The sequence below is a fragment of the uncultured Sphingobacterium sp. genome, assembly GCF_964277905.1.
Taxonomy (GTDB): domain Bacteria; phylum Bacteroidota; class Bacteroidia; order Sphingobacteriales; family Sphingobacteriaceae; genus Sphingobacterium; species Sphingobacterium siyangense.
Genome location: NZ_CAXYKD010000019.1, coordinates 1 through 57,671, shown reverse-complemented (window position 1 = coordinate 57,671; position 57,671 = coordinate 1). Strand labels below are relative to the sequence as shown.

Genomic DNA, 57,671 nt, shown 5'->3' with positions numbered 1-57,671 from the left:
CTTTTTTGGCTTCTATGATTTTGAATTAGACGCTATCGTTTCTGGGGATAATGTAGAGTCAACTTTTATCGATAATGTCGATATGCGGTTGGAATGGTATCCGAGTCCGGGCGAAATTATATCCCTGACAGGATTTTATAAATATTTGGATAAACCAATAGAATTGATCGAAAATGAGGATGTAAGTCCGGGGAGCGCATATGTTTTTAATAATATGGAGTCTGCTAAAAACATGGGGATAGAATTTGAAATCCGTAAAAACCTAGGTTTTCTCGGTGAAGCAGATTGGTTATCTAAAGCTTTTATAAATGCAAACGGGACTTTGTTGAAATCAGAAGTAAATGCATTGAGTCAATGGAGACATAAACTTGTTGATAACGTAACCGTAGCAGAACGACAAAAAAATAGAGCACCAAACCAGGACCGTCCATTAGTGGGACAGTCGCCCTGGTTGTTAAACTTGGGAGTAGGTTATTGGGGGGATGATTTTGGAATAACGACAAGTTACAACCATAGAGGCTACCGTACGAATACAGCATCCGTCAACCCGAATCGAGTAGAGTATGAACTTGCACCAAGGCAGCTTGATCTACAGGTGTATAAGCGTTTTCTGCGACAACAGTTGGAAATTAAATTCAACGCTGCTAATCTTTTAGATGAATGGACGCAGTATTATCAAAATCAGTCGGCTTATAGTGAATCCAAAGGTGAAAATGGAGAAAAGATCTTTGACCTTGTTAAAGGAGATAATAAATATAATAGGGCGGATGATGATATTATAACTTATCGTAAAAAAGACGGACGAAGGTTTAACCTTTCCCTGATCTATAGCTTTTAAATAATAAGGTGAAAATAAGTGTGGAGGGCTATTTGATTGTAATAGGCTTTAAAGATATCGTAGAAATTTAGAAAAAACTACTGCGCGAGGCAGTTTCATATCACTCCTTAATAATGTATATAGTTCCGGGTTTGTCCATATAACGCAACAGGAAGATAAAAATAGAGAAACAAAAAACGGGTGATTGAAAACAACTATGCAGCCTTATGAAATGCTATCCCATAGGGATGCATAGTCTAAAAAATGATCTTGTGATGGCAAAACTAGTAATTATTTAACGCAAAATGAAAAAAATCTTAACAGTAGCAAGCGTATGCGCAATCGCATTAGCTTCTTGTAACAAGGACAATGTGGGACCAAATTCAGATTTGAATGCTGGCTTGCCAAACAAACCTCAGGCAACAATCCCAACAGATGCTGCCGGCATTATTACTAAAACAACTCTTTCAGCTGATACAGTATGGAAAATTGACGGTGTGGCTTTTGTTAGGCCAGGAGCTACCTTAACTATTCAAGCGGGGACATTTATTACTTCTGGAGTAACTAAAGCATACAATGATCAAATTACTGGATTAACACATAATATCAAAGGGGTATTAGTTGTACCTAAAACAGCTAAATTGATTGCTAATGGTACTGCTGCTGCACCTATTGTATTTACTTCTCCTAATGCTGGTGGTTCCCGTAATCCAGGTGATTTTGGAGGAGTTGTATTATTAGGCAATGCAACGACAAATCAAGCTGCGACAAAAAGAATCGAAGGTATTCCGCAACCTGTTGGTGTAGATGTGTCTTATGGAGGAACAAATGCTGCCGATAATTCGGGTTCTTTAAAATATGTACGTATTGAATTCGCTGGTTATAACTTAACGGCTGATAATGAGATTAATGGATTGACTTTAGGTGGCGTTGGTACTGGGACTACATTGGAAAATATTCAGGTATCTTGGGGTAAAGATGATGGATTTGAATTTTTTGGTGGTACTGTAAATGCTAAATATTTAGTAGCGTTGTCAAATGATGATGATGACTTTGATTTCGATCACGGTTACACAGGAACAATTCAATATGCTTTATCATTAAAGGATCCTAATTCTACCAACAGTACTTCTAGTGGTAGTTCTGATTCAAATGGTTTGGAATCGGATAATGAAGGTACAGCTCCATATGCAGCTACACCAAAAACTCGCCCAGTATTGAAAAATTTCACATTCTTGGGTATTAAAGATGCTACTATAGCAGGAACTAAACTAAAATTTGGTAACCGCTGGAGAAGAGCGTCTGAATACGATATCCAAAACTCAATTATTGCTGGCTATGCAACAGGGGCAGCATTTCAAGATGGAGCCACAGGTACTTTTACAGGAAATGTTGTACATGCATATTCTGCGGCCTTTAGCGGTGCTACTCCGGCTGGAAACCAAACAAATGTGTCAACAGATGCTGCTGCATATTTGAAGTTAGCGGGTGGTGCCAATATTTTTTATCCAACGGCGTCTTTATTTAACCCTGTATTTATAAGACCACTATCGACTTCGCCAGCATATGGTAATGGAACGACTACTTATAGTGGTGCGTTTCATCCAACAACTGCTCCTTGGACAGCAACCTGGACCCAATTTGATCCAAAAAATTATTAATATCTTCTATTTATTGAGTGAGCCATCTAAATGGCTCACTTCTTATTCTTTATATATGTTAAAAAATATATTTTTTTATTGTTTTGTCCTTTCGACAGGATGTATGTTATATGCATGTCAAAAGGGCGAGTTGGTTCAAGCGCAGGAGGAACTTGCACGCATTACTTTTAAAACCTATAGTTCTGTATCAGCGGATATAAAACGAGTTACGGTAGATGGAAAAACGGCGAATGATAATAATGCTAATTTTATTTTTATACGAAATAAAGATATCGACTCTTCATTGGTTGTTGCGTATAATAGCAAGGATCAAGTAGTATTGGAGCAGCGTTTATCAATAAAATTAGGTTTAAATACCTTTGGGGTGCATAGTAAAAGTCCAATTGATCCTTCGCTCGTTGTAGGGGAGAATCCGTTGGGTGATAATATTGAGTCTATTCCGGGCAAGATGCAAGTAAAGATTTTAAATTATAACACAACGATTTCACCAAAAGGTGAACCCATTCGTCTTGCTGTTTATCAAGGTAAGCCTTTTTTTGATGAAAGTTGGGGGATGGATTTGGTTAAATATGACGAAACCCCGATCCTGATCACTGATTTGATATCTGATAAAATCCCTGAAAAATTTGCCGTTATACCAGTGGATCCTCTTTATGTTGCAAAGGCTCAAGTATTGGATAAAGATTCAAAGCCAGTGCTTATAGATGGACAAAAAGTGTATTTGTTTTTTTATTTTAATGTAGATGTAGCAGTTGTGTATCTTCCTGAAAAAGAATCTGATGTCCCGTTAGATGTGGATGCTGTCTCAGAAATCGGAGGTATTGGCTATAGCCTAGATAATATTTGGTTAAAAAAATAAAAAGGATTGAATCTAATTAACGGTGATAATTTAAAAAAAATACGCGTAATACAGTTGTCATGAAAGGTATCAGTGATTTAAAACATCGAAAACTAACGACAATTTCCCTTGAAATCCAAGGAGATGTAGAACATGTTATTGATTCGGAAGTGCTTTATAAATTACGTGCAGAATTTGCGAATCTTAATGAGTTGTATAGGCAATATAGGGAATTATTGAAAAAATTGGAAGGAGTAGTGCGGGACTATGAATCGAAGGAGCGGGTTATTCGTTCTGAAATTTTGTCTCGCCCTCTTCGTAAGTTAGCCAAAAACGGGCAGACTGGAACTGATCTCCGTGAGATCATTTCTTCGTTAAATTCTTGTGCACACTGACGAAACTATTCTTCAGTTTTGTTCTGTATGTTAACTTCAATAGGTATGGTATGGTAACTACTGCTCACATATTTGGAAGAGATAGTGCTTGTTTTTGCTCCTACCGAGACGGAACTATTTGCTTTGGGATCTTTATTATTGATTGTTGACAATGCTTCCTGTATGAGCGGATCTCTACTATTGCCTATTGGAACCAAAGGTAAAAAGGCAAACTCATCCGTCACTTTCTGCGGAGTAATTCCATTGCCATAATCCCCTTGCCCCGCATTATTGTAGATTTTATATATCATTGGGATCAAATGCCAAGAACGCTCGGTACCGTGAATTTCTTCAGGTGTAGAAATTGTTGTCGACGCCATATCTTTACCATATGTTTTGGTGCCAACCTGAACAATTTGTACATATGGATTTAATCCATTAATCAACATTTCGGATGCGGAAGCCGTATTCGGTCCGGTCAGGATATAAATTTTTTTTAGATGTAATCCTTGTTTCAGTACTTCGCTCGCTTTAAAGGAATAACCATCGGGCTGTCTCAGTAGGGTTGTTTCAAACGTATCTTCAATAGTTTTTATATTTTTATTTCCCCGATATTTTGCAAAAATATAGTTCTCTTTAATATCTGCCATTAACAAAGCACAAAATGCAGCAAAAGCAACCTGACCGCCTGGATTATAACGTAAATCGACGATCAATTCCTCTATTTGTTTTGATTTAAGGTTTTGTATTGCTTCTAATAGCGAATAGGCTCCACCGAAATCAAATTGGCTTATAAAAATGTAACCGACTTTGGAAGATGATGAAATGACTTTTGAAGTATAGACAACGGGCTGCGAGATATAAGAGGATGGAAGGTTGAATACTTTACCGTCATGTCGTTTTATTTGGATGGCCGGTAAATGCAATGATTTGTCTAATAGTGATTGGAAGTTTATCTGATCCATTAATGTCTTATTTATATGGGTTAGACTGTCGCCTCTTTGAAGCCCTTCCAAGTCTGCCTCACTATAGGGAACTACTTGGGTCACTAACTGAATAGGTCCAGACTGATTTTGTAACTGAACCATATCGAAGCCAAAAGTATTTGTTAGCGTATTTCCATAGGTATCACTATTTAGGGTTTGTAAGATAGTGGAAAAATGATCTTCGGGGTATAGGATATTTTTGAAAAATAAATCTGGACTTTGTTGGTAATCTTGGGTTGATCTAATTTTATCATTCCAGTAGTAGTAGCGTTTCATTTGGTCTAATGTCCACTGGTTGATGGTTTCATTTGAGCCGGGTTCGTGAAGTGGTGGATCCTTTTCACAAGAAGAAAAGATTAACGAAAAGAAAGCCAACACAAGAGCATGGGGTCTACGCATTTTTTAAATTTTGCTTTATTAAAAATACGTGTTATGTTGTTTGTTTGGAAGTTATCTTTTTGTTGCTCAAATGTTTATTTACTTTAAATAGGGAGAGCTTTTTACGTTTACCTTACCAAAGAATAAGATTTCGATAAGAAAAGGAGTAATAAAAAAGGCATCACCGTGAAGTGATGCCTTTGGCTTGTATAAATCAAAGAATATCGATTAATAAAGCGTGAACTCTACGCGACGGTTTTGTTGACGACCATCAGCGGTTTTGTTTGATGCGATCGGTTGGTCAGGGCCATAACCTGTCGCTTCAATACGTGATGCATTAGCACCTTGAGATACTAAATAGGCTTTTACCGATTCAGCGCGTTCTTTTGATAAACGCATGTTCAATTCACGGGAACCTGTATTATCGGTGTGACCAGCTAGTTTTAAGCTGAAGTTTTTCTCGATTAACAGTTCGGCTACTTTATTTAATGTCGCGTATGATGTAGGACGTATGGTTGCTTTTCCTAAATCGAACTCCAAGTTTTTGATTGCGTCAGCAACAACTTTTCGGTCAGCTTCTGTTACAACAACCTTTTCAACCACTCTTGTTTCGTTTTTAACAACAATTGGACATCCTGCACCGTCTACCTGAACACCTGAAGGTGTCCCTGGGCATTTGTCATATTTGTTAGCTACACCATCACCATCATCATCTTTTAGGTCACTGTTTAGACCATCCAATTGATTTTGAAGTGCTTGGTTTTTAGTATTTAAAGCATCATTTTGTGCTTTAAGATCATCATATTTCAATGTGTAGTCGTTGACTAAGGTCGCTACTGGGTTTGAATTGTTCAAAGCTGGTTTGCTACCATTACCCAGTGCAAATTCTAAACCGCCATGGATGTAAGTAAACAAGTCATTCTTATATTGGCCACCTTGAATACCGTCAAAGTTTTGGTTAACCCAATTTAACTGATAACCCAACTCGAAGTTTATTCCTTTGGCAACAGCAAATTTGAAACCCATGTCCAATGGTACATATATTTTAGAAATACCATCGGCTTCTTGAGAAGTAGAACCTGTTGTCAATGTTGTTTTGCTGTTCATGACACCAACACCAATTGACGCATAAGGTTTGATGAAACTGTTAAAGAATCTCCAGTTGGTATTGGCCGCTTGGAACTCTCCGGATAATGCAGCGGACCAAGGTGTTTTCGCTTCAAAAGATTGCGTTCCATCTTTAAATGCGCCACCTGTTTTACCGCCAAAGTAACTCGCTTTAATGCCGAAAGAAGGAGAGATTTGCTTTTTAATATAAGCACTATATCCCAAGTTCCATGCTAAATCATCGTATCCTTCGCGATTAAAACCAGCAATATTGGTTTGGTTAGTCACTCCGGCACCGATACCAATAGACCATGTTCTGTATTGCGTAACCGGACCAAATGGAGTTGTTCCCTCAATGGATGATGCTTTCGCATTTTGAGCAATTGCATTATTGGCAAATAAGCCCGCTGATGCTAGAGCAAGTACTAATTGTAATTTTAGTTTCATATAATTTGTGTTTGTATAAACCGATGCAAAAGTAATAAGTTAAAAATTAAATTTACTATAGGTTTGTAGTTGAAATATGACATTTGGTAAATAAAAAGGTGTTTCTGTTTAAAAACACCTTTTTATCAGTGTAATTTGTTAGTTATTAATAAAGTGTAAATTCAACACGGCGATTCTGTTGACGGCCCGCTGCATTTTTATTGGATGCAATTGGTTGGTCTGGACCATATCCAGTTGCTTCGATACGCGAGGCATTAGCACCCTGAGATACTAAATATGCTTTTACAGACTCTGCACGCTCTTTAGATAAACGCATATTTAATTCACGTGAACCTGTATTGTCGGTGTGACCTGCGAGTTTTAAACTAAAATTCTTCTCGATCAATAACGCAGCAACTTTATTCAATGTTGCATACGAAGTGGAGCGAATCGTTGCTTTACCTAAATCGAATTCTAAGTTTTTGATCGCTTCAGCAACAACTTTTCGATCTGCTTCAGTAACGACTACTTTTTCAACAACTTTGGTTTCGTTTTTCACAACAATTGGACATCCTGATCCGTCAACCTGAACACCTGAAGGTGTGCCCGGACATTTATCATATTTGTTGGCAACACCGTCACCGTCGTCATCTTTTAGATCATTGTTTAGACCGTCCAATTGACCTTGCAAAGCTTGGTTTTTAGCATTCAATGCATCATTTTGAGCTTTCAGATCATCGTATTTTACTGTATAGTCATTCACAAGGGTTGCGACAGGATTTGAATTATTCAATGCAGGTTTGCTGCTGCTGCCCAATGCGAATTCTAAGCCGGCATGTGCATAGGTGAATAAGTCATTTTTGTATTGTTGTGGCGGAGTTGTATTGTAACGATTATCAAATCGTTGGTTCGCCCAATTCAATTGATAACCCAATTCAAAGTTGATGCCTTTGGCAACAGCGAATTTCAAACCAAAATCTGCAGGTACAAAGATTTTGGAATAGGAATCGCCATATTCACCTTTGTTACCACCAGCGATTGCAGCAGTTTCAGCATTCATTACCCCAACACCAATCGATGCATAAGGTTTAATAAAACTGTTGAAAAATCTCCAATTCGTGTTGGCCGCTAAAAACTCACCAGATAAGGCAACTGACCAAGGAGTTTTGGTTTCGAATCCAGTTTGCTTGTCGCTGTTATCATAACCAGCTGTCTTTCCTCCAAAATAAGTTGCTTTTAATCCGAATGATGGTGAGATTTGTTTCTTGATATAAGCACTATATCCTAAATTCCAGTCTAGTTTGTCATAACCACCATTGTTAAACTTGGCGATATTCTGCAAGCTTGTTACACCGGCCCCTACACCGATAGACCAGGTTCTATATTGTGTTGCCGAGCCTAATGGAGTTGTGCCTTCGATTGAGGCTTCTTTTGTGCTTTGCGCAAAGGATGCGGTGGATAAAATTCCTGCCGCAACAAGTAATCCTGATTTTTTAAGGCTAATTTTCATAATGCGTGTTTGTAAAATTATCTACTATAATACTGTTGTTAAATTAACTCACTGAACACTCTTGCAATAAATTTGCCAAAAATTATTTGGTTACTCTACACGCCCAAAAAAGTTTGGTACCTCAATTTCAAAAGCCAGATGCTTAACAATATTTTCAGTAAAAATGTTTTGGAAAAAAGTTTTTCTGCTTTTTGTGATCAAAATAACATCGACATCTTCATCCCGGATAATCGTATGAATGCCATTAGCAATATTCTCTCGTGAACCTGCAAAATAACTTGGCGACTTGATGATATAGGAAATATCCTCGATACCAGTTTCGGCAATAATCTGCTCAATCCAATTTTCAAGTTTTTCTCCTAATATATTGATTTCTAGTTCGTTTTTATTGATATGTATGAGTTGTAAATGGAAATTTTTCCCATACAATGGTATCGCTTGTTTAAGCACTTCAAGTTCACCGGGTTTGAAATTTGTCAATAGAGCGATGTTGTCATTTTTGAATTTTATCGCGTTTTTTGGGATGGCTAGAACAGGGATCTTCGACTCTTTAATGACATCATATGTATTGCTTCCAATCAATACAGATTCAAGTCCGGTCACTCCTTTTGTACCCATAATCACCGTTTGATAGACCTCTTTTATCTCTTGTTTATCCAGTGTTTCAGCCAAAATACCGTTGGCAAATAAGGTAGAAATTTTAAGCGAAGGATATTCCTGTAGAAGTTCGGCTACAAGTTTTTCCATCTGACGGCGAGCTTCTACCTCGGTGGGGTCTACTAAATGCTTCGCATTTGCAAATTTATTGATATGCGAAGTGAACGAATGAAAGAGTGTAATCTCATCATTTGTTGTCGTCGCGATTTGAGCTGCATAAAATGCGGCAACTCGTGCGTTTTCGGAATAATCTACTGGTATTAATAGTTTAGACATGGCTATAAGGTTATGCTTTAGTAAAAAATATTGGAACTAAGGGATGACTAAATAATGCTTTTGCAACGGAACGCGTAAAAACACGTTCAAAGAACGATTTTCTCGATCGTGTCACCAATAATATTTTGATCTTTTCCTCATGGATCATCTCATTAATCACTTCCGGAACCGTATCTAAGTCCTCAATGTCGCCTTGTATTGAATCCACTTCTATAGCAATATTGGTCACACCAATATATTTTTTGATCTTATATTTCCATACTTCAAGCTTGTCTTCGATTCTGTTTTCTGATGAATGATCGTAGTGAACATGCATAAGTTTTAGTTCAAAGTCTTTGCCGATGATGTTGACAAAATCTTGTACGGTCTGTACCTCTTCTTCTTTAAAATTAGACAGTAAGCCAACTTTGTCAATAGGTGTAAAGGCCGCTTCAGTGGGGATGGCCAAGACAGGTATTTTGGCTTTTTTGCTAATGACATAGGTCGTGCTGCCAATAAGTTGGCTATCGTCATTGGTGATGCCTTTAGTCCCCATGATGACAAAATCAAATCGACTGGGAGTGGCGAGCTCCGGTAGTGTTTCAGTAATCATACCGCGCTCACATTGGGTGGTTATTTCAAGCGTAGGATGCTTTAATTTTATTGATTCTGCCAGATTTTTAATAAGGATATCAGCTTTGAATGTTGGAGAATTAGTCTCATTACGGCCATTTTCGTCCTCAAATACAGCAGAAGCCGAAGTATAATTGTGGTAAAGATGGATAGAATACCCCTTTTCGAGGGCAAGGTCCACTGCGTAATTTACAGCATTATTAGAATGAGCCGAAAAATCTACCGGTAGTAGAATGTTTTTTTTCATTAGAAGGAATTTAATCTACAAAATCTAATCTTATTTATTTTGCATTTAGGGAATGTGCGTGAAAGTGTACTAGGCTCCCTATTTTACTATCAAATGTAATAAAACAAATGTAATTGTGAATGACCTTAAGTCAAATAGTTTTTGTTGTTTTACGTGTTTAATTTGACGCGCTTTAGACAAATATGAATAACGAATAACACTTTTAAAATGTTGTATTTAATATCAGTTTGTGATTTCTGTCACATCTAAAATAAGTGTACCCTAATTGTCTGTATGTTATCTCCTGATTTTTTTGTTTGAAAAGTCAATATTGAAGTTTTGGTCGTTTAGAGAAAACAGTCGTTTCAAGGTCAATATATGGAATTCTACATTGCATAACCTACCAATTTTGAGTAAGTTTGCACATATTTTTAGATAATTAAATGACAAGTAGAGAAATTCGTCAAGCCTTTCTGGACTTTTTTAAAAGTAAAGGGCATCAGATAGTACCTTCAGCACCAGTAGTTGTAAAAAATGACCCGACATTAATGTTTACCAATGCGGGGATGAATCAATTCAAAGATTTGTTTCTTGGTGAAGCACCCATCAAATTTCCGCGTGTTGCCGATACGCAACGTTGTTTGCGTGTTTCTGGAAAGCACAATGATTTGGAAGAAGTAGGGATCGATACCTACCACCATACGTTGTTTGAGATGTTGGGAAATTGGAGCTTTGGTGATTACTTTAAGAAAGAAGCTATAACTTGGGCTTGGGAGCTGTTGACAGAAGTATATAAATTAGACAAAGATCGTCTATATGTAACTATTTTTGAGGGGGATGCAAAAGAAGGCTTAGAACGTGATATGGAAGCTTTTGATTTCTGGAAAGAATGGATTGGTGAAGATAGAATTCTCCTTGGTAATAAAAAAGATAATTTCTGGGAAATGGGCGAGACAGGACCTTGTGGACCTTGTTCCGAAATCCATTTCGATATGCGTAGTCCGGAAGAGCGCATACAGACTCCAGGGCAGAGTTTGGTCAACGCAGACCACCCTCAAGTAATTGAGATCTGGAACCTTGTCTTCATGCAATTTAATCGGTTGAAAGATGGTTCACTTCAGTCGCTACCAGCTAAACATGTGGATACGGGAATGGGCTTTGAGCGTTTGGTGCGATGTATACAGGGGAAGACCTCCAATTATGATACCGATGTATTTACGCCTACCATTGATTTTATTGCTGAGAAGTCAGGTATAAAATACGGTATAGATGAAAAGTCTGATATTGCCATGCGGGTAGTGTCTGATCATATTCGTGCGGTTAGTTTTGCAATTTCCGATGGTCAACTGCCATCCAACAATAAAGCTGGCTACGTGATCCGTCGTATTTTACGTCGTGCAGTACGTTATGCGTATACATTTTTAGGCTTTAAGACTCCTTTTATCAATGAACTTGTACCTGTATTGGCAGCTCAGTTCGCCGGAGTATTTGACGAATTGATCCAGCAGCAGGATTTTGTGCAGAAAGTAATCTTGGAAGAGGAGGTTTCATTCTTAAGAACCTTGTCTACGGGCGTCCAACGTTTTGAAAATTATGTGGAGGATCACACCGTAATCAACGGGGATTTTGCTTTTGAATTATACGATACTTATGGATTCCCGATCGATTTGACGGAATTGCTAGCGCGCGAAAAAGGTTTAACAGTTGATATGGAAGGTTTCAATCAAGCACTTCAAATTCAGAAAGATCGTTCTCGTGCTGCCACTGCTATAGATACGGGTGATTGGGTTGTGGTAAATGATGAAGATGGATTTGAATTTGTAGGCTATGATACGTTAACTGCCGTTACTGAAGTTATTAAATACCGTAAAGTTGTTGCGAAAAATAAAGAGCAATTCCAATTGGTGCTTTCTGTTAGTCCTTTTTATGCCGAAGGTGGTGGCCAGGTAGGCGATTCGGGAGAATTGGTTTCGGAAGAAACTGGAGAAAAGATTTATATCACAGATACGAAAAAGGAAAACGGTCTATTTGTACATTTTACAAACAAATTGCCGCTGGAATTGAAAGGAACATTTGTTGCACAGGTCGATAAAACCAAAAGAATCGATACTGAAAACAATCACTCCGCAACACATTTGCTGCATGCTGCCCTTAAGCAGGTGCTGGGAAGTCACGTGAATCAAAAGGGATCATTGGTCAACGCTGATATTTTGCGCTTTGATATCTCTCATTTTGCAAAAATGACAGAAGAAGAGATCAAACAGGTAGAAGATATTGTCAATGCCAAAATTCGTGAAAATATTCCATTGAAGGAGGAACGAAATGTACCTTATCAACAAGCATTGGATTCGGGCGTAACAGCACTATTTGGTGAGAAGTATGGCGATTTTGTTCGTGTAATCACCTTCGAAGATCAATATTCTAAAGAATTGTGCGGTGGTACACATGTTAAAGCAACGGGGCAAATAGGTTTTTTCAAAATTGTTTCTGAATCTGCTGTAGCAGCTGGTGTACGTCGTATAGAAGCGATTACTGGAACTCGCTCTGCAGCTGTTATCCGCGAGCATTTCGAATTGGTTCACCACCTGAAAGAGCTCATGAATAATCCGAAAGATTTTGTTTCTGCACTGGGTAAAATCATCGATGAGAATGGTGCTTTGAAAAAAGAGGTAGAGAAAAGTATTACAGAAAAATCCTTAGCGTTAAAGTCAGATCTGGAAGCAAAGATCCAGCAGGTTGGCGAGATTAATTTCTTGTCCACAATCGTCGATCTACCGAGTTCAGAGGCGGTGAAAACCTTGGCTTATGCGGTAAAGGGGGCTGTTAATAACTTGTTCCTGGTGATCGGTGCTGAATTTGATGGTAAGCCAAGTTTGACCGTTGTCATATCAGACGAATTGGCCAAAGAAAAAGGGTTGAACGCAAGTAATATTGTGCGTGATTTGGCTAAGGATATCCAAGGTGGTGGTGGGGGGCAGCCGTTCTTCGCAACAGCTGGAGGTAAGAACCCAGCCGGATTAAAAGGTGCAATTGAGCGAGCAATAGATTTCTTGAAATAAATTTTAGGGGTAGTTGAACAGGCTACTTAGCTAACTAGGATGTAAATAGATGATTTTATTTCCTAAATATACAATACAAAGCCATCAGATTTATTCGACTTCTTCCTTGGAAGATCCGAATAAATCTGATCGTTTTCACGATTCTTTAAGCTGCGACATGTAGTGTGAATCAAACAGAGCAAAGCCATTTGCGTAATTGGGAATAGGTACTTAACAAATAAAAATAAACGGATGAAAAAGGCAGTTTTTTTAGCAGTAGGGATCGTTGGTTTGATGATGGGTTGCCAAAATAAAGAACAGTTTACCATCGCTGGAAATGTCGAAAATCCTGGCAATATCAAAGTTATTTCATTGTATGAAGGCGATACCAAGCTGGATTCTATGTTTTTTGGCGATAATAACAAATTTCAGTTTGTACGACCTGCTAGCCAATCCAGATTGTTGTCCTTGCGTGTCGGTAAAAATCGGTACGATTTAATTGCTTCTCCGGGGGAGACAATTACATTTAAGACAGATTTGCATAAAGATGTAAATGATTACCAGGTTGATGGTTCTGAATTGTCAAAGACTATACAGCCTTTTGCCAAAGAGCGAAATTATCGCGATTATCTACAGGACTCATTGCAGACGGTGTTTTCAAAGCTAACGGCCAATTCGACAGCAGCTGAGATCGAAAAGATTCGTGCTGAATATAAATCAAAGTTTGCAGAAGAATTGCGTGCATATACAAAAAAAGCAGTCGATTTCTCGAATAAGCACAATGATCTTGCAGGTTTTTATGCAATCTCTACCTTAGATCCTGAAGTAGCCGAAAATGAAATCATTACCTATGCAGATAAAATAAAAAATGAATTTACGGAGAACAGATATGTAACACAGTTTAAAGAGGAGACCCAAAAACTGAAAAAAATGGCAATTGGGCAACCTGCTCCTGAGTTGACTTCTTTTACACCAACAAACAAAGAAGTTAAATTATCGAGTTTTAAAGGGAAATATACTTTGGTGGATTTTTGGGCTTCATGGTGTATGCCCTGTCGCCAGGAAAACCCTAATCTCGTTAGGTTGTACAATACCTATCATGGTAAAGGCTTTGATATACTCTCCGTTTCATTTGATGATAATCCTGGTTCCTGGATGCGTGCTATCGAAGATGACAAGTTAACTTGGACACATGTGTCAGATTTGAAGGCTTGGAGTTCTCCGGTTGTCATTGATTACCGTGTGAAAGCCTTGCCTACCTCATACATTCTCGATCCGAACGGCATTATTATAGCAAAGAACTTGCGTGGCGAGGAGCTGGAGGCATTTTTGAAGAAAACAATTAAGTAATCAATGTGTTATTGTTAAATATTATATTACTTAATAATTTGGTAACATTAGATTAACTGATTGTTATCATTTTGTTTATAATTTAGCAAAAAAAATAAGACAAATGAGTTCTTCGAAACAAAAGATTTTAATTGTTGATGACGAAAAAGATATCTTGGATTTAATTGCATTCAACTTAAATCGTGAAGGTTATCAGGTCTCTACAGCGCAAAATGGAGAAGAGGCAATCAACGTTGCTAAACAAGTAAATCCGGATCTTATCATTTTGGATGTGATGATGCCAAAGATGGACGGAATTGAAGCTTGTCGCATCATGCGCGCAATGCCTGAATTCAAAAGTACATTCATGGTATTTTTGACTGCAAGAAGTGAAGAGTATTCGGAGATCGCAGGATTTCATGTCGGTGCAGACGACTATATAGCAAAGCCAATTAAGCCGCGTGCTTTAATGAGTCGTATAAACGCTATTTTAAGAAGAAATACTTCTGAAGAGTCAGATGCCACTGTTCAAGATAAAATTGAAATTGCCGATTTGGTCATTGATCGAGATTCTTTCTTAGTTTACAAAGGGGAACAAAAGATTGTTCTTGCAAAGAAAGAGTTTGAGTTATTGTATCTATTGGCTTCAAAACCAAACAAGGTGTTTACGCGTGAGCAGATCTTAAAGAGTATTTGGGAAGATTCTGTTGTTGTAACCAATCGAACAATTGATGTTCACATTCGCAAGTTGCGCGAAAAGATAGGTGACGATTATGTAACCACCGTAAAAGGAGTAGGATACAAATTCGATAAAGAATAAAAAGAGAGGCTAGGGCCTCTTTTTTTTGCGATTAACTTTCCGGAGTTTAGATTTAATGCGATTCGTCTTGCGCCAAATCCAGACAAAGACGAGTAGGATATTTCAAATTTGACATAGGAGGAAGGAGAGAATTTAAGGAAAAATTTGTCCTCCATATAGGCAACTCTTTATCGAGATAACTTGATATCACCACAACAAATCTTTACTTTTGACCTAAAGCAAAGTAAAAATTTCAACATGTCATCTATTCTTATAAAATCTGCGCAACTTGTCAATGAAGGTAAAGTTGAGGTTGCTGACGTATATATCAGCAATGGTCGAATCGAAATGATTGCTCAGGAAATTAATCATCCTGCTGATCAGGAAATAAATGCTGAGGGGCTACACTTGCTACCTGGACTTATTGATGATCAGGTTCACTTTAGAGAACCCGGTTTAACTTATAAAGCGGATATATGGCATGAGAGCCGTGCCGCAGTTGCCGGTGGGACAACCTCCTTTATGGAAATGCCTAACACTGTTCCTAATACGTTGACCCAACAATTGCTTCAAGATAAATATGATATTGCAGCAAAAAATGCGTTGGCCAATTACTCATTCTTTATGGGGGCAGCTAATGATAATCTTGAGGAGGTACTTAAAACTAACCCAAGAAATGTATGTGGTATAAAAGTTTTTATGGGCTCCTCTACTGGCAATATGCTGGTTGATAATGGAAAAGCGTTGGAAGGTATTTTTGCGAATGCTCGGACCTTGGTGGCTACGCATTGTGAAGATGAGGCAACGATAAAGGCGAATTTGGCCCTATTTAAGGAAAAATATGGTGAGGATGGATTAAAAATTGAGATGCATCCATTGATTCGTTCTGAAGAAGCTTGTTATTTGTCTTCGTCAAAAGCTGTCGAGCTGGCAAAAAAGCACAATACACGCTTGCATATCCTTCATATTTCAACCGCCAAAGAAATTGCATTATTTAATAATGATATTCCACTAAAGGATAAAAAAATAACGGCTGAAGCCTGTATTCATCACCTTTGGTTTTCTGATCAGGATTATGCCTCAAAAGGTAATTTTATCAAATGGAACCCAGCGGTAAAAACTGCCAATGATCGCGATCAGATTTTAAAAGCTGTACTGGATGGGCATATCGATGTGATAGCGACAGATCACGCTCCGCATACAATTGAGGAGAAATCTCAGCCCTATGCTTCAGCACCAAGCGGAGGACCTCTCGTACAGCATGCGTTGCAAGCTTTGTTAGATATGGTCAAAGCAGGAAAAATGACCCTGGAACAATTAGTGCAAAAATCTGCACACAATACGGCTACATTGTTTCAAATCGAAGATAGAGGATACATTCGTGAGGGGTATTGGGCAGACCTTGTATTGGTCGATCTGAACAAACCTTATACGGTATCGAAAGCGAATATCCTTTCGAAATGCGGCTGGTCACCGTTTGAGGGACACACGTTTAGTTCAACGATAGAACATACTTTCGTATCAGGTAAACTTGCTTTCTCCAATGGACAACTTATTGAAAAAGGTGCTGGTGAACGTCTGTTGTTCAACCGATAGTATTTAGCAATGGAAAAAAGAGCCTTTCTAAAATCGATTGCTTTAAGCGTGTTGTCTATTCCTGTACTGGGAATGGGGCAGCCAACCGGAGATAGAGACGAATTGTACGGTCAGGCTGCTTTGCTTGCAACGAGGTTAAAATTGGGGGATACCATAGGTTTAATAACGCCAGCAGGTGTATTGGATGATGAAGAATCAATTAGTATTGCACGTGAGATATTTGAGACCTTAGGTTTTAACGTAAAAGAAGGTAAACATATACGCAGCCGCTACGGTAATTTGGCCGGTACAGATCAGGAGCGTATTGCAGACATTCATGATATGTTTGCTGACAAGATCGTCAAAGCGATTGTTTGCATCAGAGGAGGTTCGGGTACATCACGTCTTTTAGATCGATTAGATTACAGACTGATCGCCAATAACCCCAAAATTTTATTGGGATATTCAGATATAACAGCATTAATTTTGGCATTATATGCCAAGACAGGGCTTATAACCTTTCATGGTGCAGTGGGTATCAGTACCTGGACTAAGAAGCTTGCAGAGGCTTTCAATGCCCAATTTGTAGCCAATCAGCCAGCAATATTTGAAAACCCCAAGTCTAAAGGTGATAGCATTGTGCAGACCAAAGACCGAATTGCCACAATTCATCCTGGTATAGTAGATGGGGTATTGCTGGGTGGAAATATGACCGTGTTGACCGGCTTATGTGGTTCACCTTATCTGCCAGATTTTAAAGATAAAATTCTTTTTCTTGAAGAGGTCGACGAAGATATGGAACGTGTTGATCGTATGTTCTGTCAATTGAAAAATGCTGGTGTACTGGGTGCGATTAAGGGTTTTATTTTTGGCAAGTGCACCAATTGTAAACCATCTGGTGGCTATGGATCCGTAACACTTGACCAATTGTTCAATGATTATATCAAACCGTTAAAAATACCCGCTTATACAGGGGCTGTCGTTGGGCATATTGCCGAACAGTTTATTTTGCCCGTAGGAGCAAAAGTCCGTGTAGATGCTTCGCAAGGAACGATTGCTTTAATGGAGCCTGCATTAAAAGATTAATATGAAATTAGTAAAAGTTGATTTCATCAAAGCCTTTTCTTTATATGAAGAAAAGGCTTTGATGCATAGAAGATTTAAACATCCTGATATTTTACCATTATTAGAAAATATCAGGAGCACTGGACGTTTCACTGTAGCGGAAATTGGGAAGTCCACTGAAGATCGTTCGATCTTTCGACTACAATACGGACAAGGGCCAATCAAGATACTTTTATGGTCACAAATGCATGGTGATGAACCTACGGCGACAATGGCCTTGTTTGATCTATTTAATTTTTTCAACAGGAAAAATGATGGTTTTGATGCCTTTAGAGATGACATAGCATCAAAAATGACCTTATATTTTATTCCGATGCTAAATCCTGATGGAACCGAACGGTTTCAGCGTAGGACAGCCATGGATGTGGATATGAACAGAGATGCAAGGGCAGCAGCAACAGTGGAAGGAGCCTTATTGAAGGCGCAAGCCATGTTGCTAAAACCTGATTTTGCCTTTAACCTGCATAACCAAAACATTTACTACAATATTCCCGGAACAAATACGCCAGTAACAATTTCCTTATTGGCACCTGCTTATGATTATGCGCGGAGTATCAATGAAACTCGAGGAGATGCGATGCGGGTGATTGTCGGAATAAACAAAATCCTTCAGGAATTTGTTCCAAGGGCAGTTGCAAAGTATGACGATGAGCATACACCGCGCGGTTTCGGTGATAATTTTCAAAAATGGGGCGCCAGGACGATTTTAATTGAATCAGGAGCTTATGTTGGTGATACCGAAAAAATGATGGTCCGAAAATGTAATTTCGTTGCTTTGTTAAAAGCATTTGAGGAAATTGCTGAGCAATCCTTTAAACAGCATTCGATTGCCGATTACGATGCAATTCCCTTCAATGATGAAAAGCTCCATGATGTGTTGCTGAGAAATTTGACCATTGAGCGGAGTGGAAAACCATTGCTTGTCGATGTTGCCATTCGGCAGAATGAAAAGACAATTGGATCAGACTATTACGTAGGGGGTATTGTTGAAGATATTGGCGATCTGCAAGATTTTTATGGTTATGTAGATATTGATGTTGCAGGAATGGAGTTTGCCCCAGCCAAGATGTATATGGAGCCATTTGCTTCGTTGGCAGATTTAGATGATGCCATCGTGATGGGATTACTTGAAAAAGGCTACGCCGCTGTTATGATTGAAAATGTGATCCCAGGAGAATTTTTGCATAACCTTCCAATTCGTGTATTAACTAAAAAAGCTATAGAATTTTCACAACAATTAGCTCTCGGAGCTCAGGCGGATTTTTTCCTTCGGAAAGAAGGCAAGATCATTTACGCCGTAGTTAATGGTTATGCAATCGATTTGAAAAAACCAAGGCAACAGCAGTATAAAAATCAGATAAGTTAGGAATGCTTAATATAGCTCAAAAAAGAAAAAAGGTCACAGCATAGGCTGTGACCTTTTCTCTTTTTTGAGACTACTAGTAGCCGGTATTCTGTTGATTTGCTATAGCTGGGTTTGCATTCATCTCATCCAGTGAAATAGGAAGAATGGTTTTAAAGAAGGTTCTATCGATGGTTTTTTGCCTATTTGTTGTGCTTATATTTCCTAAATCATCATCAAAAGTTATCGATTTGTTCCAGCGCATCATATCAAAGAAGCGATGACCTTCTCCAAGGAGCTCTTTGCTTCTCTCATCGGCAATCATATCTAAAGTAATCGTGCCTGAGGTCGCGACATCTAATTTTGGAGAACGTTGGCGTATTGCATTCAGGTAATTTGCTGCAAGGGCCTTGTCAGGAGATGATTTTAATAGAGCAGCTTCAGCAGCGATAAGATATACTTCGGACAAACGGATGACCTTAATATTGACAGCGGTACTATTGGCTGTTGAATTTTTATCACCGGCAAGCGTGGTGCTACCGCTATATTTATAGACCGCTCCTAAATGGGTGGTGCCTACTTCATCGTACGCCATAACACCCCATCTGACATCTGTCTCGTCTTTCTTAAGTTTGGCCAAGAATGGATCTGCGGCTATAAAGTTTCCCAATATGGCTGTACTGCCATGTCCTTTTCTGCGGAACATCGCACCCAGTGAACTAGTCCCTGCATCAGCTTCATTCGGATAGACACCCAATTCTAGAATAGATTCGTTTCCAAACATACCTGTCCAGGATTTTACCCAGTTTTCATTGCTATACAATGTGTAGACTTTGGAGTCTATGACCTCCTGCGCTGATTTTAACGAGTTATCATAATCATTCATATAGAGATACACACGAGCTTGCAGTGCTTTATTGGCGAAAAAATTGAAATATCCATCCGATTTGGATTTTGGCAATAAGCTTTCTGCATCCTTTAGATCCTGTACTATTTGTTTGTAGTTTTCCTCAACGGAGATACGTTTTTCCTGCGCGCTATATTCGAGTACTTTCGTCACATTAGGGATACCAAGGGCAGATTTTTCCATGTTGTAGGGTTTTCCGTACAACCTGACAAGATCAAAATTGATGAGGGCTCTTGCGGTCAATGCTTGTCCTTTATACGTATTAAAATTTTCTGTCGAACCGGCAGCGATTAGTTTATCGATATTTGTCAAAAGATTATTGATCTGCACGAGTGTATGAAACCCTTGTGTCCAAATGCCTGAATAGGGATTAGAAGAGGCCGAATGATTGAATACATAAAGATAGTCATAACCGCGGCCCTGGGATGCAATCGTAAAGTCACCCCCTTTGGCATCAGCATAGAGCGGGAAATTTCGTCCATAGTAGGCGACATTTGCCATTTTACTCATTAATCCATTCATAATAACCTTTGCGTCAGCAGCAGTTTGGATGGAGGTATTGGAGTCTCCCATATTGGTCGGTGTGACATCCAAAAAATTGCTACAAGAGCTGATTGCTAATGATATTGTTATGCACGAGGCAATAAAAAGCTTTTTCATAATACTGTTTTTTTTCGTTAAAAACTAAATTCAACACCGAAAGTGTACGTTTTTGCCAATGGTGTTTCCCAGCCCCGCGTACCAAATTGGTTAACTTCTGGATCCATATACTTGTATTTCGAAACAGTCAATAAATTGCTTCCATTGAAAAATACCCTTGCATTGGAGATGCCAGCTCGTTTTAAAAATTCATTTGGTAATCTATAGCTCAACGAAATGTTCTTTAATCTAAGATATGACGCGTCAAACAGTTGTCTACTGCTGATCTGGTTCACATCTTCCAGATCTCTTCCGGTAACCATTGGGTAAGTTCCATCCGTATTTGAAGGTGACCAGCTATTTTCTGTAAAATAAGCGGCATGAATTCGTTCCCAATAATAGCCGTCATCGGCAACATCTTTGGATGTCGCATCATAAAGTTTGCCGCCAATTTTATAAGCAAAGTTCAATCCCAATGAAAAATTTTTATAATCGATGTCAGAATTTATACCGCCATATAGTTTAGGATTAGCATTTCCGATGATGGTTTGTTTAGCTTTTTTGTAATCATAGCTTGCAGCTTTTCCGTTGAACAAAAAATCGCCATCAGTACCATCGTTAGTATACCAGACATTTTTGCCATTGGTTTGATCGGTACCAGCCCATTCCAACCCAAAGAAAGATAAAGACGATTCTCCTTCACGATAAATAAATCGAGCTCTATCGTCTCCACCTGTGGGATCATACCAGACGATATCTCGTCCACCATATAGTTTTGTAATCTTGGATTTGATAATTGCGGTATTTGCACTTAATGTCCATTTCCAATTTTCATTTTTAACAATATCTGAGCCCAGTTCAATCTCTATACCTTTATTGTTCATTTCGCCAACATTTCGCAATATGGAGCCGAAACCAGTAATTGTGGAGATCGGAACATTCTGTAAAAGATCCTTCGAGTCTCTGTTAAAATATTCAATTGTACCGAATAGTTTATTGTGGAACAGACCAAATTCCAATGCGATGTTTGTGGAGTAATTTTTCTCCCAAGCGACGTCCGGATTGCCTAAATTATTAAGCCCACCACCTGGCTGCGTCATATATTTGTTAGAATAACTTGTTAAATTGCGCCAAGCAAAAAGATCCGTTGGTAATGTTCCATTTACCCCATAGGAACCTCTAATTCTTAGGTTATTGATTTCTTCAATCTCTTTAATAAAAGATTCCTTGGCTAAATTCCAGGAAGCAGCTAAAGACCAAAAGTTGCCCCAACGAGGACCTGGTGCCAAGCGGGATGAACCGTCCCTTCTAAAAGATGCTGAGGCAAAATAACGTTCATCGTAGTTATATTCCGCTCGCGATAGCACAGACATCATATTATTGCCCCAAGAATAGGCCGACGCATCCAATATACCTGCAGTGGCGACTGTATGAAGTGATGAGGATGGTAAATCTTTACCTGTAGCACGGATAAAATCGGTCGTGTTTTTTTCAGCTTCGAAACCAGCTAATAACCCAATATTATGCAAGCCAAAGCTTTTGTTGTAATTGGCTGTTGTGGATGATACCAATTTTTCAATGGACGTAGACACCTCTGTGACCCGGCCATTGTCTGCCATACCGTTATAATGTTTAGCGCTATAATAGATATGATCTTTGACCTCGGTTCTGTCATAGGAGAAAATGGTCTTCAATGTAAGTTCAGGTAACAGCTTTAATGATAAAGATTCTATAGCTGATAATTTACTTGTTTTCGAAGAGTTTTCCCATTCCTTGTTGTAATACAATGGATTATAAGCGAGACTTCCATAACGAGCTGTATATTCGTTACCTGTTTTATAATCAGTTGGCCAATACATCTGCCATAATAAATTACTCGCTTGATACAGGTAATTTGTTCCTGTATTTCTGGTGTCATTCATCCCGATAAGCTTGTTTTTAGCGTAGTTGACGTTTGAGCCAAATTCAAGATATTTGCCAATCTTTTGCGTTAAATTAATCCGACCATTGATTCTGTCGAAGTTATTCTCAATAATCCTGCTTTTGTCTTGCGTGTATCCTAAAGACGCATAGTAATTGGTTTTTTCTGTTGCTCCGCTTACTGAGATATCGTTGCTGTTGAATATCCCGGTTCTAAACAATGCTTTGTTCCAGTCATAATACTTACCATCTCGATTCTCTACACCATCTGTTTTTCCTGAGATATGTACATTTTCCCATTGTGAGGTTCCATCCGTGCTGAATTGATAGCCATGAATACCAAAACCATAAGAAGAAGTTGGTTTACCGTAATTTGCCGAATTTGGATTCCAGTCCAAAGAATTTAAGCGGAATAAGGTGTTTTTATTCGCCTGTTCTGCCGTTTGACCAGCTGCTATTCTAGAATCGTATAAAACACTATAAAGCATATTGATTTGATCCTGTACCGAAGCAGGTTCATTATTTTTGGTTGCCCAGGAAGGACTAATGCCAATAGAGGACTTGACATTGATCTTCGGATCTCCGTTTTTTCCCTTTTTTGTTGTGATAATGATGACACCATTTGCCGCGCGGGACCCATAAAGGGATGATGCGGCAGCATCCTTAAGCACAGAAATAGATTCGATATCGCTGGGATTTAATGTGCTCATGACGTTGTTAGTATTGACAATATAGTCGCCCATCTGTCCGACACTACCCGAAATGACTGGAACACCGTCAATGACATAGAGTGGCTCATTCGACGCGTTCATGGAGCCTATGCCTCGAATGCGTATAGCTGAAGTTGCACCTGCCTGACCAGATCCATTTGACATTTGCAGACCTGCAACACGGCCAGTAAGAGCTTTTTCAAAAGAAGTGACAGGTTGTTTATCAATGGCATCTGATTTTACTTGTGCTGCCGAACCTGTATAGGTACTCTTTTTAGCCGTTCCATAGGCAATGACAATGACTTCGTCCAATGCCTGTTCATCACTGCTGAGTGAAATATTAATGGTTTTTCGGCCATTGACCTGAATTTCTTGTCGGCTATAACCTACGGCAGATATCGTTAATGTCGCATTGGCGTTTGTGTTTAAGGTAAACAGACCATTTTCGTTTGTTGAGGTTCCTTGGCTAGCGCCTTTTACATTTATTGTAACTCCGCTAATTGGTTTTCCGTTGCTGTCCGTTATCTTACCAGCAATTTGGATCTGTTGTGCATATAAAGACTGCATCGAACTACAGGCTATGAGACACAACGTTGTGAGCACATGTTGTTTCATAAAAGTGTGAATTGATTAATTTAGTTGTTAATATTTTGGTGCTGTCGAGTGTTGGTCAAACTTGCGATAGCAATTCAGTGCAATCTTTTCTTTAAGAAAAAAACATTGCACTGAATATAGGGTTATTTTCTTACAATTCCAATTCCCTGACGGTCGGGGAGAAGGCAACTGCCATTTACCACAGTCATGCCGTCGTATATGTCATTTCCAATTAATAAAGCACCGTCTAGATCTGCCCAGTCTGTTAATGGTGCAAGTTGTGCAGCTGCACTGATCGCGCAGGAAGTTTCGGTCATACAGCCTATCATAACTTTCATTTCCAAAGAACGAGCAAGTTCTGCCATTTGTTTAGCTTCACGCATGCCCGTGCATTTCATCAGTTTGATGTTGATTCCCGAGTATACACCCTTTAATGCCGGAACATCCACAAGGCGTTGGCATCCTTCATCGGCAATAGTAGGGATAGGACTATGCTCAGTAAGCCAGGCGTTGTCGTCTATCTGCTCCTTGGGCATTGGCTGTTCTAAGAAAGAAACATTTCTTTCTGCAAGCCAGTGTGCCATTTCCAAAGCCTCTTCACGCGTTTTCCAACCTTGATTCACATCGGCACACAAGGGACGATCGGTAACCTGACGGATGGTATCTATGATCATTTTATCCGTATCAAGACCCAGTTTCACTTTTAAAATTTTAAACTGATCAGCTTCGGCGACTTTTTGGCGGATCATTTCTTCTGTATCGATTCCGATGGTGTAGGACGTCGGTGGGATAAGGTCAGGATTTAATCCCCATATCTTATAATAGGGCTGATTCATAATTTTACCAAGGATATCATGTAGGGCAATATCAATGGACGCTTTTGCAGCCGTGTTTTTCAAAGCAAGCTGATCGATATAATGCAGGAGCTCTTCGGTTTGAAAAGGAGAGTTGAAGCCTTTCAGATCAATCTGATTGAGGAATGATAAGACACTTTCCTGCGATTCGCCTAGATAGGGGGGCATACTCGCTTCACCATAACCGATAATGCCATCATACTCTAGTTCGGTCAATACAACCGGTGTTGTGCTCCGGCTAAAGGAAGCTACTGTAAAGACATGACGCAAAGTTAGCGTGTAAGGTCTAAATCTCAATTTAAAGGCTCCAAAATCTTTACTAATCCATTCAGATTGATTGCTCATCGCTATGTTTATTTATTGTTGTAATAATTGCTTTCAACGACTTTCTGTATTGCGCTATCGTGGGTCCCGAGGTAACGGCGTGCAGCAACCACAGTTCGGGTTTGGAAATCATCGTAGTTTGCAGCGTCCTTAAGCATACTGTTGATCCGGACCAATCCAGCAGCGTGAATAAAAGTTCCATTGCCGATATAGAGCGCAACATGTGTTACACGCGCATTAGGATTACTATTTTTGCCTGCCGCAAAGAACAGTAAGTCTGCCGGTTTTAGATTTTTGAGTGCTTTTTCAGGGTCGAAATGTCCTTCTTGATCTAAAATGTCGATTTTTTCACCTGCGAGTACTTGTTGCGATGCATCTCTCGGAATCACGAAGCCGTTCATAAAAAAGCTTGTTTTGGTAAAACCGCTGCAGTCTACACCTTTCACCGATGTCCCCCCCCATAAATAGGGCAGGCCCAACATTGTTTTTGCACTGGCGATAATATTTTCCGCCGTAGGCTGGCGCGTTTCAAACCAATTTTTTAAGGTTAGACTTTCTGATTTTTTAATATAACCTAAACGTCCATCCGGATATGCTATTTCATAAAAGTTGCTTTTTTGTCCTTTTAACTGAAGAATGTCACCATATACGAGATCAGACACTCGTTGGCTTTTTTCATTGGGTTCAGAATATGATTTTCCAAACTCCGCTGTATAGATAACTTTTTCTGCTTGCCGCCAATTTGCCAGCATGGTTTTGTCCATCGCTTCAATGGAAGAACTTGGTACCCATGCAATATAGCCATCCGGCGTGCGGACACGGTAGTCACCGCTCTTTTTTTGCAGAAGATCCACTTGCGTTCCCAATAAAACCTGGCTAGTCAGCTCCGCAGCATTATCTGGAAATGTGCGCATATTTGCAACGGAGAGCCTGATGACTCCAGAAGTTTTTTCGCCTACACTTGCATCAGGCAAGAGCTGTACTTGAATATTAGCTGATATATCTTTTGCCTTTTGCTCCAAAACGAACTTAGCATCTTTTTCAGTTGTTTCAAGCACATATTGGTTCTGTGCGATATCCGCTTTTTGGATTGCTACGATCTTGGTTCTTTTATCGGGAGCGAATTCACGTTTTACGTTTTCTTGCAACTCTTTGATCTTGAAATAAGTCGTGGAATCTAGCTGCTGCGCCTGACTGCTTTCAACACCTATAAGGCTTGCATAAGCTAAAATAGCGAATTTAAGAGTGTTTTTCATGCGAATTAGTTTGTTTCTAAAGATAGGATTAATTCATAATATAAGTCAATTTTTATTGTCGATTTTTAAGTGATTTTGATGTTATGTTGCTAAAAAACGAATGTTTGGGTTTAATTTTAATTAAATTATCTAATTGCTAAAACCATTTTGTAATATTGCTTATTGATTGTGAAGTCAATATCCTTCTTCAGTTTAACACGAAGCTGTAAAAATGTAGAATAGCATTTTCCAGCGTATATCGATGAAGTAGATTGGGGGCAGATGTGACGTAAGATCGTGTAATACACTAGAAAGAAAGCGATGTCTTTGTGCAGTCAATGATGAAAATTTTTTGTATTCGGTAGACTGAAGGCAATTTTAATGATTGTTTTTTGCCGAATTAATCAATAGCGATAGTTTTATAAAATATTAATAAGGAAATGAGTTCAAGACGTGATTTTATTAGGCAAGGTTTGATTGCTGCGACGGCAATGGGGACATTGACAGCATTTGATGCGAAAGGATTGACGATTACAGCAAAGGGCAGTGTTAAAAAATATCCTATTGTAATTTCAACTTGGGACTTTGGGATTGCAGCAAATAAAGCCGCTTGGGAAATATTGTCCAAAGGAGGCAAGGCATTGGACGCGGTGGAACAAGGTGTGCGTGTGCCCGAGGCCGATCTCAAAAATATGACAGTTGGTAAAGGTGGTTATCCAGATCGCGATGGTCACGTCACACTTGATGCTTGTATCATGGATGCGGATGGTAACTGTGGTGCTGTTGCTGGAATGGAAAAAATTGGACATCCAATATCAGTAGCGCGGATGGTTATGGAAAAAACACCCCACGTGATGCTGGTAGGCGAAGGTGCATTGCAATTTGCGTTAGAAAATGGTTTTAAGGAAGAAAATCTACTGACCCCAGAAGGTGAAAAAGCGTGGAAGGAATGGTTGAAGGAGAAAAAATACAAACCTGTAGCCAATATTGAAAACCAATCTTTTGCAGCAGAACGTTTGCCAGGAAACCAATATAACCACGATACGATCGGTATGTTGGCATTGGATGCCAATGGGAATATTTCTGGAGCTTGTACAACCAGTGGTATGGCTTTCAAGATGCATGGTCGGGTAGGAGATAGCCCTATTATTGGAGCCGGACTTTATGTCGATAATGAAGTGGGCGGAGCTACATCGACCGGAGTTGGTGAAGAAGTCATACGGAATGTAGGTAGTTTCTTGGTTGTCGAATTGATGCGTCAGGGTTATTCTCCGGAAGATGCCTGTAAGGAAGCTGTTATGCGTATCGTGAAGAAGAAACCTGCAATTGCGAAGGAAATTCAAGTTGGATTCTTAGCAATAAATAAAAAAGGCGAATATGGTGCCTATGCGCTACAACAAGGTTTTTCCTATGCGGTTTGTGACAGTAAACAACAAGATTTATTGATTAAAGGAAAACACTACTATTAATATTAAAATAGGGGAATATGGGTACGAGGGCGGCGTTCTCAAGTGGTAAATGGAACGTAGGCTGCCATTTTTCGCAATGGTAGCAGTGTATCTCATTGCCGATTAATAATTATATTTGTCTAAACATTTTTCGCTGTGGCTACTAAATCGGCTATAGTGTTTGAAAAAGTAAGATTAAAATACGCAAGATTATAAAAGTATGAAAGCAACATTTGGAGGAGGATGTTTTTGGTGTACAGAAGTTATTTTCCAAAACACTGAAGGGGTAACATCGGTATTGCCTGGTTATATGGGAGGGCATGTAGATAAGCCAACTTATGAGCAGGTCTGTACAGGTACAACCGATCATGTTGAGGTTGTCGAGCTAGAATATGACGAAGAGCTAGTGAACTATGAAGACCTATTGAAAATCTTTTTTAAGACACATAACCCGACGACATTAAACCGTCAAGGTAACGATGTGGGGACGCAGTATAGATCAGTTGTTTTTTATCATAATGAAGAACAGGAGATCTTAGCGCAGAATTTTATCGACGAATTGGAAAATGAGGATGTTTATGAGGACGCTATTGTCACAACGGTAGAACCAGCTGTGACATTTTGGTTAGCAGAAGATTATCATCATAATTATTTTAATGATCATCCTGAAAATCCATTTTGTTCAGTAGTCATTGCTCCAAAACTTCAAAAATTCCTAAAAGAATTTAAAGCTTAAAGGACAATACTTAAGGTGTTGTATCCTACACAAAAAAGGCTCGAATATTTATTCGAGCCTTTTTTGTGTATTGAACACGAGTTAGAACATTTCCATCTGTCCTTTATCGTCGATTTGGATGTCATTTGGATTAGTGATTTCCAATTTGATATCGTCATTTTTATCGGTTGACTCTATCTCCTTCTCCTTCACGGAACCGTCCTCTGCCGTTATGGTACTATCAACCGTTGTTTCTGTGGTATCAGTACTCGTTTCGGCTGCTTTTTCTTTACCTTTTTGACTTAAATCTTCATCCGCCGTTGTTAGCGTAACCGATTTTACAGTATGGAAAGACAGGCGGTTTCCTTGTGCTTTTATTCCTTTTACGTCAATAATTTCAGTCAAAGGCTGATCAAGAGTTTCTTCCGTTTGGGATTTACCTTTTAAAATCTCCAATTTGACCATCGGTTCAGCCGCATTACTCATCAATACCAATTTAGATCCCGCATCTTCATTAATAAAGGAAATGCGTTTTCCAATAGGTTGATCGTCAAATTTAAAACGTTTAACAAAGTACGTTCCGCTCTTGCCGTCCTGATGCACAACTGTATAGATATGGTCCGGGTGGTATTTTTCGATCCGGATCATTTTCTCGTCGAAGTGGTTGCTCAGATCAAAGTTTGACAATTCGTAACTACCATCCGAAAGAACCACTAATATCTTGTCGTCGCCGTCAAACTCGCCAAGGTATTGGCCACGTTCATCTGCATTTAGACGTTTCATGATGGTATCGTACCATATTTTTCGTCCTGCCAGTGTGGAAACACCAGAGCTTTTAAAGCTGATTTTTTTGACGGGATATTTTGATACAATGTTTCCTTGTGAAGCACGGCCCTTGATTGCAATCTCGGCAAAGTCCATGTCAAAATTCAACTTGCGCAATTTTGTGTGCGGTTTAAGCTGTATATTAACGATCTCTGCTTCACCGTTTGGATTGGCTGTGAAATATAGGATTTTAGACCCTTTGGATCCTTTGGATACATCATATTCCTTATCCCGAGTGACACCTACCACAGAGAAACGTTTAATGTAACTGGTACCAGTTTCACCTTCTTTATAGATGGCGTTATAGATTGTACGTTCATCACCTTTTTTGAAAACAGCAACGTGGATAATTCCTTTTCCAACGAATACTTTATCCTGGATTTTACTAACAACATATTTGCCATCTTCGCGGAATACAATAATATCATCGATATCCGAGCAGTCGCATACAAACTCATCTTTCTTCATGCCTGAGCCAATAAATCCTTCCTCACGATTGACATATAGTTTGGCATTTGCTAGGGCAACTTGGGTCGCTTCTACTTTATCGAATATACGCAGTTCAGTTTTACGCTCGCGGTCTTTACTATATTTCTCACGCAATTTCTCAAACCATGCAATGGCATATTCTGTCAATTGACGCAGATGACGCTTGACTTCCTTGATCTCATTTTCGAGTGTTTTCATCATTTCGTCCGCTTTTTTAACGTCGAAACGTGTAATACTACTCATTGGTTTATCGATCAATTTTTTGTAATCTTCTGGTCGTATCTCACGATAAAATTGATCGAAGAAAGGTTCAAACAAGCGATTTAGAACCTGCACCACGACTTCAAAGTCACCTGCATTTTCATAATCCGGATGCTTGTACATCCCCTCTTGAATAAATATTTTTAATAAACTACTGAAGAAGATTTTTTCTTGAAGATCGTTTAAGCGAATCTCCAATTCTCGTTTCAATAAATTTTTTGTGTTTATTGTGTTTTCCGTTAGAATGTCATTGACACTCATAAAGTGAGGTTTCTCATCTTTGATAACACAAGTGTTAGGTGAGATAGAGACTTCACAGGCGGTAAAGGCATATAAAGCATCAATCGTTACATCAGGAGAAATTCCAGGAGCCAAATGCACAATGATCTCTACATTTCCTGCTGTATTGTCCTCGATTTTTTTGATCTTAATTTTTCCCTTATCGTTTGCTGTGACCACACTTTCAATCAGACCGCCCGTCGTGGTTCCAAATGGAATTTCTGTAATTGCGAGTGTCTTTTTGTCGCGTTCTTCAATTTTCGCACGTACACGGATTTTACCGCCACGTTGACCCTCATTATAATTTGAAACGTCGGCCATACCACCCGTAGGGAAATCTGGGAAGATATTCGGACGTTCACCGTTTAATACCTGAATAGATCCGTCAATTAACTCAATGAAATTGTGCGGCATAATCTTGGTTGCTAAACCAACAGCAATACCTTCGGCACCTTGAGCCAATAATAATGGGAATTTTACCGGAAGTGTGACAGGTTCGCGATTCCGTCCATCATAACTCAATTGCCACTCAGTTGTTTCGGGATTGAAGACAACGTCATTTGCAAATTTGGATAATCTTCCCTCGATGTACCGTGGAGCAGCAGCAGAATCGCCCGTAATTGGGAAGCCCCAGTTACCTTGACAGTCAATCAGGAGATCCTTTTGTCCCAATTGTACCATGGCATCACCGATAGAAGCATCACCATGTGGGTGATATTTCATCGTGTTACCAATGACGTTGGCAGCTTTATTATATCGTCCATCATCCATTTCCTTCAAGGAATGGAGGATACGACGTTGTACGGGTTTCAAACCGTCATTGATATGTGGAACGGCTCTGTCCAAGATGACATAGGATGCATAGTCCAAAAACCAGTTTTCGTATAGTCCTGATAAAGGTATCGTTTGACTTCCGTTTTCTGTTTTTCCTGATCCCAGCTCTTCTTGATTATCTTCCGTTGGGAAGTTCGTTTCGTCACTCATTTACTCAGCAATAGATTAAATTGTACAATACAGAAATGTTCGAAATAATATTTTATTCGAACGTGTAAAAATACAAAACCATTTTGTTTTATCCCAGTGAAACTATGAAAAGTTAAAAAAATTAGTTTTTATAACTAATATAATTAGTTTGTTGATTGGTCAATGGCTAGATCATACCAATAACAGGGAATATTCCATAGATCGAAATGAAATTCTTCAGTTACCTGAAATCCTACTTTTTCCAAGACATGCCTTGATCCCAGGTTTTCCGTATGTGTGATGGCATGTACTTCAAAATGGGTCAGCTGTTCGCTGTAATATTGCATGCAGGCTAGTGCGGCTTCTGTCGCATAGCCTTTTCCCCAAGATTCCGTTCTGAAACGATAACCAAGGTCTAAAAATCCAATACGTCCGTTCTCCAATTCGTCAATATACTTAAATCCCGTCCAGCCTATCCATTGATTGCTTGATTTCTCAATGACCCCTAGACGGCCTATACCGTATTTTTCATATTGTTGCTGAATATGCGCGATGGCTTTTTTCATTTCTTCAATAGATTGAACAGGTTCGTTATTCAGAAAGGTATGAACCTCCGGCTGTGAATCCATTGCGAAAAAATAAGCTGCATCATCCATCTGTATTGGACGGATAATTAAACGTTCAGTTTCCAGTATAGGTAAGTGTTTTTCCATATTGTTTATCTCAAGTGTTACGGCATGCTAAAGCCACAATTTGTCGATATCTTTTTGTAGTATTTTTTCTTTCATTTCCTCTTCAAAGTCGCCGAACTGCTCTTTTTTTACAGATTTACTAATTCTGCCAGTTTCGAGTACCAAGATTTCATCGCAGGTATCTTTTAGCGTAGAAAAGATATGGGATGAAATCAGGATCGTTTTGCCCATCGCTTTTAAACGAAGAATAATCTCCGTAAGAATAATACTGCTTTGTAGATCGATGCCATTAAAAGGTTCGTCAAGGATATAATAATTATTGTCCTGAAGTAAAGTAGCTGTCAGGGCTAGTTTTTTTTTCATTCCCGTGGAATAGGCGTTCGCATACTCCTTTAAGGGCAACTCGAAAATATTTCTCTCACTGAGGTTTTTGATCTGTTTACCGCGTGCATCCGTCAGCAGATAAATATACTCTTCGCCGGTGAGCTTTGAAAGGAAATACGGATCCGAGGTGAGGTAACCTAAATTGTTTTTCAGCGGTTCTAAATCAGATTTTAAACTTCCCGAGGCGGTTTCTAGTCCAGCAATACAACGAAACAGCGTTGTCTTTCCAGCGCCATTTTCACCGACGATACCATATACTTTTCCGCTATCAAAGAGGTAAGTAACCTCGTGGAGTACTTGATGCTGTCCAAAGGACTTATTGATATTCGTAAGCTCGATCATAAGTGATTTTTTAGATTGTTGATTGCTTTGATATAATAAAAAGGCAAGAGCGCTAGAATCAAAGGGTAAAAGCTAAAACAAAGTGCCAAAGCAAAACCTTCGGGGAAATTGATCTCCCGTGGGTAAGCGACGTATTTCAATGTGATTGCAAAAGGAAGTAAAAGTAATATTCCGCCCAATACAATACAGGCATTAAATAAATCCAATGGAAAGATGACAACATACAGAAAAAGAAGGGGCAGTACCAAAAGCAGACACTGTAAAATTCCCCTTTTAAACTTTTGCATCAGAAAGACTGTTGGTGTATGATGGTGATTCCAGAGGTAAAAAATAGGCTCCGGAAATTGATAATAGAAAACGCAGGTGAGCGCAATGCAAACGACGCAAAATAAAACAAGATTGGAATTGGCTACATAAAAACCGATTCCAGCCAATAGATACAATACAAGTAAAAGCAAGTAGCTCCGTCGGAATCCGATGATAAATTCAAAAGGTTTTTTTGCGAAAGGTGTCGGAATAGATTTTCCGAAAGCCCTAAATGTCAAAAATGCAAAAACAACTGCCAAAGTAACCAATAACAATGCATAGGGCCATTGACTGTGGAGTATAAGAATGACGAAGGACGGCAGCGTTAATAGCCCATTCTCAACTATTCTGATCTTATGAAAATCTCGCTTACTGTATGTATTTTTGAGAAAGTCATTTCTGTTTTTTTCTGTGAGCAGAAATAGTGCTTGAAAATTGCAAAGCAGTAGTGCATAACAACCGAAAAGCGGGTATTGAACCAAAGCATAATAAGCAAAATAACATAATCCAAACAACAGGAGAAAGGCGAGCCAAACAGGCAGTCCTGTAGCCCGAATATGCCGAGATAGTAAAGTATACTGAAGCTTTAAATAATTGCTTACCATGATAAATCAAACTTAGATAAATTACCTTTTATATGCAATATAATTGCGTGGCATATAAAAGCAAGTATTCGATCTTATCTGTTCTTCTCGGTAGTCGGATTACTAGGCAGTTTATTGATCTCTCCGCTATCCATTGAGAAACACATTTAAAGAGAAAATGAGGTTCGGTCCTGCATGAGTTTGCAAAAACAATAAAGGCTAGTGGGCCTTGTGCTTTCTCTGCCAGTTCAGCATATAGGTCAGCGCAAGTAGCAAAACTACCGCATTGGCATACATAATGACTGGAATCCGGAGGATAACATCACTATAGTATAATCCAGCAAGCAGTGCGCCAAGCCCTATTCCAGCTTCAAGTGAGATATACATGGTTGCTACTGCCTTGCCCCGATGTTCAGGTAGGCTAAGGTCGATCGTCCAAGCATTGACGGCAGGGGAGAGTATACCTGTGCCCACGCCATAGATGCTTGCGCCGATCATCATTCCAATGAAACTATTGCCAATACCGATAGCAACGAGTGCAATAGCAATAATGACTATTCCGACAACAATGACTTTTGGTCTCCCGTAACGGTCCGAAACTTTGCCGGATACGAAGCGTATCAGCACCGATGCGATTGTAAATGCCAGAAAAAATAGTCCTTTGTTTTTAAGTCCCAGGTATTCACTCCAATCGGGAATTAAAGTTAAAATGACCCCATAGGCGGTATAAGATAAAAACGTGACGATTCCAGCTGGAAGGGCACGCCATTCAATAATATCCTTGCGGTTTATTTTGAGCATGGAAAGATTGAATTTTTCTTTTTTCGCCAGTGTTTCTTTCATGTTAATGACGATAAGAATAGAAAGAAGTGCCATGAAAGAAGAACAATAAAACATAACATTGATACCAAAGGCCTCGAAAATGGCACTCCCAATTGCTGGGCCAACAGCTGTACCGACGCTAAAAGCCAGTCCATGCATGCCAAGAGCCTCACCCCATCTTTTTTGAGGAACCAGATCGGCGACATACGCAGAAGTTGAGGTAGGTTTAAAACCGGTGGAAAAGCCGTGTATCAATCGTAAGAATAGGAAGCCCGCGACTGACGTTAAAATCGGATAAAGAAAACCACAGATGAAACAGACGATGGATCCAATTGCCATAACCGGTACACGTCCCCACCGATCGGTCAATTTACCACTAAAAGGCCGCGAAATTCCAGCAGTCAAAGTAAACAATGCTATGATTAGCCCTTTGTATTCCGCACCCCCCAAACTGCTCAGATAATTGGGTAGTTCCGGAATAATCATATTGAAACTAGAAGAAAATAGGAGCGAGCTTAAGCAAAGTAAAATAAATTGTAACGTATAGATGGATTTCTGTTCAGCGGGCATGGTGTAATTTTATCGTGTGTGAATATTCAAAAAAGAACATGGATAGCGGTATCGATCCGTCTTTCAATTGAACTGTTCAAATGTACAGTTTTTGGAGCGATTAAGCTTTTTCTTTTAACAAAAATTAATCGAATCTTTTAAACGAATAGAAAAATGTCGCGACGGGGCTTTTTCTCTATTAAAATTGATATTTTTGATGAAGATCAGTGTTTAAATATGGACGGGTATAGAAATCCAGGAGTATATTTTGAAATTCCTGTAACGGATATGGAAAGAGCTGTTCGGTTTTACAGTCAAACATTTAACTTTTCCTTTGAACGGGAGGAGTTTGACGGAAATCAAATGGCTTATTTTCCTTTTCAGGAGATGCTTCCGGGAATTACGGGAGCTTTAGCAAAAGGGGAAATTTATAAACCCACTCAAGTAGGAATATTGATTTATTTCCATGTAGAAAATGTGATCGATACAATCGGGAAAGCGCTAGCGCTTGGGGGAAAAGAGTTATATCCAGCCACCTTTCATACCGACTTGGGCTTTGCCGTAGCAGAGATTGAAGATTTGGAAGGAAACAGGATCGGATTACATCAAAAGCTCTAAGCGAAGCATCAAATTGAATCTGTTTTAGGTCAGTTTTTGTCTGGAAATCTCACTACAGAAGATCGTTGTTGCTACGGCTACATTCAATGATTCGGCTTGCCCTAGGCGTGGTATAGTGACAGCTTGATCGATCAAAGCTATTATTTCGTCGCTGATGCCATTTCCTTCGTTACCCATAACAATTAGCCCCTCTTTAGCCCACACAGTCTGATAAATGGATTGACCATCAAGTAGGGCGCCATACACTTTCAATCCAGTAGCCGGAATAAAATCAGTTAAATCAGTATAGTGGATCTGCAGTCTTGCCAATGAGCCCATAGTTGCTTGCACTACTTTAGGATTGTAAGCGTCTACAGTGCCAATGGAACAGATAATATGTTCGATTCCAAACCACTCCGCCGTGCGGATAATTGTCCCCAGATTGCCTGGATCCTGCACATCATCGAGTACGAGGCTAAACTTATTTTTTAAATCACTTGGTACAATTTTTTGCTGTAAAGGAAGTTTGACCAAAGCGAGTATACCTTGTGGCGATTTCAGTGCGCTAATCTTTTGGAATTCAGTTTCCGTTAGTTCATGGGATTTTATATTATGCGAGATTTTACCCACTTTTGTGTTGGCGTCGTCCGTGTAGAAAATAGACTCAACCTCATAACTTGATGAAATAAATTCCATCACGGATTTTATACCCTCAACGATAAACAGGCCGTGTTGTTTTCTATACTTTTTATTTTGTAGAGACGTTATTAGACTGATTTGCGCTTTTGACAACATTTTTATTGATGATTAAGTATACTCGTTTTATCGGATTTGCAAGTATAACGCTTTTAGTGTTATTTTTTGCATCATGCCGGTCTTCAAAATATCTTGACGATGACCAAGCTCTGGTTACAAAAGTACAGATTTCTGGTGTCACCCCTGCATTGAAAGAATCATCCGAAACGTATATTTCCAATCAAATAAGACCTAATTCAAGGGTAAATCTATTTATTTACAATACGTTCAATACTAAAAACGGACGCTATAAAACCAAGAAAATTAGGAATGTCGGCGAACCACCTCACTTGCTGGATTCGGCAATGGTAGATTTGTCTGCCAATCAAATCCGGCGTTTTCTATTTTCAAAAGGTTACTTTAAAGCTAAGGTCGAACCTACGATTTCAGTTTCCAAAAAGCGAGCACATATCGATTTTAAAGTAGATGAAGGTGTTCCTTATCAAGTTAGAAATATAGATCGAAAATTTGAAGATGAAGATATAAAGGCAATATTTGAACGGGAGGTACTTCCTAAAACTTCCGTAAAATCCAATACCCAGTACGATGCCGCAAAGTTGCTTGATGAGCGGGAGAAACTTTATGTTTCGATGCGTAACAATGGGTATTACGATTATGTAAGGCAGTATATGCGGGCTGGGGTCGATTCAACTATCGATGGACCTTTGATCGACTTGAAAATTAATGTCGAAAATCCATCTGACTCTACGATACATAAAAAGTATCAAATAGACAGTGTTTATATGACGATAAGGAATTATGGAACAATGTCGAAGAAGGAGCCACGTCGTATCCTAGATTCTGCAAAACGCCTTTTATTTGTTGATGAAACGAATAGTTTCAGATGGAAACCTTTGGAACGTTATATGTATTTACGCTCAGGTCAGTACTATTCCTTGCGGGAGGAAAATAAATCCTATGACCGATTGTACGAGATGAATGGTTTTCGTTCTGTCAAAATGCAGTTTGTCAAAAAAGATTCCAATAAACTAGATGTGCACTATGATTTCGTTCCAAGACCTCGTATGGGAAACCAGATAGAGGGGGAGTATACTTTTAGTTCAGGTATGAGCGGATTTAATATTGGAAATACATTCTCACAACGTAATATCTTTGGTGGTTCGGAGCAATTGGAAGTGAAATTACGTTATGGCGTATTGTTTGATCCGCGTTTAGCAGGAGGGCTTTCCAGCAAAATATTCAATAACGATTTTCAAGCGGGCGTAAATTTGGTTATTCCTCGTCTAATGGTGCCCTTTCATATTAATCCGGGGGGGAAGTTTGGTTTGCCCAAAACGACCTACTCGATGACATTGCAGTTGTTCGATCAAGATAAAACCTATTCAAACCGCTATTTTATCACATCGCTGAATTACTCTTGGTATGAAACAGAAAATAAGTACCATAGTTTTACGCCTATCGTTTTGGAGTATCGGGATGGACGCTTGGATTCCAATTTTCGGAACAAGCTTGTACAGGAAGGCTACCAGCTGTATGTACGTAGCAACGATCGCCAGTATTTTGGTTTAGGAACACAATATACCTTTATCCTGAATGGCAAGAAATTGAATAGCAAGGAGGATTTTCAATATTTCAGAGGAACATTGGACGTGAGTGGAAACGTGCTGGACCTTATTAGCTCCTTGGCAAAATTGCCCAAGAATGCTGATGGTGAGAAAAAAATATTTGGTGTGCCCTTTCTTCAATACGCCAAGACAGAATTCGATTATCGTTTATACCGAAATCTTGGTGGAAATAGGCAGTTTGTCTTCCGTTTTAATCCAGGGATAGCGATTCCTTATGGTAATAACTCAAAACTGTTGATTTTTGAAAAGAGCTTTTATAGTGGGGGGATGAATGGTATACGCGCTTGGCAGGCGCGTACCCTTGGACCAGGTGCATATAACCGGCAGAGTCTTAGTGAGGATTTGCGTTTAAACCTGCGTAATTTGGATCAGTTAGGGGAGATTAAGCTGGAAGCGAATGCGGAGTATCGATTCAGATTACTTAATAACTTTCTGGGCGCAAAGATGAATGGAGCGACATTTGTGGATATGGGAAATGTTTGGCGATTGAAGAAGGATGAAGAACTAAATCCGGGTGGAGAGTTTAAATTCAATAAATTCCTTGGGCAAGTCGCCATCGGTACCGGTTTCGGACTTCGTTTCGATTCGGACTATTTTGTGATTCGCTTAGATGCCGGGCTTAAACTAAAAGATCCACAATTCTCAGGTGCTGATCAATGGGTTATCAAACACTTCTTTGATTCCAAGGAATTTAAGGCACAATATTATGAAACCCATAGACCCGACAGATACAATTTTATTCAATACAATTTTGGAATCGGTATGCCGTTCTAATGTACAATCGTTTTGTTATGATTTACTTTGATCACATCAATTGATGTGATTTCCCGAGAGATCGTGTTGTCAACCGATGAGATTTTTGAGACTTGAAAATATAGATTCGAAAATTTTACTCAAGTCTAAACCCTGTGAATGGTTGAATAAAAAGAAAACTATAGCCAGTGCGATCGCTGTCATAATCACTTTTTTAAACATGTAAGCTATTCCTAATACAATGGCCGGGATAATCAAAAACATCAATCCGCTAATGGCAAAAGGAGAGAGTCCGCTATCGCTCTTATAGATATAAAATAAGCGACCTTTGGAAGTTTGTTGATTCTTATGGCTAAAGAATACAAATGTTGATGACTCAATTTTCTGATTAGGGACAGCGACACCCTCATGAAATTGTAGTGTTTGCGAGAAACCATTGATTGTAAATAGGTAATTGCCATGGATGTTTTCATTGGTGTTTCCAAGTGAATCCAATGCAACTATAGCCAATTTTCCATTTTTGGAAAGGTTTTCTTTTACGATAAAGTTTTGGATATTTTGCTCTTGAGCAGCCGCCCAAAAAGGTATCAGTAATAGAAAAAATATAATCTTTTTCATCTTATTATAAGCGTTAATTTTAGCCGATTTGTGGCAAGAGATTTGACTTAATTGCTTATATCACGTTCTACAAGCCAGGGCAAATTCATGTTGATGATGTCGAAACAAATCTTGTCAAAATGAGTATGCAATTTTAGGGATTTTAATCTTCTTTTGGAAATCTTAAATTATTTGGGGCCGATTCTGATGGAAAACTTTCTTTTTTTTTGCAGATTTTCTGGGTAATTTTTCCAGTCCAGTGAAGTTCGGGTTCATCCGTTTATTTTTTCGTTTATCAGCTTGCAAGCCATGATACTGAAGATAAGATTAAAAGTTTAATTGGAATTTTACTACAGAATATTTAGTGAGTTCCTCTCAATGACGTTGTTGATTATATCTTGGCCCGTCATATATTAATTTGAATAAATTAACTGTTCAAGAATGTTATTTATCGTGGATTTTCTTTCTAAAATTATGATATAAGTCCCAGTTTTCGTCTGTTGCTATGGCAAAATCAAATTCTCTTAATTTTTTTGAATTCTTTATATTATTGAGGGCGGTTGTCGTACCTGTTGTGTCATTTGTCACGATATAAAAATTTCTGATTCCTTTGTGGGTGTCTCTGAAAACATAGTAACACTGGATATTACTTTCTTTCAGGTAATTTTCAATAGTATGTTCAAATTGATCTAAATCATTCAGTTCTTCATTCGTTGGTAGCATTGTCGCTGCGTCTTTGCTAACACAAGCTGTTGTTATTTTTGCAAAGTAGCAAAATTCGGACTTATGAAGAAAGCTATCAAATGCAGTATTAAGGACCAGTAAGTAAGGAAAATTGTCATTTAAGTAATCGTTAGTTTTAAATTCTTCCGGTACAACGTATGTATTTCGCGGTATTGGCTGGCCCTTGTTTATATTTCCAACATCAAAGCCATCATAAGTGACTTCATATTTTTTCGCTACATGATAGAGTACCTTGTCAAGTTCAAATAAACTCTTTGGATTGTGGATTTCTTTTCTTTCTAGATGCAACCAATAGCTTTTGTCGTCTGCCTGAAAAATTTCAACAAATTCAAAATTCTGATTTTTGAGTTCTTTAGTGATCTGATCAAAATGATCTTTTTTATCTGCAGTGAAAAAATATCCCCAAAGCAAAGTTGTATCTGTATAAACTCCATTAGCTTCCATCTTAGAAAACATTTCTTCGATCTCTTCTAACGGTATTTTGTAAGATTGAGATTTCGAGTTATTGCAAGCGAAAAAAACGAGTATAGACGTCCAGATAAATAGATTTTTCATTTTCCAGTTTGGTTATTAATAGATATTGTTTGAAGTTAAATACTATTGAATTCAAGTTAAGGCATAAATATACAAAATCAACTTATTAACATTAAGAATCTAATCACGCCACCAATCTCGCTCCAGCTGTCGCGTTTTTATTTTAATGGAGTTTTTAGCTAAGCCATCCGAAATGGCCAATTGTGTGATGTACTTTCTGACATTGTCAGGAAGCGTATATATTAATTGTTTAGAATAACTTTTATCGGGTGAAAGACCAGCTTTCGCAATCATTGTTGCTGAAAATAACAAAGCAAAGCTAAATAGGATATATAAACGTTTCATGCGGCTGTGATTTAATGTCAATATACGTTTTTTTAGCTACTTTCGTTATATTTAAACAGTAAGCGAAATAATTGATATTACAGTTATAAATAATGTTTAAGCACTTAAAATACATAGACGGGACATCGGATAAATTTTGGGAAATACAAACAGCGGGCGCAACCCACACAGTCACCTATGGACGGAACGGAACCGCTGGGCAAAGTAAAAGTAAAACCTTTGATTCCGAGGAAGCCTGTCTTAAAGATGCCGATAAATTAATTTCAGAGAAGACCAAAAAAGGCTATTCTGAAGATGGTGCTGTAGATGTAGACAGTAAGGAAAAAGGATCCGCTGTTAGACAGCCAACGGCTGCCAGCCAGCGAAAAGAAGAAGCGGTAGCAGCACTGAAGTTGCTTATCAAAGAGGCAAGGACGGAAGATATCATCCCTTTTCTGGAAGAATATTCCAGTGGCAACCTGGAAATTTTAAAAAAAGAAATTCGTGTTGCCAAGCGATATTGGGTCGACTACAGTGATCTCTCCAAGGATCCTGAATTTAAAAATAAGACGCAATACAACTGGGGGACACGGGGTACGAAGGAGCAACAGCGTACGGTAAAATTACTGGCGCTCGCCACATTTTCCGGCTCGGATGCCGGTAGTTGGGATATTTTTTATGAACTTTTGAACCAGGCCCGGAGCAAGGAGGTGATACAGATCCTTGCCTATGCCAAGCCCAATTGGTTGGGTGGATATTTATTACAGTTAGTTCGTAAAAATGAGTGGCAACGGATTAATTACGACAATCTCCGTTTTTTGGAGCAAATGGGGCATGTTGATTTTGAACCGGAGCTTTATGCAGGTTCAATTTCTGGGTTTAATAATTATGAATCAAAAAGTTTTTTTGAGCTTCTGACAACAGATGAATTGACGGTCCAACGGGATATTCCTCTGGTATTTGAATATGAAACTGGTATTCACAGCACGTATTGGAATTATAATTATCAGAACGCGGTTAATGAATTGTTATGGGATAAGGTGTTTGATACGCTGTTGGAAAACGGAAAAATCGATCCGGAACTCATCATCACTGGGGCGCTCGAGGCTCAAACCAAAAATTGGAATAATAATCTAAAAAGCTATTTCAGAAAGCTTATTGAGCGGATGAAGCTTTCCGAGAATACAGTGATTGAACATCAGCAACGTTTCTTTTCCTTATTGCATGCTGAACATAGTGCTGTGATCAATTTTGTGGTTGAGTATCTAAAACCATTCTTATCGCATCGTGATTTCCAGTTACAGGAATTTTTAGATTGGGCCGAACCTATCTTTATGCGGAGTGATATTAAGACAAGTCTTAAAACTCTTTTGATTCAATTTGATAAGCTATTGAAACAAAAACCGGAATGGCGGGAGCGATTTGTTTCCCTGGCTGCGGATCTATTTATGATTTCGGACCTACAGTTACAGGAAAGAGCAAGTAAATTCATCTTAAAAAATCAGACAGAGCCTTCAGAAGAACTTTCCGGTAAGCTTCAGTTATATAAAGCCCAAATGATGGGTTCAGTGGCTGTTGACCTGAAGCATCTTTTGCAAGAGGATGGATATTCTGAAGCCGAAATCCTAGCAGAGCTGAATGGTCAATCTTCAGCGCAATATATTTATCAGCCAACAGAAGTTCGTTACCTGAACGAAGCTTATGACTATCCACAGACCTGGAACGAGTTATTTTTCAAGGTAGGGGAGGTAATCGGAGGTTCCGACCCCATTCAGGTGGAGATCCTAATGAATGCCTGGGTGCAACAGACAGCTGTTTTTCCCTCGGACTATCAGATCCAGCTGGAGCCTTACATAAAACAGCTAACAGGAGGTTATCGCGAATCTTCCTGGTACAATCATTTCTCAGGGACCTTTATTAATATGTATTATAAACCTACGGTAGTATATAAAGATAAGGATCGGTATCACAATTACTCGAAATGGGTCAGTCTCATAGGCAGCCAATTGGAGCTATTGCAGCGTTATCGGATTGATGGTGTCCGCCTGCCACTTTTGAGTCTGCCGACACACCGACCATTTTGGATCGCACCGACCATTCTCGTTAAGCGTATTTTGGCTTATCAGGAAGCAGGAGTGAGAATCAATTTATTGGATTTGTCTATAGCACTGAGCCGTACTGTCCGTGAAGATCTGGAAGGAATTGAAGTACTGATAAAACAAATAAAGGAACAGCAGGTACAGGATGTGATCAGCTATGCCCTAGGTTTGGATCCGATGAAGGTTCAGCAGCAATCTTGGCTTAAAAATTTATTGTCTTCCAAAGATTCCGATCAGGTCAATTGGATTGGTGTATGGGCTACAGTGGCGCGCACGCATCATCGTGATACCCATTTTGAAGAATTTACCAAAGGGCCTTTAGCGGATATTCCTTTTGCTGGACAGCCATTCCGCCCGGCATTGAAAATAGAACCAACCTATTATAACGGTTATAACTATACGACTAGAAAATCGGAGCAGGTATATAACGGAGATAAGCTGACCTATCATTTCCCCTCATACAAGCTGGGAACGGAGACCTTTTTGTACCACAAAGATATTTTCAACCGTGGGAATGATACCTTATCGTCTTATTATTTGTACAGGGCGGATATAGCCTATATGCACAGTTTGATGCCACAGAATACGGAAAGTCTTTCCATGTTTTTAACGATGGGACTGAATAGCAAAAGTGATATTGGTGGAAAGTCTTCAGCAGCCTACCTGCAAGAGATGTTGTACGATTTTTTCCGTTTTGATCAACAGTCCAATCTATACCTGGCAACTTCGCTCTTCAATAAAGAGAAGGAGGTGCGCGCAATGGCTGTTGAAGTTATTTTGGCTGCAGTTAACGAAAATAGATTGGACACCACTGTATTAGGTGAACAATTGGGAATGTTGCTGAGCAATGGGTATGGTCCGATTGGCCGTTGTGTTGAAGTGTTGGAGCAATGTCGCGATATATCTTCGAAGCATAACAATGCTTTGTTGCAGCTATTGGATGCGGCTTTTGCGCATTACATCATTGCTGAAAAAATGCCGACCAATTTTAAAAAAATCGTCGAATATTATTACGATTTGATGAACAAGGAGCAATATCATTTTACAGATGATCTTCAACAGGTTTTTGAGAAGCTGGAAATATATAAGAGTTTACAACCCATTTTGAAAAAAATAAGAAAATAACAATATGGCAGAGCAAGATTTAGCGATTAGCTATGCAAGAAATTCACAACTGACCCAACAATCGGGCATACAGCAATTGGTATTGGCACATCAGTCGGAATTGGCAGAAATCGCCAATGTACCTTGTTTCTTTTGGGGGAGTTTGACGGATCCTTTACTGACATCCAAATGTTTGTTGACCTTGTCGAAAGTAGTGCGGTCAAGTTTTGGTCCCGTACCTCCGAGTTTACGAGATCCTATCGTTTCTGCTGGTACCAATCAGATTCGTTTTGAGGGCTTTTCTTCCTGTAATGGTGTTTATGCACGCCTGGATTTATTGGAAGATGCTATTGATGGTGAGTTTATTACGAGTGGTACAACCAATGTGGATTTCAATGAACCGATGCTCAATGCGCTAAATGCTGTCAAGAAAACCGAAAAGATGGTGTTGGGAGTAGGAAGCAATGAGGTTGCCATTAGTACTGATAAGGCTAAAGTGACCGAAAAGAAAGTGACTTTGCCCCCGCGTTGGATCAAAGGGCTGACTTCGGTCCAATTATATTTGGCAGGTATGGAGTTACAGTTTGAATTAAATAAAATTCAGCTTATCCAATTATTTCAGGGCATTCCGAAAGGGAATGTGAAGGGAGAATTTTATCTGACGAGAAGGGCTAGCCGATTTGTGTTTTCCCCTATAAGTACAGGTGATGCGGTGCGTATTGGTGGTATACAGCGGTTGCGTTTACTGGAGGGGTTGTTGACCTACGCAGATAAGTTGTTTGTTTATCAGGAAAAAGGAGGTGAAAGTGCGGCTTTTGTTGCCGACTTTGGTAAAATGAGACTGACTCTTGCGTTGTCACCAGATAGTTATCGCGGATTTTCGGGCGAAGGTAATGTATTGGAAAATATGATTAAGGCCGTTCCGGATGAATGGATTCATGCCGTCAACGGATTACTTAAATCCAACGAGTTATTTGATCCAACAATGCTTTCAATTGAGCATGATGTCGACTTTGATACGATGGACACGCTATCAGCATCATTGTCTTCTATTGGGTTGCTTGGCTATGATCTGCATAGCCATCAGCACTATTATAGACGATTACCGTTTAAGATGGAACGTATCTTGGCATTGAACCCGAGGCTAAAAAATGCAAAGAAACTCGTTGCCACAGCAGGTGTACAATTTGTTAAGAATACAAAGGATTATATTGAAGCTAGAGTGGACGGGTCAGGTGTGCAACATACCGTCATTATACAGGACGACAAGCAGCAATGTACCTGCAATTGGTTTACTAATCATCAGGGAAAAAGAGGGCTATGCAAACATATACTTGCCGTCAAGATGTTGAATGGCTAACCTGTTTGTTGCTTCATACTTTGCTTGCTGCGAAGTATGAAGTAACAAAATATAGGGGCACATATTTAAAAGTAAAGCGATAGGAGGTTTGACCGGTTCTGTGTTGAACTAGTCTAAGATCTCTTCGTATGTCAATGTATTTTTATGATTGGATACACAGATTTTTATAAATGTTGGAGTGATGCCTTTGCCATTTGGACGATACATGGAATAGGTATAGGAATCATTGTCATGATAATTGGCGCGTAGCGTGTCACCTTCATATCTGTCTACCGCGGAGCTATGAACTTCTATTCTTTCATCCATTTTGTCACTCCAAGTTCGTTTATCGATAAAAGATTGTTTGTCTTTTTCGGAAATAGATAGTTCAAATTGATGTGTGTAATCTCTTAAGCCACCACTTTGATTGGAAATAATTTTAAAATCATCGTTTAGCGTAATATGGTGTTCGCTGAGTAGTTGTCTTGCATCAGATTTAGAGAATAATAGATCATCAAATAGTAGGTATAGCGTGAGCATAAGAAAAGGCAATATTAAAACAATCGAGACGATAGTTCCCAACTTTTTACGGCCAGATTTTTTTAGGATCCAGTACATTAAATAGATGAATAGGCCTGGGATACCAAACCATATCAAAAAAATTAGTGCGTATAGCGTATACATTTGTTAATCGTTATAATCCTAAAGCTCCTAATCCACTAATAATGTCTAAGTAGATTTGTGGTATATGTACATTCCCAATATTGTTACGGGTGATATCGGTAATACCAGCATGCGAGATACCCTGGGAAGCATGTATATGTTTAAAGTTGGCTCCCCACACTGCACTTTCTAATGGGACCATCCCATCATTTTTACCTGCCAGTCCCGTCAGGTATTTAAAACTCAATGCGTACAATAAATCATCCTGTGGCTTATTCATTGTCGAAGCAAAGCTCTGATAAAATACATTGTCCATATTGGGGTTGAGCTGGTTGAAAGCAAGCATTTTTTTTACACTGAGATCTCGGATTAATTCGATTGGGGCCGGAGATTGCCCTCCAAATAAGAAAGAAATACGTTGGATCAGTTTTTTTGTAACAGAATCCCCGGATAGATGTTTTTCCATTAAATAATCTGCTATTGGTGTTCCTAAGTGTGGCGTGGATAATGTGCTTAAGGAGGCCACCATTTGATGGCCTTTTAGCGTTGAAATAAAATAGCGAGCGTCGATCCCACCTTTAGAATGCGCGATGAGATTAAATTTAGTGATACCTGTTTTTTCTGCAAGATCTGACAGATTTCTTTTCAGCATCTGTGCATTGTTAGCAACGGTGCCCCATCCATCGGTCTTACCATAAAAAAATGAAATATTGTTTTTTTTGAAAGTCTTGGGAATCCTGCCCCAAAACAAACTACTATCTCCAGCTGCGGTGCCATGGATCAATATAATAGGATATCTTAATTTAAAGGCATTCATTGGTTTTTTATACGTTTTAATCCATCCAATAGATTTTTTAAATTAGCTTTATCGCATTTATAAAAATATCTGTTTTGCTTGCACCATGTTTAATCTGTTCAAAATGATTCCAGGTTTCTTCGTTACCATTGTCATAGTATGCTTTCTTTAAACCAGATAAATAATTGTCAGCTATTTTCATTTACTTTTCTTCTTGTCAGTGAAGTTAGCCAAACTTTATGATAGAATAAAAGTAAATTCTCACGTATCTCCTTTTCTGTTGATTTTAAAAAGTAGCTGAAATTTAAAAGTATAGAAAAGAATCATTTTAGCTAATAATTCTTGAAGAGGGTAATTAAATTTGATGTGACAGGAAATTATTTACTAAAATATTTAGTATTTAAATTATTTGTAGTTATCTTTGTATTATTCATTTACAGAAGTAATACCAAGAAAATAAACAATTATGTTGTCCGATCAAACTTTAGTATCCGATATAAAGGCAATTATTGTGCAGTCCAAGGAAAATGCTGTGCGTGCTGTCGATCATCAACGCACATTAATGTACTGGCACATAGGCAAACGTATTTTTGAGCAGGAACAGCAAGGTAAAGATAGGGCCGATTATGGGAAATATCTGACCCAATATCTTGCTAAGGCATTGGAACCTGAATTTGGGAGTGGATTCTCGCGAAGGCAAATTGAATTGTTCCGGCAGTTTTACCGGGTATTTCCAATTGCGAACGCACTGCGTTCGCAATTGAGCTGGACGCAATATCGATTGTTAATGCGACTTGACTTGGACGAACAAAGAGAATTCTATACGGCTGAAACAATCAAAAATAACTGGACATCACGACAGCTCGAAAGACAAGTTTTTAGTAATTTATACGAACGCCTGTTGCTTAGCAACGATAAAGAAAGTGTGTTGGCTGTAGCGAAAAAGGAAAAGATGCCTTCCGATGTGAAGGAGATTATCAAAGATCCGATGGTGCTGGAATTTTTGGGTTTGAAACGGGAAAGCGCTTACTATGAGAAAGATCTTGAGGGCGCCATTATTGCCCATCTTCAAGAGTTCTTATTAGAATTAGGGAATGGTTTTTCATTTGTCGCTAGACAAAAACGTATTCATATCGAAGGCGATGAGTTTTTTGTTGATTTGGTCTTTTACAACCGTTTGTTGCAAAGTTTTGTGATCATTGAGATTAAGACCCATAAATTAACGCATCAGGACATTGGTCAATTGCAGATGTATGTTAATTACTATGACCGTATTGAAAAGCTTCCGCATGAACATCCGACGATTGGCATCTTGCTATGTGCGAGTAAAAACGATGCGGTCGTCAAATTTACGCTTCCTGAAGACCAAAAACAGATTGTTGCAAGTCAATACGACCTTTACCTGCCTACAGAGCAACAGTTGCTGGATGAGGTGAATAAAGAGTTGAATAGTTTTGTAGGTAAAAGTGACGCTGAGTAGAACTTTCAAGTGTTTATATGGCGCCATTTAAGGGAATTTTAAACGCGCTAAACCGAGTTAATTTATAAGTATTGGGAGATGAAAGCCTGTGTTTCCGCTTTTTTAATTTTTATTTTTCTAACATAGATTATTTTGTACATTTGTATCGAATAAAATCGAAATTGAAATGGCAGAAACTGTACAACCAAGAGGTCCAAAGACAACTGATAATAATGCGAACCAAACTCATTACTACAAAACATTGGTAGTAGCGATCGCTTTAGGTTTAATAGGTACATTTATCCGTTTTGTACCGGATGTATGTGCGGCAATGGGTCAACAAACTTTTTTGTTTTCCGCGATAGCTAACATCTCCATGATCGTAGGTGCACTTATCGCATTCAAAACCGTTTTCGGAATTTTGGGATTTGGAAAAAACCGTGACTAATTAAAAGTCAACTAAGATATTTGAAAGCCCCAGTTTACTGGGGCTTTTTTATTTTAATACTTTTTTCGAACTCAGTTCATCGTTGACGATCCCGTCCCCTTATGCTTCCATGATCTACAAGGTACAAAAAAAGGCCTCACGATCGTGAGGCCTTTTTTTGTATGATTATCGCAGACTATGCGAAAAGTGACCAAGTAGACCAAGGAATGCGGGCAAGGATCAAGATCAAACCGATGATATAGAAAATTACAACTGTTTGGTTTGCTTTTCTGGCATTTTCAATCTTTTTAGCTTTAGAGTAACCAATTGTGATCAATACAATGGCAATGATCATTGTCAAAGGGTGTTCGATGATTTTAAAACGTAATGTCGGATCTTTCATTACGGCGCCAGAGATCATTGATGGGTACTTTAAATAAAAGAATAAAATCAATCCCACCAATAATTGAATATGCGATGCGATAAAACCCAATAAAGCAATTTTACGGTTGTACGGTTTGTTGCCTAGGTAGTTTGATAGGGTGATCACGATCGATATCACCAGGGCTAGCAATAATACAATTGCTATAGTCGAGTGTAAGTGTAACATAAAAGCTCTCTTTAATTATTTCCTAAGTTAGCAAAGATAAAAATATAATGAATGTATTTGTCAAAAATCATTGTTCTAGCAGAAATACCTCCGCTATTGGATTGAATAGGTACATGCGTTTGCTGTTCAATTCCATGCACTTATAGCGTTTTCTTATCTTTTCAATGCGTTGAAATGAACGACCATTTTTTAGTTTAAAGAAATGGCCATCCTCCAAAGATTCCACCGTAAGGGCATTGGTTTTGACGGTATCGTATGATTTTAAGGTGCGAAACAGGTGAAGGTCCGTGCAGCTTGAAGCCGCGGGGTTTTCCATGTAGCGATGAATGGCACTGCTAATATCGATTGGAAAAATATTCAATTTAAGGAAGGGCTCCATCAGTTCCTTGAAATTATTTTTCCACTCAGTACCATGTGGCTTGACACGATGCTGGTGTTTGTTCCAGGTTTGTAAATGGGCAAATTCATGGATCGTCGTAATCAGAAATGAATAGGAATTTAAGTCATGGTTGACTGAGATGCGGTGTGGGCTTCCTCTAAACGGTGCACGGTAATCTCCTAGTTTGGTACTCCTTGAACGAGAGATCTTAAATAAGCAGCGGGTATGATTAATCCAGTTGGATATAATCGGCGCAGCTTCTTCAGGCATGTATTTTTTAAGCGTAGCACTATAATCTTGCATGCCATAAAAATAGGGATTTATTCATGTCAATAGTGCTAAATGAGAACATTCTTTTGTCAAAAATAAAATCAATTTACTAAAAATAATAGCTTTTAATTTGGAAAAATGATATTATTTTTAGTATTTAGTGCCTAGGAAAATTAAAAGTGGGCATGTTATTAAAGCAGAGTAGCTATTTTTTTAAATAAAATATATTGAAATCGCCTGAGTTTTAGGTAAATTACCTACAGAAAGGTTCATGAAACATAGGATCCGATTGAGGAACGGTATTTCCTCTAAACTGTAATTAGACCTTCAAGAATATGCTAGATACCTTACATATTAGAAATTATGCGCTCATCAACGAATTGGAAATCCAATTTGATAAAGGTTTGAATATGATTACCGGTGAAACCGGTGCCGGTAAATCTATTATCATGGGAGCGTTATCGTTGATCTTAGGAAATAGAGCAGAGGGCAAGCATTTTTTCGACCCAACCAAGAAATGTGTGATTGAAGGGGAATTTAAAATTGGCCCTTACCAGCTACTTCGTTTTTTTGAGGAAAATGATCTCGATTACGCGGACCATACGATTATTCGAAGAGAGATATCTCCCGATGGTAAATCCCGGGCATTTATTAATGATTCTCCCGTCACCCTGGCTATCCTTAAAGCTTTAGGCGAGCAGTTGATTGATGTGCATTCTCAACATGCAACATTGCAGATTAATACAGAAGATTTTCAGTTTTTGGTAGTGGATAGTGTAGCGGGCTCTTTCGGACTGAAGCAAAGCTATCGAGAGAGCTTCTTCGCTTATAAGAAAGCAAAAAAAGAACTCGAAGAATTTAAAGATCTGGTAAAAAAGGCTGCAATAGAACAGGATTATTTTCAGTTTCAATTTGATGAACTTGACGCCGCCCGATTGGTAGCAGATGAACAGGGACAACTCGAAGCACAACAGCGGCAGTTGGAAAATGCAGAAGATATCAAGCGTGCACTAACTGGGGCATCACATCTATTGGAAAATGAAGATACGGCAGTTTTAAGCCGTTTAAAAGAGGCGATGAGCCAGGTGGAGGGCATCGCTTCATTTCTGTCTGAGGCGGCAGATTTAGCCGCACGAATAAAGAGCACATGGATTGAGCTGAAGGATGTCGCTGCAGAGCTGAGCTCTCTTGAGGAGGATACCCAAATCGACGAAGGTACTTTATTGGAAATCAATGAGCGCTTGAGCTTATTGTATTCCTTACAGAAAAAACATCATGTGGACTCCGTTGAGGAGTTGATCAAATTACGTGATGATCTTGAATCCAAACTGTTTGCTATAAATTCTTCGGATGAGCAATTGGAGCGATTGGAAAAAGAGGTTGTGGCTAAATTAGCCATTGCTCAGAAAAATGCAAAGGAACTATCAGCAGCCAGGAGAAAGGTACTGGACATGATCGCAAAGGATGTGCAAGCGACCTTGTCAAATGTAGGTATGCCGAATGCACGACTTCAAATTAATCTGGAACCATTAAAGGAAGGGGATATGCGGGAATCGGGGATGGATTCAATACAGTTTTTATTTTCGGCCAATAAAGGACAGGCATTGCAATCCATTCATCGGGTTGCCTCTGGCGGAGAGCTTTCTCGTGTTATGTTGGCCATTAAATCCTTAGTTGCTAAAACTTCCGCATTACCTACTATTATTTTTGATGAGATCGATACAGGAATCTCTGGAGAGGTTGCGCTACGCGTAGGAGAGGTGATGGAAAGTCTTGCTGAGAATATGCAGGTTATTGCTATTTCCCATTTGCCCCAAATTGCAGCTAAAGGTGCTGCGCATTATAAGGTATATAAGGAAGACAAAGCCAACCGAACCATATCTAACATTGTTCGGTTAGATCAAGAGGGGAGAGTCAAGGAAATTGCTCAGATGCTCAGTGGTACCAATCCCACAGATGCAGCACTGGAACATGCGGAGTTGTTACTGAAAGGATAGTTAACATAAAAAAATGCCTCAAAAAGAATTCAACTTTTGAGGCATTTTAATTTTTCACGATCTTTTTACTAGTTTCCTATAGTGGCATCTGTTAAAACAACTTTAACGATCATATTGTCTGGTGCAGCTGGAGCTCCCCCACTTACGTCGTTAGCGTAAATACGTACGACGCCAATAGAATAGTTGTACGAAAACTGATATCCATATAGTTCTGAAGGAATCGCTTCATATCTATCAGGAGTAGCATCCACATTTATGGCCACGCTAACATGACCGTCTTCATAATAACGTTTATCTAAATCTTTGATGGCGATATCTTTTCTATAAGTATTAGTACCCTCTTTGACCCATTCAGTTGATTTTACGGGAAATACATAACTTGTGCCGTCTAAAACGTTCACTTCTTGAGTAATATATTCCTTCTTACAAGAAGAAAATGAAACCAAGGCTGCGGTTCCAATTAGTGCTGCGAATAAAAGTCTTTTCATATTGTTTGTGTTATTTGTGATATTTTTTTTATTATAGGACGATAAAATAGTGCGAAAGTTTAACGCTAAATTTATATACAACAAAAAATGCACCATAAAGGTGCATTTTGTTGAAATAATTTTTGATTATTTTTATAAACCTCCTGTAGGGTATGGTTCAACACGAATTTTTATGGCACCGGTATTTAAATAATAAGGTCTATATTGATAAGAATCTCTTCCTACTTTTTCTAGTTGAGCCACAGGTTCTAAATAGTTTAAAATTGCATCATACATGTTGTCTGAATTATTGGTGGATTTCATTGTGAAAGTGGATGTTTTCCTTTCCACTTTTGAAGCTTTTCCTGATAGTCCTATCTTAAAAATCTCATTTAATGTAACTTCAAATGAACCTCCACCTTCTTTTGTGAACGTATTTTCAATAGTTTCTGTGGTTGTTCTTTCCTCTCCTTCATCGAATTCCTCCGCGTGGAAAGTCCACATATTACCTAAATTGTAGTTATCCCACGTTGCAATCTGTATTGGATCGAATCCCACGAATGGCTTTAAATAGCCTGCAGTTCGCCCACTAGGAGGTTGATAGAGTTCGTCCTTTGTACAAAAAATTACTTTATTTATTTGTAGAGGAGTGCCGTTTTGTTGAGGAATATTAACGGTTATTTTTATCTCCAAATCCCCTTCCCCCCAATCAGCAATTTTGTTTAACACTAATTCATCCGTTAGTTGTATTGATATGATATGCTCGGCATAGTCGTAGCCGGTTAGCTTACTTTCATTAATGTTTTCATTAGGATTTAATCCATAATATACATAATCTCGAATGTTGGAAAGTGGGATATTCTTATTGATTGCTTCAAGAACTTTCGGTGCAAGCGGATCTAAAACACGCCAATTTCTGTTTGATGAAGCTCTATTGTTGACTGAAGCAGCTTTGTTGACCGATGAGGTGCTATCGAACGATTTGGCAATAATAACTTGTGTGGATTCGTCGTTGATCAAAGGCAAGCGTTCATTTGTTTTAACTAATATTGTCGGATTGGTGGGCTCGATCTTTTTATCCAATTCAAGGATATTTAAACGAGTATTATATGCATATATTTTATTGCTTCCATTATTGTTTCTCACCGCAACAATCGGCGTCGTTTTTTCTGTATCCCAATTATTCGCGCTGAAAATCTTTAATTCTGGAACATAGATTGTCAGTAATGGGTTGTTAGCAATAATTGATCTGACTTCCTCATTCTGTTTCGCTAACAAATCCAGTATCGACTTGCCATCTTTCAGTTTAATAAGGACAAAATCCTTAACTAAAACATCGTAATCTCCATCGAATTTTTCAAGAGCTTTTGTTTTCAAAGCAGCTTTAATTTCTTTGTTATCAATCACTTTTGCTAGAGATTTTGCAAAAGTATGGTAATTGTCTTGAGTTAGTTCTTGGGGGATTTGGTTGGTTTCTTGATTGTTAGTTTTATCCTTTTGACAGCTATAGATAAGGAATATTAACGATAAGAAAGTAAAATAAAGTTCTCTTCTCATAATTATTGTGATTTTGATTTAATGTTTAAATCAAATATAATCAATGATTAAATAAGTTAGCTTATTTTCTTTGTTTTTTTATTGATTACAATTTTTTTATTGTTTTGAGATAAATTTGACTTGTTTTTACTCTTTAGTTTCTTTATAACAAAAAATGCACCATAAAGGTGCATTTTATTGAAATTATTTTTAAAGATAGCTGAAGCTTACTTCTCAGCGGTGTCTTTTGAAGACTTAGAATCTGAGCTAGAAACCTCAATATCTTTGGTTTCAGGATTAATGCTCACGGTCAAAACTGAACCTGTTTGCACATTTCCTTTGAGGATCTCTTCTGCAATCGGATCTTCAAGATATTTTTGGATTGCTCGTTTTAATGGACGTGCACCAAAATTACTGTCATAACCTTTGTCTGCGATGAAATCTTTTGCCTCATCCGTTAAATTGATGGTATAACCCAAATCAGCGATACGTTTGAACAATGACCTTAATTCAATATCAATGATTTTGAAGATATTCTCTTTTGTCAATGAGTTGAACACAATCACATCATCGATACGGTTCAAAAATTCAGGAGCGAAAGCTCTTTTCAAAGCGGTTTCAATAACTCCACGTGAATGCGCATCAGATTGTTGTGATTTTGCTGCAGTGGTGAAACCAACACCCTGACCAAATTCCTTCAATTGGCGTGCCCCAATATTTGAAGTCATAATGATTATGGTATTTCTGAAATCTACTTTACGGCCCAAACTATCTGTCAACTGGCCTTCGTCCAACACCTGTAACATGAGATTAAATACATCCGGGTGAGCTTTCTCAATCTCATCCAGTAATACAACAGAATATGGTTTACGACGAACTTTTTCAGTCAGTTGTCCACCTTCTTCATAACCTACGTAGCCCGGAGGCGCACCGACTAAGCGTGACACGGCAAATTTTTCCATGTACTCGCTCATATCAATCTGGATCAGTGCATCCTCAGTGTCAAACATGAAGCGAGCTAATTCTTTAGCCAACTCCGTTTTACCAACACCAGTCGGACCTAAGAAGATAAACGAACCGATTGGCTTTTTCGGATCTTTTAATCCGGCACGGGTACGTTGAATAGCGCGGGTTAACTTCTTAATCGCATCATCCTGACCAATAATTTTACCCTGGATACTTGTACCCATGTTCAGCAATTTTTGGCTGTCGGCCTGTCCAACTCTTTGCACCGGGATACCGGTCATCATCGAAACTACCTCTGCAACGTTATCTTCGGTTACAGTGTAACGCTTTGATTTGGTTTCAGTTTCCCAGGCAGCTTTAGCTTGTTCCAGTTCTTCCAGTAAATGCTTCTCGGTATCGCGCAGTTTTGCAGCCTCTTCGTATTTCTGGCTACGTACTACACGGTTTTTCTCTACCTTAATGTGCTCAATCTTTTGCTCAATATCCAGAATGTTTTGAGGCACATGGATATTGGTTAGGTGCACACGAGAACCAGCCTCGTCTAAAGCATCAATAGCTTTATCCGGCAAAAAGCGGTCTGTAATATAACGGGCAGTTAAGCTAACACAAGCATTAATAGCTTCAGGAGTATAAGTTACACCATGGTGCTCTTCGTACTTATCCTTAATGCGTGTCAAAATCTCGATAGTCTCATCAGGCGAAGCCGGCTCAACCATTACCTTTTGGAAACGACGGTCTAATGCGCCATCTTTCTCAATATACTGGCGGTACTCATCTAACGTAGTCGCACCGATACATTGAATTTCTCCGCGGGCCAAAGCCGGTTTAAACATGTTTGATGCATCCAGTGATCCCGAACCACCACCTGCACCAACAATGGTATGAATCTCATCGATGAATAAAATTACATCAGGAGATTTTTCCAGTTCGTTCATTACGGCTTTCATGCGCTCTTCAAACTGGCCGCGGTATTTAGTACCTGCCACTAATGAAGCCAGATCCAAAGTAACTACACGTTTGTTAAACAATACGCGCGATACTTTACGCTGCACAATACGTAAGGCCAAGCCCTCGGCAATAGCCGATTTACCTACACCCGGTTCACCGATTAAGATTGGGTTATTCTTTTTACGGCGAGACAGGATTTGCGAAACGCGTTCAATTTCTTTCTCACGGCCCACAATCGGATCCAACTTTCCTTCTTCAGCAGCTTTAGTTAAGTCGCGGCCAAAGTTGTCGAGCACCGGGGTTTTTGATTTGATGTCCGAAACCTTTTTAGGCTGGCTAAATGATTCTTCTTCTTTGAAATCATCGTCACCGCCGGTTGACGATCCGGGCATTTCATCAGTAATATTTTTGTGTGATTCTACTTCACCTTTGAAAATTTCGTAGTTCACATTAAACTGCATCAGCAGTTGTGAGGCAATATTATCTTCGTCGCGTAAAATAGACAGCAATAAGTGTTCAGTGCCTATTATATCACTCTTAAATATTTTTGCTTCCAGATAAGTGATTTTCAACACTTTCTCTGCTTGTTTAGTTAAAGGTATGCTGCCGATATGCACATTAGTGCCGGTTGTACCCTTTACAGCATCTTCAACAGCGCGGCGCAGCTTGGCAGTATCCACATTTAAGCCTTTCAGCAGTTTTATGGCTATACCATCACCGTCGCGGATTAGTCCTAACAGCAGATGTTCAGTCCCGATATAGTCGTGTCCAAGGCGTAAAGCCTCCTCCCGACTATAGGAGATAACATCTTTAACACGTGGCGAAAATTTAGCTTCCATCGAGTACCTTTCTATATAAATGTTTTTGGTTTAACGTCCGGATGTATAGTTTTTGGGTACGCATTCGGAAGTATGTATGTTAATATCAACAATGTTGCCAACATTGCGCAACAACATGCATTAATTGTTAACAAAATGTAATGTATGGTTGCAGCAATGAGCTTGCCTTATTTTTAAGCCACAACCTTGGCAAAACAGGGCTTTTGTTGTAGGTATTAATACATGCAATTTAGTATTTGATTTAATTTATTTAAAAAAGTTTAAAAAATAATGTTACTTATTATATATCCAGCATCATCCGCCTGCCATTTCGCCATTTTACACGCCATTTAGACATAATCACTTCTGCCGTGGCTGTAAATAAGTTGGTTTAGCCTTTGCACATTTCATACACAAGGGTGTATACCGTTTTTAACGTAATTAGTTGCTTATCTATGCACTAAGTAAAAACTAAAGTTTAGTTATTTGTAAAGTTGCTGTAAGTAACTCAATTAACAGATATTTGCTTTTTTAAATTAACAATGGCCGACGAAAAAATAATATTCTCGATGGCAGGGGTAAGCAAAATTTACCCGCCTCAAAAACAAGTGCTTAAAAATATTTACCTGTCGTTTTTCTATGGCGCTAAAATCGGCGTTATTGGTTTAAACGGATCAGGTAAATCATCATTACTAAAAATCATTGCCGGGCTGGATAAATCTTTCCAAGGCGAGGTCGTATTCTCGCCAGGCTACTCGGTGGGTTATCTGGCGCAGGAGCCCGAACTGGATCCGGAAAAAACCGTGCGCGAAGTAGTGGAAGAAGGCGTTGCCGAAATTACCGGCATCCTAAAAGAATACGAAGACATCAATGAAAAATTTGGCTTACCTGAGTATTATGAAGATGCCGACGCTATGGATAAATTGATGGCACGCCAGGGCGAAT

The 57,671-nt window shown here is 38.9% G+C and carries 46 protein-coding genes (1 of these 46 running past the window's edge); 20 read left to right on the top strand and 26 right to left on the bottom strand.

Annotated elements, in window-relative coordinates; all coding sequences use genetic code 11:
- From ACHWSC_RS08615 to ACHWSC_RS08600, 4 genes are all read left to right on the top strand, one after another.
- Positions 1 to 838 carry the 3' end of a TonB-dependent receptor gene (locus ACHWSC_RS08615; RefSeq protein ID WP_236582624.1) on the top strand. Its footprint begins 2,534 nt before the window's first position, so the window shows 838 of its 3,372 coding nt (coding positions 2,535-3,372); its start codon lies beyond the left edge, outside the window; its stop codon occupies positions 836 to 838.
- Positions 839 to 1,122: 284 nt separating this feature from the next.
- On the top strand, positions 1,123 to 2,478 hold the full coding sequence (locus ACHWSC_RS08610) for a hypothetical protein (RefSeq protein WP_394676474.1): 1,356 nt from the start codon (positions 1,123 to 1,125) through the stop codon (positions 2,476 to 2,478).
- Positions 2,479 to 2,533: 55 nt separating this feature from the next.
- Positions 2,534 to 3,337 (top strand): hypothetical protein, encoded by an 804-nt coding sequence (locus tag ACHWSC_RS08605; protein WP_394676473.1) that lies wholly within the window; start codon positions 2,534 to 2,536, stop codon positions 3,335 to 3,337.
- A gap of 59 nt (positions 3,338 to 3,396) precedes the next feature.
- Entirely contained in the window at positions 3,397 to 3,711 is a 315-nt protein-coding gene (locus tag ACHWSC_RS08600; RefSeq protein ID WP_120336544.1) for a hypothetical protein, read from the top strand.
- A gap of 5 nt (positions 3,712 to 3,716) precedes the next feature.
- Here the strand turns inward: ACHWSC_RS08600 and ACHWSC_RS08595 are convergent, their stop codons facing one another.
- The 5 genes from ACHWSC_RS08595 to ACHWSC_RS08575 form a co-directional block, all read right to left on the bottom strand.
- Positions 3,717 to 5,075 (bottom strand): S41 family peptidase, encoded by a 1,359-nt coding sequence (locus ACHWSC_RS08595; protein ID WP_394676472.1) that lies wholly within the window; start codon positions 5,073 to 5,075, stop codon positions 3,717 to 3,719.
- 207 nt (positions 5,076 to 5,282) lie between these two features.
- Positions 5,283 to 6,608, bottom strand: coding sequence for an OmpA family protein (locus tag ACHWSC_RS08590; protein WP_394676471.1), 1,326 nt, complete (start codon positions 6,606 to 6,608; stop codon positions 5,283 to 5,285).
- Positions 6,609 to 6,753: 145 nt separating this feature from the next.
- Positions 6,754 to 8,097: an OmpA family protein gene (locus ACHWSC_RS08585; protein ID WP_120336541.1), complete on the bottom strand. Its 1,344-nt coding sequence runs from the start codon at positions 8,095 to 8,097 to the stop codon at positions 6,754 to 6,756.
- Between the two features lie 90 nt (positions 8,098 to 8,187).
- On the bottom strand, positions 8,188 to 9,030 hold the full coding sequence (locus ACHWSC_RS08580; RefSeq protein WP_394676470.1) for a universal stress protein: 843 nt from the start codon (positions 9,028 to 9,030) through the stop codon (positions 8,188 to 8,190).
- 10 nt (positions 9,031 to 9,040) lie between these two features.
- The gene (locus ACHWSC_RS08575; protein ID WP_394676469.1) at positions 9,041 to 9,889 is read right to left on the bottom strand and encodes a universal stress protein; all 849 of its coding nucleotides are present in this window, start codon (positions 9,887 to 9,889) and stop codon (positions 9,041 to 9,043) included.
- 422 nt (positions 9,890 to 10,311) lie between these two features.
- Between ACHWSC_RS08575 and alaS the strand changes: the two genes are divergently transcribed.
- From alaS to ACHWSC_RS08545, 6 genes are all read left to right on the top strand, one after another.
- A complete protein-coding gene (alaS, locus tag ACHWSC_RS08570) occupies positions 10,312 to 12,927 on the top strand; it encodes an alanine--tRNA ligase (RefSeq protein ID WP_394676468.1) in 2,616 nt (871 codons plus the stop codon).
- Between the two features lie 231 nt (positions 12,928 to 13,158).
- A complete protein-coding gene (locus ACHWSC_RS08565) occupies positions 13,159 to 14,256 on the top strand; it encodes a TlpA family protein disulfide reductase (protein ID WP_394676467.1) in 1,098 nt (365 codons plus the stop codon).
- A gap of 103 nt (positions 14,257 to 14,359) precedes the next feature.
- Positions 14,360 to 15,055 carry a response regulator transcription factor gene (locus tag ACHWSC_RS08560; RefSeq protein ID WP_088160705.1) on the top strand — a complete coding sequence of 232 codons (696 nt, stop codon included), beginning with the start codon at positions 14,360 to 14,362 and terminating at the stop codon, positions 15,053 to 15,055.
- Between the two features lie 237 nt (positions 15,056 to 15,292).
- A complete protein-coding gene (locus tag ACHWSC_RS08555; protein WP_394676466.1) occupies positions 15,293 to 16,630 on the top strand; it encodes a dihydroorotase in 1,338 nt (445 codons plus the stop codon).
- Positions 16,631 to 16,639: 9 nt separating this feature from the next.
- Positions 16,640 to 17,695 (top strand): LD-carboxypeptidase, encoded by a 1,056-nt coding sequence (locus ACHWSC_RS08550; RefSeq protein WP_394676465.1) that lies wholly within the window; start codon positions 16,640 to 16,642, stop codon positions 17,693 to 17,695.
- A 1-nt stretch (position 17,696) separates the two neighbouring features.
- A complete protein-coding gene (locus tag ACHWSC_RS08545; protein WP_394676464.1) occupies positions 17,697 to 19,100 on the top strand; it encodes a M14 family zinc carboxypeptidase in 1,404 nt (467 codons plus the stop codon).
- 73 nt (positions 19,101 to 19,173) lie between these two features.
- Here the strand turns inward: ACHWSC_RS08545 and ACHWSC_RS08540 are convergent, their stop codons facing one another.
- The 4 genes from ACHWSC_RS08540 to ACHWSC_RS08525 form a co-directional block, all read right to left on the bottom strand.
- Positions 19,174 to 20,643: a RagB/SusD family nutrient uptake outer membrane protein gene (locus ACHWSC_RS08540; RefSeq protein ID WP_394676463.1), complete on the bottom strand. Its 1,470-nt coding sequence runs from the start codon at positions 20,641 to 20,643 to the stop codon at positions 19,174 to 19,176.
- Between the two features lie 17 nt (positions 20,644 to 20,660).
- The gene (locus tag ACHWSC_RS08535; protein WP_201665228.1) at positions 20,661 to 23,867 is read right to left on the bottom strand and encodes a TonB-dependent receptor; all 3,207 of its coding nucleotides are present in this window, start codon (positions 23,865 to 23,867) and stop codon (positions 20,661 to 20,663) included.
- A 122-nt stretch (positions 23,868 to 23,989) separates the two neighbouring features.
- On the bottom strand, positions 23,990 to 25,045 hold the full coding sequence (locus tag ACHWSC_RS08530; RefSeq protein WP_394676462.1) for a dipeptide epimerase: 1,056 nt from the start codon (positions 25,043 to 25,045) through the stop codon (positions 23,990 to 23,992).
- 8 nt (positions 25,046 to 25,053) lie between these two features.
- A complete protein-coding gene (locus ACHWSC_RS08525; protein WP_182983183.1) occupies positions 25,054 to 26,280 on the bottom strand; it encodes an NlpC/P60 family protein in 1,227 nt (408 codons plus the stop codon).
- 419 nt (positions 26,281 to 26,699) lie between these two features.
- Here ACHWSC_RS08525 and ACHWSC_RS08520 point away from each other — a divergent pair, with 419 nt between their 5' ends.
- Positions 26,700 to 27,728, top strand: a complete 1,029-nt coding sequence (locus tag ACHWSC_RS08520) for a N(4)-(beta-N-acetylglucosaminyl)-L-asparaginase (RefSeq protein WP_394676461.1) — start codon at positions 26,700 to 26,702, stop codon at positions 27,726 to 27,728.
- A 199-nt stretch (positions 27,729 to 27,927) separates the two neighbouring features.
- Positions 27,928 to 28,443, top strand: a complete 516-nt coding sequence (gene msrA, locus ACHWSC_RS08515; protein WP_083663801.1) for a peptide-methionine (S)-S-oxide reductase MsrA — start codon at positions 27,928 to 27,930, stop codon at positions 28,441 to 28,443.
- 81 nt (positions 28,444 to 28,524) lie between these two features.
- On the opposite strand, the gene ACHWSC_RS08510 is transcribed toward msrA, so the two are convergent.
- The 5 genes from ACHWSC_RS08510 to ACHWSC_RS08490 all read right to left on the bottom strand — a co-directional run bounded on the left by ACHWSC_RS08510 (position 28,525) and on the right by ACHWSC_RS08490 (position 34,939).
- Complete coding sequence (locus ACHWSC_RS08510; protein ID WP_394676460.1) at positions 28,525 to 31,260, bottom strand: DNA gyrase/topoisomerase IV subunit A; 2,736 nt, start codon at positions 31,258 to 31,260, stop codon at positions 28,525 to 28,527.
- A gap of 143 nt (positions 31,261 to 31,403) precedes the next feature.
- Positions 31,404 to 31,952: a GNAT family N-acetyltransferase gene (locus ACHWSC_RS08505; RefSeq protein ID WP_394676459.1), complete on the bottom strand. Its 549-nt coding sequence runs from the start codon at positions 31,950 to 31,952 to the stop codon at positions 31,404 to 31,406.
- 27 nt (positions 31,953 to 31,979) lie between these two features.
- Complete coding sequence (locus tag ACHWSC_RS08500) at positions 31,980 to 32,657, bottom strand: ATP-binding cassette domain-containing protein (RefSeq protein ID WP_201665226.1); 678 nt, start codon at positions 32,655 to 32,657, stop codon at positions 31,980 to 31,982.
- Positions 32,654 to 33,568, bottom strand: coding sequence for a hypothetical protein (locus ACHWSC_RS08495; RefSeq protein ID WP_394676458.1), 915 nt, complete (start codon positions 33,566 to 33,568; stop codon positions 32,654 to 32,656). The genes ACHWSC_RS08500 and ACHWSC_RS08495 overlap by 4 nt, the downstream gene beginning before the upstream one ends.
- Positions 33,569 to 33,766: 198 nt before the next feature.
- Positions 33,767 to 34,939 (bottom strand): MFS transporter, encoded by a 1,173-nt coding sequence (locus ACHWSC_RS08490; RefSeq protein WP_394676457.1) that lies wholly within the window; start codon positions 34,937 to 34,939, stop codon positions 33,767 to 33,769.
- Positions 34,940 to 35,155: 216 nt separating this feature from the next.
- Between ACHWSC_RS08490 and ACHWSC_RS08485 the strand changes: the two genes are divergently transcribed.
- On the top strand, positions 35,156 to 35,536 hold the full coding sequence (locus tag ACHWSC_RS08485; protein WP_201665220.1) for a VOC family protein: 381 nt from the start codon (positions 35,156 to 35,158) through the stop codon (positions 35,534 to 35,536).
- Between the two features lie 24 nt (positions 35,537 to 35,560).
- On the opposite strand, the gene ACHWSC_RS08480 is transcribed toward ACHWSC_RS08485, so the two are convergent.
- Positions 35,561 to 36,310, bottom strand: coding sequence for a TrmH family RNA methyltransferase (locus tag ACHWSC_RS08480; RefSeq protein WP_394676456.1), 750 nt, complete (start codon positions 36,308 to 36,310; stop codon positions 35,561 to 35,563).
- Between the two features lie 8 nt (positions 36,311 to 36,318).
- Between ACHWSC_RS08480 and ACHWSC_RS08475 the strand changes: the two genes are divergently transcribed.
- A complete protein-coding gene (locus ACHWSC_RS08475; RefSeq protein ID WP_120336523.1) occupies positions 36,319 to 38,670 on the top strand; it encodes a BamA/TamA family outer membrane protein in 2,352 nt (783 codons plus the stop codon).
- 69 nt (positions 38,671 to 38,739) lie between these two features.
- On the opposite strand, the gene ACHWSC_RS08470 is transcribed toward ACHWSC_RS08475, so the two are convergent.
- The 3 genes from ACHWSC_RS08470 to ACHWSC_RS08460 form a co-directional block, all read right to left on the bottom strand.
- Positions 38,740 to 39,267 carry a hypothetical protein gene (locus ACHWSC_RS08470; RefSeq protein WP_394676455.1) on the bottom strand — a complete coding sequence of 176 codons (528 nt, stop codon included), beginning with the start codon at positions 39,265 to 39,267 and terminating at the stop codon, positions 38,740 to 38,742.
- Positions 39,268 to 39,690: 423 nt separating this feature from the next.
- Positions 39,691 to 40,545, bottom strand: coding sequence for a ribonuclease E inhibitor RraB (locus tag ACHWSC_RS08465; protein WP_394676454.1), 855 nt, complete (start codon positions 40,543 to 40,545; stop codon positions 39,691 to 39,693).
- Between the two features lie 99 nt (positions 40,546 to 40,644).
- The gene (locus tag ACHWSC_RS08460; protein WP_394676453.1) at positions 40,645 to 40,869 is read right to left on the bottom strand and encodes a hypothetical protein; all 225 of its coding nucleotides are present in this window, start codon (positions 40,867 to 40,869) and stop codon (positions 40,645 to 40,647) included.
- Positions 40,870 to 40,961: 92 nt separating this feature from the next.
- Between ACHWSC_RS08460 and ACHWSC_RS08455 the strand changes: the two genes are divergently transcribed.
- Complete coding sequence (locus ACHWSC_RS08455) at positions 40,962 to 44,072, top strand: DUF6493 family protein (RefSeq protein WP_394676452.1); 3,111 nt, start codon at positions 40,962 to 40,964, stop codon at positions 44,070 to 44,072.
- Positions 44,073 to 44,076: 4 nt separating this feature from the next.
- Positions 44,077 to 45,411, top strand: coding sequence for an SWIM zinc finger family protein (locus tag ACHWSC_RS08450; RefSeq protein WP_394676451.1), 1,335 nt, complete (start codon positions 44,077 to 44,079; stop codon positions 45,409 to 45,411).
- A 108-nt stretch (positions 45,412 to 45,519) separates the two neighbouring features.
- On the opposite strand, the gene ACHWSC_RS08445 is transcribed toward ACHWSC_RS08450, so the two are convergent.
- The 3 genes from ACHWSC_RS08445 to ACHWSC_RS08435 form a co-directional block, all read right to left on the bottom strand.
- Positions 45,520 to 46,008 carry a hypothetical protein gene (locus ACHWSC_RS08445; RefSeq protein WP_394676450.1) on the bottom strand — a complete coding sequence of 163 codons (489 nt, stop codon included), beginning with the start codon at positions 46,006 to 46,008 and terminating at the stop codon, positions 45,520 to 45,522.
- A gap of 76 nt (positions 46,009 to 46,084) precedes the next feature.
- Positions 46,085 to 46,870, bottom strand: coding sequence for an esterase/lipase family protein (locus tag ACHWSC_RS08440; protein ID WP_394676449.1), 786 nt, complete (start codon positions 46,868 to 46,870; stop codon positions 46,085 to 46,087).
- 37 nt (positions 46,871 to 46,907) lie between these two features.
- Entirely contained in the window at positions 46,908 to 47,051 is a 144-nt protein-coding gene (locus ACHWSC_RS08435) for a hypothetical protein (RefSeq protein WP_157698402.1), read from the bottom strand.
- 264 nt (positions 47,052 to 47,315) lie between these two features.
- On the opposite strand from ACHWSC_RS08435, the gene ACHWSC_RS08430 reads away from it, so the two are divergent.
- The gene (locus ACHWSC_RS08430; RefSeq protein ID WP_394676448.1) at positions 47,316 to 48,329 is read left to right on the top strand and encodes a YhcG family protein; all 1,014 of its coding nucleotides are present in this window, start codon (positions 47,316 to 47,318) and stop codon (positions 48,327 to 48,329) included.
- A gap of 166 nt (positions 48,330 to 48,495) precedes the next feature.
- The gene (locus tag ACHWSC_RS08425) at positions 48,496 to 48,756 is read left to right on the top strand and encodes a hypothetical protein (RefSeq protein WP_075991712.1); all 261 of its coding nucleotides are present in this window, start codon (positions 48,496 to 48,498) and stop codon (positions 48,754 to 48,756) included.
- Between the two features lie 175 nt (positions 48,757 to 48,931).
- On the opposite strand, the gene ACHWSC_RS08420 is transcribed toward ACHWSC_RS08425, so the two are convergent.
- Together ACHWSC_RS08420 and ACHWSC_RS08415 are read right to left on the bottom strand one after the other, a co-directional pair.
- The gene (locus ACHWSC_RS08420; RefSeq protein WP_088160727.1) at positions 48,932 to 49,345 is read right to left on the bottom strand and encodes a hypothetical protein; all 414 of its coding nucleotides are present in this window, start codon (positions 49,343 to 49,345) and stop codon (positions 48,932 to 48,934) included.
- Between the two features lie 67 nt (positions 49,346 to 49,412).
- A complete protein-coding gene (locus ACHWSC_RS08415; RefSeq protein WP_394676447.1) occupies positions 49,413 to 50,027 on the bottom strand; it encodes a sprT domain-containing protein in 615 nt (204 codons plus the stop codon).
- A 302-nt stretch (positions 50,028 to 50,329) separates the two neighbouring features.
- On the opposite strand from ACHWSC_RS08415, the gene recN reads away from it, so the two are divergent.
- Positions 50,330 to 51,991 (top strand): DNA repair protein RecN, encoded by a 1,662-nt coding sequence (recN, locus tag ACHWSC_RS08410; protein ID WP_394676446.1) that lies wholly within the window; start codon positions 50,330 to 50,332, stop codon positions 51,989 to 51,991.
- 68 nt (positions 51,992 to 52,059) lie between these two features.
- On the opposite strand, the gene ACHWSC_RS08405 is transcribed toward recN, so the two are convergent.
- The 3 genes from ACHWSC_RS08405 to ACHWSC_RS08395 form a co-directional block, all read right to left on the bottom strand.
- On the bottom strand, positions 52,060 to 52,479 hold the full coding sequence (locus ACHWSC_RS08405) for a hypothetical protein (protein ID WP_075994693.1): 420 nt from the start codon (positions 52,477 to 52,479) through the stop codon (positions 52,060 to 52,062).
- 132 nt (positions 52,480 to 52,611) lie between these two features.
- Entirely contained in the window at positions 52,612 to 54,015 is a 1,404-nt protein-coding gene (locus ACHWSC_RS08400; RefSeq protein WP_394676445.1) for a hypothetical protein, read from the bottom strand.
- 206 nt (positions 54,016 to 54,221) lie between these two features.
- The gene (locus ACHWSC_RS08395) at positions 54,222 to 56,747 is read right to left on the bottom strand and encodes an ATP-dependent Clp protease ATP-binding subunit (protein ID WP_394676444.1); all 2,526 of its coding nucleotides are present in this window, start codon (positions 56,745 to 56,747) and stop codon (positions 54,222 to 54,224) included.
- 521 nt (positions 56,748 to 57,268) lie between these two features.
- On the opposite strand from ACHWSC_RS08395, the gene ACHWSC_RS08390 reads away from it, so the two are divergent.
- Positions 57,269 to 57,671 (top strand): ATP-binding cassette domain-containing protein (locus ACHWSC_RS08390; protein ID WP_394676443.1); only part of this gene is annotated, 403 nt, incomplete at its 3' end.

Excerpts from the sequence above, each read along its gene's own strand:
- ACHWSC_RS08610 (WP_394676474.1), top strand. The coding sequence starts at position 1,123 with ATGAAAAAAATCTTAACAGTAGCAAGCGTATGCGCAATCGCATTAGCT.
- ACHWSC_RS08605 (WP_394676473.1), top strand. The coding sequence starts at position 2,534 with ATGTTAAAAAATATATTTTTTTATTGTTTTGTCCTTTCGACAGGATGT.
- ACHWSC_RS08600 (WP_120336544.1), top strand. The coding sequence starts at position 3,397 with ATGAAAGGTATCAGTGATTTAAAACATCGAAAACTAACGACAATTTCC.
- ACHWSC_RS08595 (WP_394676472.1), bottom strand. The coding sequence starts at position 5,075 with ATGCGTAGACCCCATGCTCTTGTGTTGGCTTTCTTTTCGTTAATCTTT.
- ACHWSC_RS08590 (WP_394676471.1), bottom strand. The coding sequence starts at position 6,608 with ATGAAACTAAAATTACAATTAGTACTTGCTCTAGCATCAGCGGGCTTA.
- ACHWSC_RS08585 (WP_120336541.1), bottom strand. The coding sequence starts at position 8,097 with ATGAAAATTAGCCTTAAAAAATCAGGATTACTTGTTGCGGCAGGAATT.
- ACHWSC_RS08580 (WP_394676470.1), bottom strand. The coding sequence starts at position 9,030 with ATGTCTAAACTATTAATACCAGTAGATTATTCCGAAAACGCACGAGTT.
- ACHWSC_RS08575 (WP_394676469.1), bottom strand. The coding sequence starts at position 9,889 with ATGAAAAAAAACATTCTACTACCGGTAGATTTTTCGGCTCATTCTAAT.
- alaS (WP_394676468.1), top strand. The coding sequence starts at position 10,312 with ATGACAAGTAGAGAAATTCGTCAAGCCTTTCTGGACTTTTTTAAAAGT.
- ACHWSC_RS08565 (WP_394676467.1), top strand. The coding sequence starts at position 13,159 with ATGAAAAAGGCAGTTTTTTTAGCAGTAGGGATCGTTGGTTTGATGATG.
- ACHWSC_RS08560 (WP_088160705.1), top strand. The coding sequence starts at position 14,360 with ATGAGTTCTTCGAAACAAAAGATTTTAATTGTTGATGACGAAAAAGAT.
- ACHWSC_RS08555 (WP_394676466.1), top strand. The coding sequence starts at position 15,293 with ATGTCATCTATTCTTATAAAATCTGCGCAACTTGTCAATGAAGGTAAA.
- ACHWSC_RS08550 (WP_394676465.1), top strand. The coding sequence starts at position 16,640 with ATGGAAAAAAGAGCCTTTCTAAAATCGATTGCTTTAAGCGTGTTGTCT.
- ACHWSC_RS08545 (WP_394676464.1), top strand. The coding sequence starts at position 17,697 with ATGAAATTAGTAAAAGTTGATTTCATCAAAGCCTTTTCTTTATATGAA.
- ACHWSC_RS08540 (WP_394676463.1), bottom strand. The coding sequence starts at position 20,643 with ATGAAAAAGCTTTTTATTGCCTCGTGCATAACAATATCATTAGCAATC.
- ACHWSC_RS08535 (WP_201665228.1), bottom strand. The coding sequence starts at position 23,867 with ATGAAACAACATGTGCTCACAACGTTGTGTCTCATAGCCTGTAGTTCG.
- ACHWSC_RS08530 (WP_394676462.1), bottom strand. The coding sequence starts at position 25,045 with ATGAGCAATCAATCTGAATGGATTAGTAAAGATTTTGGAGCCTTTAAA.
- ACHWSC_RS08525 (WP_182983183.1), bottom strand. The coding sequence starts at position 26,280 with ATGAAAAACACTCTTAAATTCGCTATTTTAGCTTATGCAAGCCTTATA.
- ACHWSC_RS08520 (WP_394676461.1), top strand. The coding sequence starts at position 26,700 with ATGAGTTCAAGACGTGATTTTATTAGGCAAGGTTTGATTGCTGCGACG.
- msrA (WP_083663801.1), top strand. The coding sequence starts at position 27,928 with ATGAAAGCAACATTTGGAGGAGGATGTTTTTGGTGTACAGAAGTTATT.
- ACHWSC_RS08510 (WP_394676460.1), bottom strand. The coding sequence starts at position 31,260 with ATGAGTGACGAAACGAACTTCCCAACGGAAGATAATCAAGAAGAGCTG.
- ACHWSC_RS08505 (WP_394676459.1), bottom strand. The coding sequence starts at position 31,952 with ATGGAAAAACACTTACCTATACTGGAAACTGAACGTTTAATTATCCGT.
- ACHWSC_RS08500 (WP_201665226.1), bottom strand. The coding sequence starts at position 32,657 with ATGATCGAGCTTACGAATATCAATAAGTCCTTTGGACAGCATCAAGTA.
- ACHWSC_RS08495 (WP_394676458.1), bottom strand. The coding sequence starts at position 33,568 with ATGGTAAGCAATTATTTAAAGCTTCAGTATACTTTACTATCTCGGCAT.
- ACHWSC_RS08490 (WP_394676457.1), bottom strand. The coding sequence starts at position 34,939 with ATGCCCGCTGAACAGAAATCCATCTATACGTTACAATTTATTTTACTT.
- ACHWSC_RS08485 (WP_201665220.1), top strand. The coding sequence starts at position 35,156 with ATGGACGGGTATAGAAATCCAGGAGTATATTTTGAAATTCCTGTAACG.
- ACHWSC_RS08480 (WP_394676456.1), bottom strand. The coding sequence starts at position 36,310 with ATGTTGTCAAAAGCGCAAATCAGTCTAATAACGTCTCTACAAAATAAA.
- ACHWSC_RS08475 (WP_120336523.1), top strand. The coding sequence starts at position 36,319 with ATGATTAAGTATACTCGTTTTATCGGATTTGCAAGTATAACGCTTTTA.
- ACHWSC_RS08470 (WP_394676455.1), bottom strand. The coding sequence starts at position 39,267 with ATGAAAAAGATTATATTTTTTCTATTACTGATACCTTTTTGGGCGGCT.
- ACHWSC_RS08465 (WP_394676454.1), bottom strand. The coding sequence starts at position 40,545 with ATGAAAAATCTATTTATCTGGACGTCTATACTCGTTTTTTTCGCTTGC.
- ACHWSC_RS08460 (WP_394676453.1), bottom strand. The coding sequence starts at position 40,869 with ATGAAACGTTTATATATCCTATTTAGCTTTGCTTTGTTATTTTCAGCA.
- ACHWSC_RS08455 (WP_394676452.1), top strand. The coding sequence starts at position 40,962 with ATGTTTAAGCACTTAAAATACATAGACGGGACATCGGATAAATTTTGG.
- ACHWSC_RS08450 (WP_394676451.1), top strand. The coding sequence starts at position 44,077 with ATGGCAGAGCAAGATTTAGCGATTAGCTATGCAAGAAATTCACAACTG.
- ACHWSC_RS08445 (WP_394676450.1), bottom strand. The coding sequence starts at position 46,008 with ATGTACTGGATCCTAAAAAAATCTGGCCGTAAAAAGTTGGGAACTATC.
- ACHWSC_RS08440 (WP_394676449.1), bottom strand. The coding sequence starts at position 46,870 with ATGAATGCCTTTAAATTAAGATATCCTATTATATTGATCCATGGCACC.
- ACHWSC_RS08435 (WP_157698402.1), bottom strand. The coding sequence starts at position 47,051 with ATGAAAATAGCTGACAATTATTTATCTGGTTTAAAGAAAGCATACTAT.
- ACHWSC_RS08430 (WP_394676448.1), top strand. The coding sequence starts at position 47,316 with ATGTTGTCCGATCAAACTTTAGTATCCGATATAAAGGCAATTATTGTG.
- ACHWSC_RS08425 (WP_075991712.1), top strand. The coding sequence starts at position 48,496 with ATGGCAGAAACTGTACAACCAAGAGGTCCAAAGACAACTGATAATAAT.
- ACHWSC_RS08420 (WP_088160727.1), bottom strand. The coding sequence starts at position 49,345 with ATGTTACACTTACACTCGACTATAGCAATTGTATTATTGCTAGCCCTG.
- ACHWSC_RS08415 (WP_394676447.1), bottom strand. The coding sequence starts at position 50,027 with ATGCAAGATTATAGTGCTACGCTTAAAAAATACATGCCTGAAGAAGCT.
- recN (WP_394676446.1), top strand. The coding sequence starts at position 50,330 with ATGCTAGATACCTTACATATTAGAAATTATGCGCTCATCAACGAATTG.
- ACHWSC_RS08405 (WP_075994693.1), bottom strand. The coding sequence starts at position 52,479 with ATGAAAAGACTTTTATTCGCAGCACTAATTGGAACCGCAGCCTTGGTT.
- ACHWSC_RS08400 (WP_394676445.1), bottom strand. The coding sequence starts at position 54,015 with ATGAGAAGAGAACTTTATTTTACTTTCTTATCGTTAATATTCCTTATC.
- ACHWSC_RS08395 (WP_394676444.1), bottom strand. The coding sequence starts at position 56,747 with ATGGAAGCTAAATTTTCGCCACGTGTTAAAGATGTTATCTCCTATAGT.